Below are 56,309 nucleotides of genomic sequence, written 5' to 3'. Positions count from 1 at the left end.
TTCGGTCCGAAATCGAAGTGATGGTTACGACTTCGCCGGGTCGAACATGCACTGCAAGGTCGGTTTGGCGATCTTGGTGAAGGTCGAGCCGATCTCGCCCTGCTTGGACGCTGGCACCCAATCAGTCTCGATCGTTGGCACGCCGGTCTCGCTGATGCCGCGCAACAGCGCCTCGCGCAGATCGCGGTCCTCGACGGCAGCAACGGCGTGATCATGCAGGCAGCCGCAGACCTCCTCGGGATGCTCCCAGCGCCCGAGCATCCGCGGCGCACACTGACGCATGAACTCGCTGCGGGGATCCGGTAGCCTCGAAGGAGCGCGAACCTGCGCGTGGGCAGCGCTGATCGTCAGAAGCGAAACGAACGCTGCGGCGCAGAATCGGACAATCATGATGGCCTTTATCGGCTGGTTTTTCTTTTGATTTTCTTGGCTGTCGATCAGAAACGCGCAGCGACCACGATCGGCTGCGGCGCCGTGGTGGTGACCGGCGAGCCGCTGTACTGGAAGGTGCCGACACCCGGGAGATTGCCGTCCGGCGCCCCCGCGAACGAAGAGCCGGCGAGCACGAAAGCGAAGGCAAGGATGAAGCTGAGCGTGCGCATGATCTCGTGTCCCAATTCCTTGGCCGGCGGTGCGTCGTCGTTGTGAAGCTGATAACCATGCGTCGTTTCGCGCGTGATGCGCCAAAAGCGGAAAATGGTTTCGTCTTTGTGAGAATTGTTTCGTCACACGCCAGGCGACGAAACATCCAGCGGAAAATCCCAGTCTTTTCAGAGGGGTCGCGCGGCGCCTGAAAGTGGTCTTGCAGGCTCTGTTCGCGCTTGGAAGCAGGCCCACACTGCGCGCCGTCACACGCGCGCCTTCCGCACTTCACATGCATTTTACGTTTTTCTGCTGAAGAGAAGCCCGAACGAGGGCTTGGGTTCCGTCGAACCGGCGGCGATTCGACTGCGACCCAAGCCATCGAAACCGAGAAATCCGGAACCACCGGGCGCGTTCAGTTGAGGGATGCCATCATGACGGCGCAAGATCGCGCAACGCCGCGCGACGCGGACCTACGGACGGACCGCGCCGACCAGCAACCCAGCCGCGTCGCTGCAATCGGGGCAATGTCGCTGCAGTCGGGCCGCGGCCACGAGGCCGCGCCACAAGCATTCGTGCGGCTGACCGGCTCGCATCTCGCAAAGCCGCGCGCCAGCCGCACTCTCGTTACTGAGTGAACGCAAGAGAACGCACGCGCGTCACTGAGTGAAGAACTCGCCGCACTTCTGGACGTTGGCGTCAGCCGGCCCCCACGGCATGACCGGTACCGTCGAGGTCGAGTTCTTCGGCGAACCCTCGATCAGCCGGTCCGAATAGACCATGTAGACCAGCACATTGCGTTTGGCGTCACAGCCGCGCACGATCTGCATCTTCTTGAAGAACAGTGAGCGGCGCTGGCGGAACATGTCGTCGCCCTGCTCCATCTTGTTCTTGAACTTGATTGGGCCGATCTGGCGGCAGGCCAGCGAGATATCCGAGACCTCCTCGGCAAGGCCGAGCCAGCCCTTGAAGCCGCCCTTCTCCGGCACGGTGAAATGACACGCCACGCCCTCGACCTCGGGGTCGTCGAGGCCGTAGGTCGCGAGCTTGTCATTCGGGCTCATCCATTTGAACACCGTCGAGCGGCGGAAGATCAGATCCGGCTCGTCGGCGGCGATTGCAGAGCTCGCTGGGACAGCCAGCAACAGGAGGAATAAAGCAAGGTCTTTCAAGCGGATGCCGGAAAGACCGGGGAAACGAGATGACATGAAGTTCTCCGGTAACAAGTCCCGGCAATGTAGGCATACGACAGCCCGTCAGGAAGACGACCGGCAGCCGTCGCGGCCGCCGTTTACCGCTCCGTGAGGCTTTTTTGCTACGTCATGGACAAAATTCGCTGACGGCAGAACTGCCGTGCTAGTGAACGCGTATCCCCTCTGCGAGACTAATTTCTGAGTTGGATTGTGGATTCGAGGAATGAATAGCGTGAACGGGGCCAGTTTTTCTGCCAGGCCGGCCCGGCTGTGGCAGGTCGCCATTTTGACGGCGGCGGGTGCGATTGGCTTGACCAGCCAGGCGGACGCGGCGTTCTACTACTGGAGCGACTACTCCGACGGGTCCTACGCCGCCCGGCAGGAGCGCTATCCCGACATTCCCCGGCAGAAGCCCCAGAAGCGCAGTACGGCTAGCAAGAAGGCGGTCGTCGCCGAGAAGGAAGCGGGCACCAAGCCGCAAGGTCCGCTCGTGATCGTCGTGTCGATCGATCGGCAGAAGGTGACGGTCTTCGACACCAACGGCGTGTTCGCGGAATCCCCGGTGTCGACAGGCATGAAGGGCCACTCGACGCCGATGGGCGTGTTCAGCGTGATCCAGAAGCACAAATTCCATCAGTCCAACATCTATAGCGGCGCGCCGATGCCGTACATGCAGCGGATCACCTGGTCCGGCATCGCCATGCATGCCGGCGTGCTGCCGGGCTATCCGGCCTCGCACGGTTGCATCCGCATGCCGATGGCGTTCGCGGTGAAGATGTGGAACTGGACCAGGATGGGCGCGCGCGTGATCGTCTCGCCCGGCCAGATGTCGCCGCAAAATTTCTCGCATCCCCTGCTCGCCTCGGTGCGCGTGCCGCCGCAGCCCGCCGCCAGCCTGGAGCCGCAGACCAATGTCGGCGACAAGGCCGACAAGGGCGCCGCACCAACCAAAGTCAGCGAAGCAAAACCCGTCGAGACGAAGACCGCCAGCGCGGAGAGCGCGCTCGAGCTGCGTTCGTCGCTCGGCCATACCGTGATGTCGGATGCGACCACCGGCAATGCACCGGCGCGCGCGGAAGCAGCCGCACCAGCCGACAAGGTTGAGGCCAAGTCTGAAAAGAGCGCCGAGGCATCTGCCCCGGTCAAGCCGCAGTCGGAAGAAGCAGCCAAGCCCGCAAGCGCCGACGCAAAGCCCGTTGAGGCCGCAGAAGCGCCCAAGACTGCAGAAGCGCCCAAGGCTGAAGCCGCCGAGCCCGCGAAGAAACCCGATGCGCCCGCTGCCGCACCTGCGCTCACCGCCTCGCCCGACGCCAAGAAGGACGAGACCCGCGTCGCTGATCCTGCGCCTGCCGCGAAGCCGGAGACGCCCAAACGCGCCGGCCAGATCGCGGTGTTCATCAGCCGCAAGGATTCCAAGCTCTACGTGCGGCAGAACTTTGCGCCGCTGTTCGAGGTTCCCGTCACGATCGCTGCGAGCGACCGGCCGCTCGGCACCCACGTCTTCACCGCCGAGGTCGACAAGACCGACACCAACGCACTGCATTGGTCGGTGGTATCGCTGCCGGTCTCAGCCCGCGCCGCCGCGCGCGAAGATGACAGCCGCGTGACACTCCGCCAGCGTGGCGCCACCGTGATCCCCGTCGCCGCCAAGCCCGTTACAGCCAAGCCCGTGGTCATGCCGGACAGCCCGGCCGAGGCACTCGACCGTATCTCGATCCCTGCGGACACCATGGCGAAGATCAACGAGATGCTGACATCGGGCGGCTCGATCATCGTCTCCGACCAGGGCATCAACCAGGGCGAGACCGGCGAAGGCACCGACTTCATCGTCCGCCTGTACTAGAGCGCTTTCGAGCGAAGTGGCGCCTTGCCGCGTCCGATAACGCGGTGTTGACCAGGCGCGTCGCGCCGACGCAGTAAGGTGCGTCCCGGATCACGTCGGGGGACGTTGCCATGCTGAACCGCAGGACCATGCTCGCCGCGCTTGTCGCGACGACCGCGTCTGCTGGACGCAGCCGTGCCGATGGCGGCATGAGCCGGATCTCGGCCTATGCCTTCTCCTTCCCTGCATTATCAGGCGACGACATCCGCCTTGCCGCGTTCACGGGCAAGCCGCTGCTGGTGGTCAACACCGCTTCGCTCTGCGGCTACACTCCGCAATACGCGGGCCTCCAAGAGCTCTGGAGCGAGTTTCGCGAGCGCGGGCTCACCGTGATCGGCGTGCCCTCCAACGATTTCGGTGGCCAGGAGCCCGGCGGCACCAGCGAGATCACGGAAACCGCGCACCACCAATACGGCGTTACCTTCCCGATCGCGGCCAAGGCCGTGGTGGTCGGCGCCAAGGCGCATCCGTTCTACAAATGGGCGGCCGAGGCGCGCCCCCGCGACATTCCGCGCTGGAACTTCCACAAATACCTGATCGGGCGCGACGGCTACATTGCCGAGGTGTATCCGTCTGCGGTCGATCCGACGGACACACGGGTCAAGACGGCGATTGCGAAGGCGCTGGCCGACAGCTGACACCCGCAAGCCCGCATCCGGTTGGGCACAATTGTGGCGGGGTGCCAAACAGCCGTTGCAATGACGAGGGCCCACCATCTAGGCTAGGACGATCAAGGGGCAGGATGGTTTTGCCGGAGGCGAAAAGCTGCGGCGGAACAACGGGATCAATCTCGAGGACAACACCATGCGTGTGGCGGCAGGACTGATTTTGGCAAGCGCGATGTCGGTTGCGATGGCAGGCGCAGCGTGGTCGCAGACCCCGGCCGCAAAGCCCGCAGCCGCCACCCAAGCGGCACCGGCTGCAGCCCCCGCCGCGGCACCGGCGCCCGCTCCCGCGGCGGCAGCCGCTGCGCCGACGCAACCGGCCTTCCCGCCCCCGCCCAAACAGGCGCCCCAGCCCGCCCGCGCGGCCTGCAACACGCCCGGCGCGCTCGGCGTCGCCCGCACCGTCGAGATCGACACCACGGGTGGTCCGGGCTTCGGCTTCGAGCATTTCAAGGAGCTCGACTTCCTGCGCGACAAGGAGGTCGTGCTGACCTTCGACGACGGCCCCTGGCCGAAGAACACGCCCGCCGTGTTGAAGGCTCTCGCCGACGAATGCACCACCGGCATCTTCTTCTCGATCGGCAAGCACGCGACCTATGAGCCGGAGATCTTGAAGCAGGTCTATGCGGCCGGCCACACCGTCGGCGCCCACACCTGGTCGCACGCCAACCTCAACAACAAGAAGCTCACGGAAGCGCAGCGCAAGGAAGAGATCGAGAAGGGATTCTCCGCAGTGAAGTGGGCGCTCGGCGGCATCTCGCCCTCGCCGTTCTTCCGCTTCCCGGCGCTCCAGCATCCGCCGGAGATGGTCACCTATCTCGGCAACCGCAACGTCGCGATCTTCTCCTGCGACATCGACTCCTTCGACTTCAAGGCGTCGAAGCCCGAGAAGGTGATCGAGACCGTGATGAAGAAGCTCGACACCAAGGGCAAGGGCATCATCCTGATGCACGATTTCCAGAAGCACACGGCGGAAGCCCTGCCCGAGTTGCTCAAGCGCCTGAAGGCCGGCGGCTACAAGGTCGTGGCGATGCGTGCCAAATTCCCGGCCTCGACGTTGCCGGAATACGACCAGGAGCTGCTCAAGGACGTCAAGCTGCCGACAGTGAGCACGCGCCCGGTCAACAGCGTCGTGACGACGGTCTCGGAATAGACCGCAATTGTCTTTCCGGTTTGAAGGTTACGTCATCATATCGGCGGACGGCATGCTTGCCGATCCGTCGCACATCATGCCCTCAACGCTGGTGTTCGAAGGCGACAAGCGCTTTTTCGAGCAAGCGCTCGATCGAGCCGCGGTCGTCGTGCACGGCGGACACTCGCACGAGCAGCAGCCGAATTCGCCGAAGCGCAAGCGGCTGATCCTCACGCGCAAGATCAAGGCGCTCACCGTCGACCCGGAGATGCCGAACGCGACGTTGTGGAATCCCGAGCATGCGAGCTTCGAGGAGGCCTGCGCTTTCGCCGATGTCGCCTGCGGCACGGTCGCAATCATCGGCGGCCCCGTCGTGTTCGACATGTTCATGGACCGCTACGACACGTTCTGGCTGTCGGAAGCCCCGCATGTGCGGCTGCCTGGCGGCGAAGGCTGTTTCGTCGGCGTGCCGGAGCGGACGCCGCATGAGGTGCTGGCGTCACACGGGATGAAACCGGGGGCACCGTACCTGCTCGACGCGGCGCATCACGTCACGGTGACGCCGTGGCGTCGATTCTAGCGCAGGCGATCTGCGCTACGGCGTCTGAAGGTGATAGGCCAGCACACCACGCAGCGTGTGCACCGTGCCGCCCGCGCTCAGGCTGGTCATGAAATCAGACGCCAGATCGTCTCGCGCCCCGAGATGCGTGACGCGATATTCGGCGCGGGCGGAGATGCTGTCGGTGAAGAAGCGCTCGAAGCCGCCGCCGAAGGTCGCGCCGTGATATTCCCGCGTAGGAGCGCTGCCGGGAAATCCGAGGAAATTGTACGAGATCGACTGCGCCGTCGTTCCGCTGTAGCCGCCGAGCAAGTAGACGAGCGTCTCCGGCGCCACGAGGTAGCCGACGCGTCCGCCGACGGTCCACCCCCACTTCACCGCCGCGAGATCCGACGAGATTGCAACACCTCCGCCCGATGCGTTGACCTTGGCGCCGCCATTGGTCCCGGCATCGATCAACCCGAATGCGCTGACGACCCATCTCGGCGCGACCTGGCGATCATAGCCGATCGTGAAAGTGCCGCCGACGTCGGCGCCGCCCAAACCGGACGCATTGAAATCCAGCACACCGGCGAACGATCCCGCGACATGGGGCGTGATGACGTCGCCCCCGATACCCGCGCCGACGTAAACGCCCGTCCATGTCGGATTCAGCGCGGGCGCCACTGAAGCGGTCGCAGGTCCGCCGAACTGGCCGAAGCGATAGGCCGCGCCGATCCTGACCACATGCTCGGACAGGTCCGTGGTCCAGACCGCGCCGAGCGGATCGACCGTCGTGTTGCGGCCGAGCGCGACGTAGCGGTATTCGCCGCGCAGTGACACGTTGCTCGCGAGGCGATATTCCGCGCCGGCGCCGACCGTGTAACCGTGCGACGTCAGCCCCGATTCCTGCACCGTGAACGAAGGCCCTCCCCCGAGGATCACGTAGTTCAAGTTCCAATTGTTGATGCGCATCTCGCTGTAGCCGGCGAGGCCGTAGAGCAGGATATCGGGCGTCACCAGAAATCCCGCACGGCCGCCGATCGTCCAGCCCTGATCCAGCGACGGCAGCGCAGCGTTCAGGCTCTGGCCGAAGAACGGGCTCGACGCACTGGCCGTCGTGCGCTGGCGCGACCAGTCGTAATCGACGAAACCGCCGACCACGAAACGCGGCGCAACTTGGACATCAAATCCGGCGAAAACCGACAGTCCGAGATCGGCGCCCTGCAAGCCGTCGAGGCTGAACAAATCCGCGCCGCCGCCGACCGGCGTCAGGTTCGACCGCCCGGTCGCGAAGTCGAAGCCCAGTCCGCCGCCGACATAAAACTGGGTCCAGTTCGCCACGGGCGCCGTCAGCGGCCGCGCCTTCACGGGCAAGTCTGCCGCACAGGCCGCGGTTACAGAAACCGCCGCGACATGCGCCGCCCCCAGAACGACAACAGCGCGTGCCGCCGTCTTGCGCTTCGATTGAACCAAGTCCGCCCCCAATCACCCAGTGCCGATTGCGCCTGTGCAACCGGAACCGTCGGTACTATTGGGCTCGGACGGATTCCGACAAGTGGAGAGACCGGTCGATCCGCAGCGGCCACGATTTTGTGGAACCGCTGTGATCTCAAAACCATAATCTGTGAATGATGGTTCATGCACTCGTCGCAAACGGACGAGCCATCAACTCGCTTTACACGTCCCCGTAGGCCGTCTCAGCCGAGCGCGTAGCGCGGCCATAGCCCATGATCATGAACAGCGCGCCGATGATCGAGAGATTCTTCAGCGCGTCGACCACCATCTTGGCGTTGTCGGGCGCGGCCTGATTCCAGAAATCGGAGAACAGGACGGTCGAGCCCGCGATGTAGATGATCATGAGCAATGCGAAAAAGCGCGCGCCGAAGTTCAGCGCAATCATCAGGCCTGCAATGATCTCAAGCCCGCCGGCCGCGATCGCCAGCAGTTGCGGCGTGGTCATGGCGGTCGCCGTCTCGATCTGCTTGGTGTAGGACTCGATGACCTCAGGCACCACCACCTTGGTGGCGATGAAATCGGCCGTCGCCTGGAGGGGAAAGAACTTGGTCGCGCCCGTGTAGATGAACAGCACGGCGAACAGGATTCGCCCGAAAGTCACGAACGCTGGCATGATCGGCCTCTTGGCTCAGGCTTTTTGAAAAAGGCGTCTTGACGAGAGTACCGGGCGATTATGAAGAGTCGTGCGCCGGTTTACAAACGGGGAAATGGCGAACTGCGAGCAATTCAAAGTTGGCGACGCGGGCGGTGCGCCTTCTCCCCTTGTGGGACAAGGTGGCATAGGCGGCCTGCGGCCGCCGTTCTTAAGAACGCCGAAGCGAAGCTTCGGCTATGGCGCCGGATGAGGGGTATCTCTCCGCGAGCTCAATAGCGGTGGGACTCGTGGATAGAGACCCCTCACCCCGTCTCGCCGTTAACACGGCGATCCACCCTTCCCCACAGGGGGGAGAGGGTAAGACGGCATCTTACGTAAACAGCGTCGGCTGCTGCCGCGCGGCGCGCTCCTGCGCTTCCACGACCGCAACGGCCGTCATGTTGAGGATGCCGCGCGCCGTCACCGATGGCGTGAGGATATGCGCCGGGCGAGCCGGGCCGATCAGGATCGGGCCGACGGGGAGCGCATCCGCCAGCGACTTGATCATCTGATAGGCGACGTTGGCGGTGTCGAGGCTCGGCATGATCATGATGTTGGCCTCGCCCTCGAGCTTGGAGTGCGGCAGCACCATTTTCCGCGCAGCAGCTGAAAGTGCCGTGTCGCCCTGCATCTCGCCGTCGGCCTCGATCTCCGGATGCTTCTCCTTCAACAGCTGGGTCGCCCGGCGCATCTTGCGCGAGGACTCGGTGTCGTAGCTGCCGAAATCCGAGTGCGAGACGAAGGCGATCTTCGGCTTGATGTTGAAGCGCTGGACGTGGACCGCCGCCAGCGAGGCGATCTCGGCGAGCTCTTCGGCGCTCGGATTGGGCCGAACCTGCGTGTCGGCGATGAAGAAGGCGCCCTTGCTGGTGATCAGCAGCGCCAGTGCCGCATAGTCGATGATCCCCGCGGAGAAGCCGATGATCTCGCGGACATGGCGGAGGTGGTGCATGTAGCGGCCTTCGACGCCGCAAAGCATGGCATCCGCCTCGCCGCGCATGACCGCGAGCGCGGCGATCACCGTGTTGTTGGTGCGCACCACCGTGCGCGCAGCATCCGGCGTCACGCCGCGGCGGCCGGCGACCTCGACATAGGACTGGACATAGGAGCGGTAGCGCGGATCGTCCTCGGGATTGACGAGGTCGAAATCCTTGCCTGCCTTGATCGACAGGCCGAAGCGCTTGATGCGCGCCTCGACGACCGACGGACGCCCGACCAGGATCGGCGTGGCCAGCTTCTCCTCCAGCACCACTTGCGTGGCGCGCAGCACGCGCTCGTCCTCGCCTTCGGCGTAGATCACGCGCACCGGCTGGGTCTTGGCCTTGGCGAACATCGGCTTCATGACGAGGCCGGAGCGGAAGGCGAAGCGCTCGAGCAGCGCGGTGTATTCGTCAAAGTTGGTGATGGGGCGCGTCGCGACGCCCGACTCCATCGCCGCCTTGGCGACGGCGGGCGCGATGCGCAGAATCAACCTGGGATCAAAGGGGCTCGGGATCAGCGAGCCGGGGCCGAAGCCCTGCGTTTCGCCGGTGTCAAAGCCCTGCGCGACCGCATCCGACGGCGCCTCGCGCGCGAGCTGCGCAATGGCCTCGACGGCGGCGTGCTTCATCTCCTCGTTGATGGCGCTGGCGCCGACGTCGAGCGCGCCGCGGAAGATGAAGGGGAAGCAGAGGACGTTGTTGACCTGGTTCGGATAGTCGGAGCGGCCGGTGCAGATCATGGCGTCGGGGCGCACCTTCCGCGCCTCCTCCGGCATGATCTCCGGGGTCGGATTGGCGAGCGCCATGATCAGGGGCTTGTCGCCCATCGCCTTGGCCATCTCCGGCTTGAGCACCCCTGGTGCCGACAGCCCGATGAAGATGTCGGCGCCGCCGATGACGTCGCCCAGCGTGCGCTTGTCGGTCTTCTGCGCGTAGACCGCCTTCCAGCGGTCCATCGTGGTGTTGCGGCCTTCATGCACGAGACCGTCGATGTCGCAGACCCAGATGTTCTTGCGCTGCGCGCCCATCGACACCAGAAGGTTGAGCGTCGCGATCGCGGCGGCCCCTGCCCCCGACGCGACGATCTTGACGTCGGACAGCTTCTTGCCGTTCAGCCTGAGACCATTGGTGATGGCGGCGGCGACGATGATGGCGGTGCCGTGCTGGTCGTCATGAAAGACCGGGATCTTCATGCGCTCCTTCAACTGCGCCTCGATCTCAAAACATTCCGGTCCGCGGATGTCCTCGAGATTGATGCCGCCGAAGGTCGGCTCGAGCGCCGCCACGGTCTCGACCACGCGCTCGATGGTGTCGGCGGCGATCTCGATGTCGAACACGTCGATGCCGGCGAATTTCTTGAACAGGACGGCCTTGCCCTCCATCACCGGCTTGGAGGCCAGCGGGCCGATATTGCCGAGGCCGAGCACCGCGGTGCCGTTCGAGACCACCGCGACCAGATTGGCGCGGGTGGTGAGCGTGGCGGCCTCCGCCGGGTTCTTGGCGATCTCGGTACAGGCGGCGGCAACGCCCGGAGAATAGGCAAGCGCGAGGTCGCGCTGGTTGGCGAGCGGCTTGCTCGCCTGGATCTCGAGCTTTCCGGGGCGCGGCAGACGGTGATAGGCCAGCGCCGCCTGGTGGAGATCATCAGAATAAGACGACATGCGGTGTCTCGCCTCGCGTTACCGGCCTCAAAATGCCTCATCCGGAGCCGCCGCCCAAGCGGACGGTATTTCCGGGTCATGGAAACGGGATGAAGCACGGCGGGCGCCCCGGTGGCAACATCCGATTACGGCCCCATCAACAGTGCGCATGGTCAAATACCTGATAGCGCTAGCTTTCCCTAGACCGCGCGGCATTTCCCGAATATGGCAGGTTGCGCAGTGCAAAACGGGCAACTGGAGCTGGGAATGAAGCGGATCCTGATCGGCCTGATCGTGGCAGCCGTGCTTGCCGCGGGCGGATGGTTCGGCTTCAACCTCTACGTCCAGCATCGGGCCACCGCCGAGGTCGAGGCGGCGTTCGAGCAGATGCGCCAACAGGGCGGCAAGGCGAGCCACGGCAAGATCACGTTCGAGCTCGCGACCCGGACGCTGACGATCGAGGATATCGCGGTCACTCCCGGCACCCTGCCGCAGGCGCAGATCAAGATCGCCGGCATCAAAGGGACGGGTGTTCGCCTGGTCGACGATATCAGGTTTTCGGCCGACAGCATCGACATCACCGGTGTTGAGGTCGCACTGGACCAGGCTCCCCCTGCAAAACTGAAAGTCTCCTACAAGATCCCGCAATTGACGATGCGCGACTACGCCGGTCCCGTTCACGCCGCAGCTGCGCCAGCGGACAACTCCCTGATCGAGATGTACCGCTATGCGCTCAGCCTGTACACGGGCGTCACGGCCTCGTCGCTTACGGCCCCGACACTGACGATGAGCTTCGATTCCGGCAACGCTGCCGCCGGCAGCGGCGAGTTCACCTATACCGGGCTGGCGATCCAGAACCTCAAGCAGGGCAAGATCGATGCGATGAAGGCCGACCGCGCCGTCATCTCGGTCGAGGTGAAGCAGCCAGGCAAGCCGGACAAGCTGACAGGCGAGCTGTCGAACATCATCGTCAACGATTTCGATGCCACCGCGATCCTCGCGGCGCTCGATCCGCAGACGAGCGGCGACGACAACTATCGCCGGGTCTACCGGCAAGTCTCGGCAGGCCCGTACACGCTCAAATCGGCACAGGCGATTCGCGTCGATATCGACGGCTTCGCCATCGAGGACATTGCCGTGCAGCCGTCGAAATTCCGGCTGGCCGACGTGCTCGCCGCGCTGCCGCAGGATCAATCGGCGCCCCAGACGCCGGCGCAGGCGCGCGAGCTGCTGGAGAAGCTCGCCGGGGTCTACGAGGGTGTTCGCATCGGCAAGGCCGAGATGGGCAAGACGTCGATCGGGACGCCGCAGGGAACAGCCAAGATCAATGCGGTCAGGTACCGCGAGGGCGAGTTCGCCGTCGAGGGCGTCGATACGCCGTCGCCGCAAGGGCAGTTCAAGATGGAGCGCTTCGCGCTCAAATCGTTCAGCATTACGAACCTGATGCGCTGGGCCGCGGGCCTTAGCAATCCCGGGCAGGCGCCCTCGCCCGACCAGATGCTGGGCCTGTTCCGGGTGCTCGAAGGCGCCGAGATCAAGGGCGTGGTCTCGCCCTACAAGAACACGCGGCAGCTCATCACCATCGACACGATCAGCCTGAATTGGGGCCAGCTGGTCGGATCGATCCCGAGCAAGGCCAATCTGGTCGTGAAGATGGTCACGCCGACCGATCCCTCCAATCCGGCGCAGCGGCCGCTGATCATGGCGGGCGTGGACAAGCTGGCGATCGACCTCGATCTCGGCGCCGCCTGGACGGAGTCCTCGGGCGCGTTTGCGCTTGCGCCCGCCCCCATTGATCTCGGCAACCTCGCCAAGGCGCAGGCCCGCTTCGCGCTCACCAACGTGCCGCGCGGTCTGTTCACGACCGACCCGGCGCAGGCCATGGGCCAGGCGGCGCAGGTCGAGACCGGTACGATCGAGCTCTCCCTGCGCGACAGCGGCGTCGTCGATCTCGTCGTGGCGCAGTTCTCGCGCATGCAGAATGTCAGCCGCGACGCTGCCCGCAGTACCATCGCCGAGATGATCCGCGCGCAGGGCGAGAAGGTCACGGCCGCCAATCTCGATGCCAAAGCGGCGGTCGATGCACTCGCCGGCTTCGTCGAGACCTCAGGTCAGACGCTGACGATCAAGCTGACCCCGCTCGGCAAGGTGCCGGTGCTTCAGCTCATGGACGCACTGAACAGCGAGCCGATCGTCGCGCTGGCGCAGTTCAGGATCGAGGCGTCGACGGGGCTGTAGGGGCGAGCGGTGGACTTCTGTCCCGGACGCGCTGCAGCGTTCTTACGCTGCCGCGCAGAGCCGGGACCCAGAAGTGCCGCGGCTCGCCGAGACATGGGCCCGGCTCTGCAGCGCACCGCTGAAGTCGCGCTGCGCTGCGTCCGGCACGAGCCCGAAAACCGGCTCAGATCACTTCTGCGGCAGGTTCACCCGCACATGCAGCTCGCGGAGCTGCTTGGTGCTGGGTTCCGACGGTGCCCCCATCAGCAGATCCATGGCCTGCTGGTTCATCGGGAACAGCGATATCTCGCGCAGATTGTTGGTGCCGCACAGAAGCATCACGATGCGGTCGACGCCCGCGGCCATGCCGCCATGCGGCGGCGCGCCGTACTGGAAGGCGCGGTACATGCCGCCGAAGCGGTCGACCACTTCCTGCTCGCCGTAACCCGCGATCTCGAACGCCTTCACCATCGCTTCCGGCACGTGGTTGCGGATGCCGCCCGAGGCGATCTCGTAGCCGTTGCAGGTGATGTCGTACTGGAACGCCTTGATGGTCAGCGGGTCCTGGCCCTTCAGCGCGTCGAGACCGCCCTGCGGCATCGAGAACGGGTTGTGCGAGAAGTCGACCTTCTTGTCGTCCTCGTTGTACTCGTACATTGGGAAATCGACGATCCAGGCGAGCTCGAACCGCTCCTTGTCGGTGAGGTTCAATTCCTCGCCGACCTTGTTGCGGGCAAGGCCGGAGAATTTCCAGAACTTGTCGGGGTCGCCCGCGACGAAGAAGGCGGCATCGCCTTCCTTGACACCGATCTGCGCGCGGATCGCCGCGGTGCGCTCAGGCCCGATGTTGTTGGCAAGCGGGCCAGCGCCCTCGCCGCCCTCGCGCCACATGATGTAGCCGAGACCGGGTTGGCCTTCACCCTGCGCCCACGAGTTCATGCGGTCGCAGAAAGCGCGTGAGCCGCCGCCTGGCGCCGGGATCGCCCAAACCTGGTTCTTGGGGTCTTCGAGCATGCGCGCAAAGACCTTGAAGCCGGAGCCGCGGAAATGCTCGGAGACGTCCTGCATCTCGATCGGGTTGCGCAGGTCCGGCTTGTCGCTGCCGTATTTGCGCAGCGCCTCGGCGAACGGGATGCGGCGCCAGTTCTTGCTCACCGGCTTGCCCTTGGCGAACTCCTCGAACACGCCGGTGATCACGGGCTCCATCGCCGCGAAGACGTCTTCCTGCGTGACAAAGCTCATCTCGACGTCGAGCTGGTAGAACTCGCCCGGAAGACGGTCGGCACGCGGGTCCTCGTCGCGGAAGCAGGGCGCGATCTGGAAGTAGCGGTCGAAGCCCGACATCATCAGCAGCTGCTTGTACTGCTGCGGCGCTTGCGGCAGCGCATAGAACTTGCCGGGATGGATGCGCGACGGCACCAGGAAGTCGCGCGCGCCTTCCGGCGAGGACGCAGTCAGGATCGGGGTGTTGAACTCGAAGAACCCCTGCCCCTCCATGCGCCGACGCATCGACTTGATAATGTCGACGCGCGTCATGATGTTCTGGTGCAGCTTCTCGCGGCGCAAATCGAGGAAGCGATACTTCAGGCGGATGTCTTCGGGATATTCCTGATCGCCGAACACCGGCAGCGGCAGGTCGCCGGCCGGACCGAGCACCTCGATCTCGCTGACATAGATCTCGATCTTGCCGGTCGGCAGATCGTCATTGTCGGTCCCCTCGGGGCGGCGGCGGACCTTGCCGTCCATCTTGACCACGAATTCCGAGCGGAGCTTTTCGGCCAGCGCGAACGCCGGCGAGTCCGGATCGACCACGCACTGGGTCAGGCCGTAATGGTCGCGCAGGTCGATGAACAGCACGCCGCCATGGTCGCGAACGCGATGGACCCAGCCCGAGAGGCGAACTGTTTCGCCGATGTTGCTCTCGCGGAGCGCGCCGCATGTATGTGACCGGTAGCGATGCATGGTCGTCCCAAAATTAATGTCGGAGGGGTCGAATCGGACGGCCTGAAACGACCGGTCCGAAGTTGCGGCAGGGTTTACCCGACGAGGCCGGAGGCGGCAACCAAGGGGACGGGCTGTTTTGGGGCCAGAAGCGCCCATTTTTGGCCGATTGGGCCTCAAGCCTTTGCCATCAGGCGTTCCCCGCCTATCTTTACATCCATGACCGTCCATTTCCCCTTCCAGAACTCGTATTCGGCACTGCCGGACAGCTTCTTTGCCCGGGTCGCGCCGACCCCTGTGGCCGCCCCCCGGCTGATCAAGCTGAACCGCCCGCTGGCGGTCCAGCTCGGGCTCGACCCGGATCTGCTGGAGACCCCTGAGGGTGCCGAAATCCTGGCCGGGAAAACGGTTCCCGCTGGCGCCGATCCAATCGCCATGGCCTATGCCGGCCACCAGTTCGGGCAATTCGTGCCCCAGCTCGGCGATGGCCGGGCGATCCTGCTCGGCGAGGTCATCGACAAAGACGGCGTCCGCCGCGACATCCAGCTCAAGGGCTCGGGTCCAACCCCATTCTCCCGCCGCGGCGACGGCCGCGCCGCGTTGGGGCCTGTGCTGCGCGAATACATCGTCAGCGAAGCCATGTTCGCGCTCGGCATCCCGACCACGCGCTCGCTCGCCGCGGTCGTCACCGGCGAGCACGTCATCCGCGAGACCGCGCTGCCCGGCGCGGTGCTGACGCGTGTTGCCGCGAGCCACATCCGCGTCGGCACCTTCCAGTTCTTTGCCGTCCGCCGCGACACCGGCGCGATCCGCCGGCTCGCCGACCACGTCATCGCCCGCCACTATCCGGATCTGCTCCAGGCAGAGCGCCCCTATCACGCCCTGCTCGCCGGCGTCGTCGCGCGTCAGGCCGATCTCATCGCGCGCTGGCTGCTGGTCGGCTTCATCCACGGCGTGATGAACACCGACAACAGCTCCATCTCCGGCGAGACCATCGATTACGGCCCCTGCGCCTTCATGGATGCCTACAACCCCGCGCAGGTGTTTTCGTCGATCGACGAGATGGGCCGCTATGCCTATGCCAACCAGCCGCGCATCGCGCTATGGAATCTGACCCGGCTCGCCGAATGCCTGCTGCCGCTGTTCTCCGACGAGCAGGAGAAGGCGGTCGCGGACGCCCAGGACATTCTCGGCGCCTTCTCCGAGACGTTCAGCACCGCCTATCAGGCGGGCCTGCGCAAGAAGGTCGGCCTGTTCACGGAACGCGACGGCGACGAGGCGCTGATCCAGGACCTGCTGGACGCCATGGCCAAGAACCAGGCCGACTTCACCCTCACCTTCCGCAAGCTCGGTGACGCCGCAGGCAACGAGGCGGGAATCGCCGACGTCCGCGCGCAGTTCATGGACCCCTCAGCCTTCGACGACTGGGCCAAACGCTGGCGCGAGCGCACCGCGCTGGAGCCGCAGGCCGCAGCCGAGCGGCAAGCCGCCATGCACGCCGCCAATCCGATCTTCATCCCCCGCAACCACCGCGTCGAGGCCGTGATTCAGGCCGCGGTGAACAACGACGACTACGCGCCGTTCGAGGAGCTGGTGAAGGTGCTGGCGAAGCCGTTCGAGGAGCAGCCGGACTATGCCGCCTACGCCGATCCGCCGCTGCCGGACCAGCGAGTGCTGCAGACGTTCTGCGGGACGTGAACCTGATCGGGAGTGCAAAATTACCCAGCTCCCTACTCTGACCGAAGAAGGGATGGAAGCGATCAAGTCGCGGTACGACCAACAACGGCGTCCCTCTGACCGGCGGTTCGGGGCAGAGCAGCTCAGGTAAGGCGAGGGTTTCTGACGGCGCCGTGACGCAAGCCAGCATAGCGATGCCGTGTCCTGGCTATGCTGTTGATGACGTCCTCACCACCCCGAACACCAACATTGGAAACACCAGCTCCGGATTTCACGTAGACCGTTGCAACGATCAATCCTCGGGCGGATCGAACGTCAGCAGCAACCTTTTTCTTCAAAGGAACTTCAATCCCTGATCGCAAACACGTTGTGACCGAAGATCGATAGGCCAAGCGTTTCGGAAAATGCGCGCGGGAAGAAGCGATAATCCTTTAGGCTGAGTGGGAAGAACCGGAAGCGTTGCGGCCGCGGCAGGTTGGCTGCTGTGAAAATGAAATCGATATCCCGCGCCGAGAAGTAATTGATGTGATCTGGCGGGATCCACAGATGCCGTTTTCGAAACTGCGGGAAGATCGCCCGCACGTCATGCACATTTGGGGTGATGACGATCACGAGGCCGCCGGGCCGCAATGACCTCGCCGCCACTTCAACCATCTGTCGCGGCTCGGCGACGTGCTCGATGACGTTGTCAATCACGATCGCATCGGCCGTATCGCCGCCGCGGTAAATTTCTTGAATTATCGGTACGCCGGCACGGATACCAAAGTCGGAAAGCCCGCGTGCCGGCTCGTAGCCCTGATAGACTACGGGATCGTCCCGCAACAGGTAACCGACCTCGCCACGCCCGCAGCCGATCTCGAGTACCCGTTGACCGGACTTGAGGTGCGCGAGGATTAGCCGCCTAATCTGGTGATGTCGTGGCCGGAACGCCCAGTCGATCTTCTCGATCTCGACGTGGTTGGCTGTGTCCGCCGGCGGATCAGCAACGAAGACATGCTCGCAGCCGCCGCACTGTACGATAGAGAAGTCATCACCCCTGCGGCTGATCGTCAGTTTTGGATGAAATTCAGTGTTGCCGCAAAGGGCACAGCAATCTCTAGGCGAGCGTTCCATTTTCCTGGCTCCAACGGCAGCTCTATACCTCCTGCAACCCATCGGTGTAAAGACATGGCGGCGCACTGTTAGCGGGCCACCCTGACAGCCAGGATGGCCTCATGGCCGATCCTTTCGTATCATTCCCGTGGAATACGGGGTTGAGCCGCTCGTCAACGAGGTGCTGTACGCTCTCGAATTGTCGCGCGAAGCGACCGACTGGATTGCACCCGTTGAAAGTCAGGCAGGCGTCGCTGAGGTGCTCAGGAGCTGGGCAAGATATCTGGCATCGAAACAATCGAATTGAGCGTTTGCGGCCTATGGCCGACTGATCGTCTTCTCTACGCTCGGCAGGAAAACCAGCTCGATCAATAGCCATAGCGGCCCCACGATGGGAATGAGCAGGATCAGCTGAAACCAGCCCGAGCGCCCGCGATCGTGACACCGTTTGGCACCGACGGCCCAACTGGGCCAGAGCGAGAGCAGCACGAGGACCCCGAATGCCACGTTAAACTGAAGCGGAGGGACAAGAACAATCACCACGGCATGAACCACGGCCAGCGGGATCAGGAAGCGAAACACATAGTCGAACCGGCTAACGCGTCCGCTGAATGAGAACAAGAAACGCAGGATTTCCACGCGCCGTCCTTACTTCGTCGCCTTCCTGATCCCGCCGAACGACGCCGCGTCGAACTTCTGCGGATCGACGGGATCGTAGCGGGACCACTCCATGTCGGGCACATTGGCGTACCGCTCGGCCCAGGCCTTGTTCGTCGTCGTCGTTCCGGGCGCGACGGGGCGGATCTCGAAATGCAGCACCTTGTTCGGGCCGATCTCGCCGATCGTGTCCTTGGCCTTGACGCTCGCGCCGACCGCAAGCGGCTCGCCCTTCGGACCGACGATGCGGCCGAGCTGGACGTAGCGCGTGTAGACGACGCCGCCGTTGGGATAGGTGTGCTTGAGCACGACGTAGCGGCCGCAACCGCCGATCACGGGCAGGTCAGCCGGCGCCTGCTCGCTGGTCTCGATCTTGACGACGACGCCGTCCGCCATCGCCGCCACCGGGCCGCCTGCCTTGTCGGAGGTGAAATCGACGCCGGGATGCTCGTCCTGGGTCCAGCATCCACAGGAGGTCATCGTCTTGTCTGCCGGCTTCTCGGCGCGCGGAAAGCTGCGCGGGGTGAGGAATTCATTGACCAGCAGTCCCGGCCCTTCGGGGGACGTGAAGGCATGGATCGCATAGAGCGAGAGCTTGTCCCCAACCGGCACCTCCGCCGGCAAGAAGCCGTAGACCACATCCTGGATGAAGACCTTGAGCTCGCGCCCCTTGGCGGAGCGGACCGTGATGCAGTTGGTCGCCTGCAAGGAGTCGGCGTCGGTCTTGGGCATGCCGCTCATGATCAGCGATCGCTTGAGCGCGCCACTTGCGCACGGCTCCCCGTGGGAGGCCAGCGTGACGTCGAGCTTCAGCGGCGACATCGGGTAGACGTCGAGGCCGGTGGCCGGTCGCCGCCGTGCCAGGAACTCGTCGAGATCGGTCTCCTTGTAACGGGCGAAATTGAATTCGGCGCGCGCCGCATCGGGGACGGCGGAGCGGACGACAAGCAGCAGGGAGACGGCAAGCAAAGCCAGCTTGGGGAGGCCACGCGGCGGCAACATTCGGAGGTCTCGTGATGCAAATTCGGTGAGCAGTATGAGCAAACCACGACCGCATCTTCGCGGCAAGGTAGACCGCATCTTGCGCCTCAATCGTGAGAGGTCATTCCACCCCAGAGTACGCTCGCCCGGTCGTCCCAAGCATGTCCACATCTTCCCCGCGCCGCAGGAACCGCTGTCATCAAACTGAAACACTGGCGCTCTAACGGCCTGTCAGGGACGTCCTGCCGGAGGCGCCCATCCTCCAACAGTCCTGACGCGCCATGCCCTTCAAATTCATCCACATCACCGACACGCATCTCGCGAACCCCGGACTGAAGCTCTATGGCCTCGATCCGCGCGCCCGGCTGGACGCGGCGGTTGCCGACATCAACAAGCACCAGTCCGACGCTGCCTTCGCAGTCGTGACCGGCGACCTCACCCATTGGGGCGAGCCTGAATCCTACGTCAATTTCGCCGAGGCGATGGGCGCGCTGAAAATCCCTTATATCGCCATGGTCGGCAATCACGACAAGCGCGTGGCCTGCCTCGACGGCCTGAAGGCCGCGCCGCGCGACCCGAACGGCTTCGTCCAGGGCACCCGCACCACCGAGCACGGCCTGTTCGTCTTCCTCGACACGCTGGACGAAACCAGCCACGCCGGCGAGATGTGCGCCAAGCGCCTCGGCTGGCTCGCGAGCACGCTGGCGGCCGCGCCCGCCGACATGCCGTTCGTCGTCTTCATGCATCATCCGCCCTTCCCGGTCGGCGTCCACGCGATGGACGAGATCGCACTGGCGCAGAGCGCCGAATTCGCCGAGGTGATCGCGCCCTATCGCGCACGCATCCGCCATCTCTTCTTCGGCCACGTGCACCGGCCGATCTTCGGCAGCTACGGCAAGATCCCGTTCTCGACGCTCCGCGGCACCAACCACCAGGTCTGGTTCGAGCTTGACGCTGCCGCGACCGACCATCTCGCCAGCCATGAGCCGCCGGCCTATGGCGTGGTGCTCATCGACAGCGAGAACCTGGTCGTGCACAGCCACGACTTCCTCGACACCAGTCTGCGCTTTCCATTCGCCGCACCGACGGGAATGAACGACCGCGACTATGCGCTCAACTTCCCGGCGCGATGAGATGAGCCTCGCTGAACCCGCGGCTCTCCCGGTCGCGACTTCGGCGGCACCGCGTCTGCACGTCCTGAAGCGGTTTCTTGGCCGATTCAAAGCCTCGCTGCCCGCCTACCTTTTGCTTCTGCCATCGCTGGTCTTCCTCGCACTATTCACCTATGGCGCGATGGGCCGCGTGCTGATCGACGCGCTCTACCAGCGCGCCACGCCGAAGGCGCCGGTCCGCTTCGTCGGCCTCGACAATGTCAGTGCGGTGCTAGCCGACCCCGCCTTCACCGGCGCGGTCGTCAACAATCTCGTCTACGCCATCGGCACGGCGATCCCGAGCATTGGACTTGCACTCCTGTTCGCGCTGGCGCTGTCGCGCACCAATGCGGTGAGCAGCGCGCTGCGCGCCGCGCTGTTCCTGCCGGTGCTGATCCCGATGGTCGCGGCCTCCGCGCTCTTCCTGTTCATCTTCCTGCCCAATGTCGGCCTGCTCGACTACTACATCGGCCGCCTGCTTCCGGTGGTGCCGAACTGGCTCGGCGACCCCGACATCGCACTCTATGCGATCATGGTGATCACCATCTGGAAGAACGCCGGCTACTACATGTTGTTCTTCCTCGCCGGCCTGCAGGCCGTGCCCGAGGATGTCATGGAAGCCGCGCATCTCGACGGCGCCGGCCCGTTCATGCGGCTGCGCTACATCATCCTCCCCGAGCTCAAGCCCACCTTCCTGTTCGTCATCGTCATCGCCACGCTCAACGCGGTCACGCAGGTCGACCACGTCTTCGTCATGACCAAGGGCGGACCGTCGAACTCGACCAATCTCGTGTTGTTCTACATCTACCAGCAGGCGGTCGAGCATTACGACATCGGCAAGGCCTCGGCGGCAACGCTGCTGACGCTTGCGGCGCTGATGGGCCTCACCGCGCTCTCCTTCCGGACGATGGCCAATCGTGAGGGCGGAGCATGACGCTGATCGACTGGCTGCTTAGGGACGCCCCGCTCGCCACACGCCGCGAGATCACGCCAAAGCTCGGCTTTCTGCTGACCGTGCTGCTCGCGATCGTTTGGCTGATCCCGTTCCTGTGGATGGGCGTGGCGACGCTGCGCCCGGCGTCCGACGGCATCAACGTGATGGCCGAGCTGATGCCGAGCCTGAAGCCCACGCTCGACAATGTCAGGGATGCCTGGGAGATCGGGGATTTCCCGCGCTACACCCTCAACACCACGATCATCTGCACCGGCATCCTGCTGGTGCAGTTCGTCACGATCACGCTGGCCGGCTTTGCCTTTGCGCGGCTCGAATTCGCCGGCAAGACGCTGATCTTCTATTTGTTCCTGATGCAGCTGATGCTGGTGCCGGTGCTGCTGATCGTGCCGAATTTGAGCCTGGTGGCGCAACTCGGGCTCTACGACACGCTCGCCGGCGTGATGATGCCGTTCTTCGCCTCGGCCTTCGGCACCTTCCTGATGCGACAGGCTTTTGAAGCCATTCCGACCGAGCTGGAAGACGCCGCCCTGATCGACGGCGCCAGCCTTCTCCAGCGCATCCGCCACATCTACGTGCCGCTGTCGATGCCGAGCTTTTCCGCCTTCGCCATCATCTCCGTTACCAGCCACTGGAACGACTTCCTGTGGCCGCTGATGGTGATCAACTCGCCGGACAAGCGGCCGCTCACGGTCGGTCTGTCCGTCTTCACCGCGACCGCCGAAGGCACGCAGGCCTGGGGCACGATTGCCGCCGGCACGCTGATGGTGATCGCGCCGCTGCTCATCACCTTCCTGATCTTCCAGAAGCGCTTCATCAGTTCTTTCGTCACCTCAGGCATCAAATAGGAGATTTTTCGATGCTGTTTTCCCGCAGGCTCATGCTCGGCCTTGCTATGGCAGGCGCCCTCGCCTTCCCGGCAATGGCCGAAGGTCCGACCGAGATCGACCTGTTCTTCCCCGTTCCCGTCGACGGCAAGCTCGCCCGCGACATGGGCACCTTGATCAAGGAGTTCAACGAGACCCATCCGGCGATCAAGGCGACCGCGGTCTACACCGGCTCCTATGACGACACGCTGATCAAGACGCGCGCCGCCATCAAGGCCGGCAAGCCGCCGTCAGCCGTGATCATGTCCGCGAACTTCCTGCTCGACATGCAGATCGAAAACGAGCTCACCAATCTCGACAGCCTGATCGCCGCCGACGGCACCACCAAGGACCAGTTCCTCGGCCAGTTCTTTCCCGCGCTGCAAGGCAACGCGGTGATCAACCGCTCGGTCTACGGCGTGCCCTTCCACAATTCGACGCCGCTGCTCTACATCAACGCCGACAAGGCCAAGGAAGCCGGCCTCGATCCGAGCAAGCCGCCGCAGACCTGGGCCGAGCTCACCGACTGGGCCAAGAAGCTCACCAAGCGCGAAGGCGACAAGGTGACCCAATGGGGCATCGCGATCCCCTGCGCCTATGACTATTGCGGCTGGATGATGGAAACGCTCACCATGACCAATGGCGGGCGCTACTACAACGAGGAATTCGGCGGCGAAGTCTATTACGACACGCCCTCGATGCTGGGCGCGCTGACCTGGTGGAACGACCTCGTCTACAAGCACAAGGTTCATGCGCCCGGCGCGACGCCCGGCCCGGCCGTCAGCACCTCCTTCATCTCCGGCAATGCCGCGATGATGATGCTGTCCACGGGCTCGCTGACCTATGTGCGCGACAACGCCAAGTTCAACTACAAGGTCGCGTTCATCCCGCGCAACGTCCGCAACGCTGTGCCGATCGGCGGCGCCTCGCTGATCGTTCCGGCCGGCCTCGAAGCCGACAAGCAGAAGGCCGCCTGGACCCTGATCAAGTGGATGACCTCGCCCGAGAAGAGCGCCTGGTGGAGCCGCGCCACCGGCTATTTCGCGCCCAACATGGCCGCCTACAAGACGCCTGACATGGTCGACTTCCTCAACAAGAACCCGGACGCCAAGACCGCCGTCGAGCAGCTCGACGTCGCAAAACCCTGGTTCGCGACCTACAAGACCGTGCCGGTCCGCAAGACGCTGGAGGACGAGGTCATGCTGGTCCTCAACGGCAAGAAGCAGCCGAAGGAAGCGCTGGTCGCCGCCCAGAAGGCCGCCGACGAGACGCTGAAGCCGTACAACGCGGAGACCTCGCTGAAGCTGCCGTAAGGCCGACGATCAGCCAAACAACCTCGGCGCTCCACGGTGTGGGGCGCCGAAATCATTTCAGGGGCCGTGATTACGTCAGTTGCGCCTGCCGTCGAGCCTGAACACCATCTGCGTCGGACGCACGAACCGCAATGCGACCAGCAGCACCGCCATGACGGTGCACATGTAGATCACAGCCATCGCATCGATCGAATAGACCGGCCGCACACCGCCAGCAAAGACGTTGTAATAGAGCGCCACGACCAGGGTCTGCGATCCCCCGCCCGCAAGCAGAAACGCCAGCTCGAAGTTCGAGATCGTATTCACGAGAACCAGCAGGCCCGCTGTCAAAATGCCGGGCAGCATCAGCGGCAACAGGATGCGGCGGAATATCTGCAGCCGGCTCGCGCCGAGCATCTGGGCCGACCATTCAAGGTTCAAGCTGATCTGCTCGAAGAACGGCAACAGGATGAAGACGGCAAGAGGAACCATGGGGACGAGCACGGCGAGAATGACGCCGATGACCGTCCCTCCGACACCGAACCCATAAAGCGTCGTGGCAAGCGGGATGCCGTAGGTCATCTGAGGGATCAGCAGCGGCAGGAAGTAGAGCAGCAGAAGGACCGGCTTGGCGTTGAAATTCCGCCGCGCCAGCACGTAGGCGGCCGGAAATCCGATCGCGAGCGCGATGAAGACCACGGCCAGCGCGATGAACAGCGTGATGAAGAGAACATGGGAGAGCTCGAACTCCCGCCAGGCGTAGGTAAACCAATCCGTCGTGAACGCCGGCGGCAACGGCTTGCCGAACCAGCGTTTTGCGAACGAGCTGACCACGACATGCGTCACGATGCCGAGCAGGTTCAGGATGAACCCCAGCAGGAACAGGTAGATCGCCAATTTCCACATCCGTCCGCGCATCTGCTTCCCCTCAGCGTTTGCCGACGCCCATGGTTGTTGCAATCGTCATCCGGCGGCGCACCAGCACGATGACCACCAGCGCCGCGAGCTGGCAGAGCCCCATGATGACCGCGATCGCGGATGCGTAGGACATGTCATATTGCTCGAAGGCCTGCTGGTAGGCCGCGATCGAGATCGTCCGCGTCGAACCGGCCGGCTGGCCAACCATCACCGCGGATGGAAACACGGCAAAGCTCATCACGAAGACGAGGGCAAACGCGATGATCAGGCCCGGTGCGATCAACGGGAACATGACACGCCGGAAGATGGTCCAGGGCCCGGCGCCCAGCATGCGGGCGGAGCTTTCCAGGCTCGGGTCGATGCCGGAGATGTAACCGAGCAACATCAGGAAACAGAACGGAAAGTTCTGCATGAACAGCGAGAAGGTGACGCCGATCGAATTATGCGTCAGCTCGAGCGGGTTCTGGATCAATCCGACCGCAAGCAGCAACTGGTTGAGCCAGCCATTGTGGCCGTAGAAGCCGAGGATCCCTTCCGACAGGAAGACGACACCGAGCGAGATCGGAAGCACGAGAATGGTCGTGATGGTGCGCTCGAACCAGATGCCACGCCGCATGCCGTATGCGAGGAACAGCGCAACCGACACGACCGCGACCGTCGTCGGCAACGCCAACATGAAGGTCGTCTTGATCGTATTGTACTGGTAGGCGTCGTTGAAGAACGCGACATAGTTCGAGAATATCCCGGCGTCGCGCTTCTTCGGCTGCAAGCTGATGTAGATCCCGTAGAGGAACGGGTAGACGAACATCGCGAGCACGTAGAGCAGCGACGGCGCAAGGCAGAGGATCGCGACGAGGTCCAGTTCGCTGCGAGAATCAGAGCGGATGCGAGCCACGATCTGTCCCCTCACTCGCGACGCAGCAGGACGAATTTGTCCGCCGGCAAGGTCAGATCCAGCATCTCGCCCAATACGAGCTTCTCGTGCGAGCGGACCCAGAGCCTTGCGTCGCCATTGAGCGCGATCTCGGCCTCCTGCTCGCGTCCGAGATACTCGACCAGCTCGACCTTGCCGCGCAGCACATTGACGCCATCACCCGACTTGCCGAGACGCACATCTTCCGGCCGGATAGCCAGAACGGCGTGGTCGCCCGGGCGGAAGCTATCCCTGGCCCTGGCCTGCAAGATTTGCCCTTTGAAACCGGCTTCGATCATACCGCCCGCTTCCTTGCCGAGCGTCACATCGAGAAAATTTCGAAAGCCCATGAAATCCGCCACGAAGACGTTCTTGGGGCGGTCGTGGATTTCCTGCGGCGTCCCGACCTGCATGAGCACACCTTCCCGCAGCACGACGATGCGGTCGGAGAGCGAGAGAGCTTCGGCCTGGTCGTGGGTGACGTAGATGGAGGTCAGGCCGAGCTGTGCGTGCAGCTGCTTGATCTCGGCGCGCATCTCGACGCGGAGCTTTGCATCGAGGTTGGACAACGGCTCGTCGAACAGCATCAACCGAGGGTGCAGCACAAGAGCCCGCGCAATGGCGACACGCTGCTGCTGTCCGCCCGAGAGCTGACCGGGATAGCGGTCTTCATAACCGGCAAGACGCACCAGACCGAGCATGTCCCGCACGCGCTGCTCGATTTCCGCAGACGGCCGCTTCTGGAGAGAGAGGCCGAAGGCGACGTTGCCGAACACAGTCAGATGCGGAAACAGCGCGTAGTTCTGGAACACCATGCCGAACCCCCGCTTTTCGGGCGAGACATCGTCAATCCGTCGTCCGTTGAGGTGGATCTCGCCGTCGCTCGGCGGCACCAGGCCTGCGATGATGCCGAGTGCCGTGGACTTTCCGCACCCGCTCGGCCCCAGGAAGGTGACGAACTCGCGGCCGCCGACCTCCAGCGGAAAGCGGTCGAGCACCACCTTGCCGCCATAACGCTTGGTGATCGACATCTGCAGCTTATCGATAGAGTCGGCCATTCCCCGCCCCGCATACGCGCGCGAGGGCCGCGCCTGCGCGCCCTCGCGTCTTGGTCCCGGTTATTGTTATTTCTTGACCTGATCGGCACCGACCTCACGGTCCCACCGTTCCATCGCGTAGCTCAGCTCGGTCACGCCCAGTGGAGGCGATACCTTCCATTTGGTCCCGATCTGATCGTATTCAGGACGCCAGAACTCCTTGACCTCGTCCTGAATTTCCTTGGGCGCCGATGCGAGGGCTGCGGCCTTCACGACCGGACCGATGAAGGCCTTCCAGGTGAGCGCCTGCTGCTCCGGCTTCCACATGAACTTCATGAGGTCGACGATGACATCGACCTGTTCCTGCGGCACACCCTTCGGGATGCACCAATAGTGACCGTCCACCACGAACGTGGTGTTCTCCAAAATTGCGATCTTCGAGTCGCGGCGGGATCACGCTCTGCGCGCGCGGCTTCATGTCCCATTCCATGATCCCGGCGATCATCCAGCGCTGCCCCTGCGCGAATTCCTTCAACGTGATCGCGGTACCGGTCGGATAATATTCGACGGACTTGCCGAGCTCCTTCAGGAAATCCCAGCTCTTGTCCCAGCCCTTTTCGGGGTCGAGCGGCTTGGAGTCCCCGAGAATGAAGGCAAAGCCCTGGAGGATCGCGCGGCCCGGCCCGCTGTTCGCCGGACGCGCATACATGAATTTGCCCGGGTTCGCCTTCACCCAAGTCAGCAATTCCTGCGCGGTCTTCGGCGGGCTCGGCACCTTCGCGGGATTGTAGATCAGCACCGGTCCACCGGCATTGCCGACTGACGGAATGAGGACGCCCTTGCCCTCGTCGTAAAGCGCCTTGCCCGCATCGGTAAGGCCGTCGCGCGGAAAGTTCTTCTGATAATCGGGGATGGCGATGAGCTGGCCGTTCTGGGCCAGCAGTGCGCCGCCATCCTGCCCGGTCAGCACCAGATTGATATCGAGGCGTCCGGCATCCTGCTGTGCCTTGATCTTGGCCGGAAGCTCCGGCGCGGGCGCGCGCTGGATCCTGATCTCGCTGACCTTGTCCGGATTCGCCTTCTTGTAGTTCTCGATGATGGTCTGCACCGAGGCCAGGTCACCGCCGGTATCGATGATCGAAAGACTGATCGGAGCGGCCAGGGCTCCGCTGCAAAGACACGCCCCCAACAGGGCGGCGACCATTGGGGTTGCTGACCTCGGTTTCATTCTCGCCTCCCACGCGCTTTATTTTTTGCGCAACTTGTTATTTATTTGTAAGGCAAGCATCGACGAAATCTTCGCTGGTTGTCAAGCGGTCTGTTCTGTAGCTGTTTTGAACTGGCGGCCGAGCGCCTTGTGCACGGACTGAAATGTCAAAAACTTATTTGGAAGCCGAACGCAAAACCGGGCGGAGCCGGACTTGAAGAAGCCTGCGATGAAATGCGTGGAGTTGCCGCTGTCGTCCTCGACTGGACGATTGAGCGACCGGATCTACGACCACGTGCTGGGTCAGATCGCGATCGGCATCCTTCCCGTGAACTGCCGGTTACCGCCCGAGAATGGCCTTGCCGAACTCCTCGGCGTTTCACGGCCCGTCGTTCGCGAGGCGCTGACGCGATTGCGCGATGACGGCCTGATCGCATCACGCCAGGGTGCGGGCTGGTTCGTGACGCGGCGCCCGGCCGCCAATGCCTTCGACTTCGCGCCTGTCAGCAGCATCCCCGACATCCAGCGCTGCTTCGTGTTCCGGATGGCCGTCGAGGGCGATGCCGCGGCCCTCGCCGCACGCAACCGGGACCGGCAAAGCCTGCGCCGCATTCAGCAAGTGCTGACCAGACTGGATACGATGGTCGCCCAAGGGCGCGAGGGCGGCCTTGGCGTCGAGGAAGATCTCCTTTTCCACCGCACGATTGCGGAGGCGAGCGGCAACCGGTTCTTTGTCGAGACACTGACCTCGTTGAGGGAACAGATCGCCATTGGCGTCAATCTCAACCGCAACCTGTCGCTCATTCAGCCGCGCGGTCGCATTCTCAGGGGACAGCAGGAGCATCGCCGCGTGTTCGAGGCCATCGAGGCACAAGACGAGGACGGCGCCCGCCACGCCATGCGCACGCATGTCGAAAATGCCCGCAAGAGAATATTCGAGGGAGGCTGATCGCCGCGACGTGAGCCACGCGCCGCGCGCGGTTAGATCGTCACAACGATCTTGCCGAACTGATTGTTCGACTCCAGGAAGCGATGCGCCTCGACGATCTCCTCGAACCGGAACGTCCTGGCGATCACCGGCTTCAAGCTGCCGTCTGTTAGGCCGTCGAGGATGAACGCCTTTGCCCGCGCGAGGCGCGCGGGATCGCGGATGATCTCGTGCACGAGGTAGCCGCGCAGGACCAGGCTCTTGGTCAACACGTTGAAGAGCGGGAACGGCGTCGGCGCGGGGCTCAGCCCGCCATACTCGATTAGGATACCGCCCGGTGACATCGCCGCAGTCAGCGGCTCGAATGCCGGACCGCCGACGGCGTCAAACACCACGCGGACGCCGCTCGCACCGGCAATCTCCGCTAGCCTCGCTCCGATGTCCTCCTCGTCCGAGGCGATCACGTGGGCGGCCCCGGCCTCGCGCAAGGCGCGCCGCTTGGCCGAGGTCCGCGTCAGTGCGACCGGAACAGCGCCGATCCGGTTCGCGATCTGGATGGCCGCAAGCCCGACACTGCTCGATGCCGCCGTGATGGCGACGACGTCCCCTCGCCCAACTCCGGCGATATCGACCAGTGCGCCGTAGGCCGTCAGATACTGCATCCACACCGCGGCCGCGACCTCGAAGCCAAGCTCGGGCGGATGCTTCACGACGAGCGCGGCCGGAAAGGTGGCAAGCTCGGCATAGGCCGGCCATCGCACCATCGACAGCGGCGGCACGATGCTGACCGCATCGCCCGGCGCAAAGTCGGCCACGCCTTCGCCGACGGCCTCGATGATGCCCGCCGCCTCCAGGCCAAGGCCGGACGGAAATGTCGCGGTCTCGATATAGCTGCCCGTCCGCAACAGCGCCTCCGCACGGTTGAGACCGAGCGCCCTGACCCGGATCTGCACCTCGCCCTTCGCCGGCGGTGGGACGTCAATGGTCTCGCTGCACAGCACTTCCGGACCGCCATGCCGGTGAAAGCGAACGACGCGGGTCATGGATACACTCCAAAACAATTGAACTGAATGGAGCTATGCCGATCCCACCGTAGCGGATAAATGGCCCGAATACGCGAACAGTCGAAACCAGGAGTTTTCAATCATGGACCGCCTGACCAGCATGGCCGTATTCGTCCGGGCCGTCGATCTCGGCTCGTTCGCGGCCGCGGCCGACGCCCTCGAGATGTCAGGGCCGATGGTCGGCAAGCATGTGCGCTTCCTCGAAGAACGCCTCGGCGTTCGCCTCCTCAACCGCACCACGCGGCGCCAGAGCCTGACCGAGGCTGGCCAGGCCTACTACGAGCGCTGCCGCGCGGTGCTCAGCGAGGCCGAAGCCGCCGACGCCGTCGTGGCCGATGAACTCTCCGCGCCGCGCGGCAGGCTGCGCGTGACCATGCCTGCCCTGCTCGGACGGCACTGCATCGCCCCTCTGTTGATGAAGCTCGCGCGAAAATATCCGCATCTCGAGCTCGACCTCTCCTTCGGCGATCCCATCGCTGACATCATCGAGGCCGGTTACGATCTTGCGATCCGGACCGGCGATCTCGACAACCAGTCCGGTCTGATCACGCGGCGCATCGCAAGCCAGAGCATGGTGGTGTGTGGCGCGCGGTCCTATTTGCGCGCCAACGGCAAACCGAAATCGCTCGACGATCTCGCCCTGCATCAGGCGATCATCTATCGCCGCTCTGGACGCGTCCGGCCATGGCTGTTTCCACAAGCCGGCCAGCCGCCACGCGAGATCATGCCTTCAGGCCGGCTGAGGCTCGACGATATGGAGGCGATCGCGGACGCCGCCGCGCAAGGCATGGGTCTCGCCTGGCTGCCTTATTGGCTGGTCCGCGAGCGTCTCAATACCGGCGCACTGGTCGGCCTCTTCGAAGGCCAGCCCGAATTCCTCTACGGATGCCACGCGCTGTGGCCCCGTTCGCCCCGGATTCCGCCAAAAGTCCGGGCCGCCGTGGACGCGCTCGCCGCCGCCTTGCCGAAGCTCATGGGGTGATGGTCGAGCCCGCCCCCGTTAACTCCCCGTCCACCATCCGGCCTGCCGGGCGGCCGGTAACCACGAGCATTAACAGACCCTCAACGTACCCCCGACAAATCTATCAATGTTTCTGGAGATTTCGCCGTGGATCTGTTGGTTTTCGAGTTCCTGGGGCTGGCGCTGGTCGCCATGTGCGTGGTCGTGGTGGCGCTGCCCTGCGCGCGCAAATCCTCGCACCGGATCCGTTACGAATAGGAATTTCGTCGGAAAGAGGCGATTCCGGCCCGATGCAAGGCTCGAATTCGCTTAGAGCCCCTTGACATCACAGCGCTTTCGGCAGAACGGCTGATACCAAGTGTCATGGGCCGTTCATGGATTTGATTACCACCACCGCTGACCTCGCGGCTGCCTGCAGCCGGCTGGCCAAGCACCCCGTTATTACAGTCGATACCGAGTTCCTGCGCGAAACCACCTACTACCCGCTGCTGTGCGTGGTGCAGATGGCCAGCCCCGAGGAAGCGATCGTCATCGACACCCTGGCCGAGGGGATCGACCTCAAGCCGTTCTTCGACCTGATGGGCAACGAGGGCGTGCTGAAGGTATTCCATGCCGCCCGCCAGGACATCGAGATCATCTGGCACCAGGCCAACATCATCCCGCACCCGGTGTTCGACACCCAGGTCGCGGCCATGGTGCTCGGCTACGGCGACAGCATCGCCTATGACGCGCTGGTCGAGAAGGTCACGGGCCACCGCCCGGACAAGACCCACCGCTTCACCGACTGGTCGCGCCGGCCGCTGACGAAAGAGCAGATGCACTACGCGGTGTCCGACGTCACGCACCTGCGCGACGTGTTCGCCGCGCTCGATGCCGACCTCAAGAAGCGGCGCCGCAGCGAGTGGGTCTCCATCGAGATGGAGGTCTTGACCTCGCCCCGCACTTACGACTTCCACCCCGAGCGCGCCTGGGAACGGCTGAAGACGCGGGTCCGCAAGCCCAAGGACCTCGCGGTCCTGATGGAGGTCGCGGCCTGGCGCGAGCAGGAAGCGCAGAGCCGCGACGTGCCACGCGGCCGCGTGCTGCGCGATGAAGCCATCAGCGACATCGCGACCCACGCGCCGAACACGCTGGAGAAGCTCGCCCATCTGCGCTCGGTGCCGAAGGGGTTCGAGAAATCCAAATGGGGCGCGGACATCGTCGCCGCGGTCGAGCGCGGGCTGGCGCGGGATTTTGCGACGCTGCCGAAGCTGGAGAAGCCGCGCAACAACAACAACGGCGCCGCCATCGTCGAGCTGTTGAAGGTCCTGCTGCGCATGACCGCGGAGCGCCACGCGGTCGCCAGCAAGGTGATCGCCACCGTCGACGATCTCGAAGAGATCGCAGCTGACGACGAGGCCGACGTCCCCGCCTTGCGCGGCTGGCGCCGCGAGTTGTTCGGCGACGCCGCCTTGAAGCTCAAGCGCGGCGAGCTGGCGCTCGCGATCGAGAAAGGCCGCGTGATCGGGGTCCAACGGGTGGAGCCGGTTAAACCGTCATCCTGAGGCGCGAGGCGTGAGCCTCGAAGGATGAGCGGCCCCCGCTGCGGCCAGTCGGCCGTCGCCCTTCGAGGCTCGCCGAAGAGGCGAGCACCTCAGGGTGACGGTGATAAATCGAGGCTCACTGCATCAACGCCGTCATTGCGAGCGAAGCGAAGCAATCCAGAATCTTTCCGCGGAGACGGTCTGGATTGCTTCGTCGCCAGCGCAAAATTGCTTCGCAATTTTGTTGCGGGCTCCTCGCAATGACGAGGAGAGAGCCTACGCCGGCGTCAGCTTCGCCACTTCCGGCTTCATGTCGTTCAGCACGCCCGTAATGGCCGCGATCAGCTCGTCGATCTGGGCCTTGGTGACGATCAGCGGCGGGCAGATGGCGATGGCATCCAGCATGTTGCGCGAGATCACGCCGCGCTCCTGGAGCATGCGGCTGGCGATGCCGCCGACGGCGCCGGGCGTGCTGGCGGCCGTCTTGCGTCCCTTGTCGAGCACGAGCTCGATCGCCGCGATCATGCCGACGCCGCGAACCTCGCCGACCAGCGGATCGCTGGTGAGCTCGCGCAGCTTGCCCTGCATGTAGCCGCCGAGCTCGGCGGCGTGCGCGACCAGGCCGCGCTCCTCGATGATCTTGAGATTCTCCAGCGCAATGGCCGAGCCGACGGGATGGCCGCCCGCGGTGAAACCATGGCCGAGCACGCCGATCTTGTTGCTCTCGTCCGCGATCGGCTCGAACATGCGGTCGTTCAGGATGATCGCCGACAGCGGGAAATAGCTCGAGGTGATCTGCTTGGAGACCACCATCACGTCCGGCTTGATGCCGTAGGTCTCGCAGCCGAACATCTTACCGGTACGGCCGAAGCCGCAGATGACCTCATCTGCGACCAGCAGGATGTCGTACTTCTTCAGGACGGCCTGGATCTTGTCCCAATAGGTCGCCGGCGGCACGACGACGCCGCCCGCGCCCATCACCGGCTCGCCGAAGAAGGCCGCGATCGTATCCGGGCCCTCCTTCTGGATCAGCGCGTCGAGCTCCTCGGCCCGGCGCGTCGCGAACGCCTCCTCGCTCTCACCGGGCGCGCCGTCCTTGTAGAAATGCGGCGAGCCCGTGTGCAGGATGTTGGGCAGCGGCAGGTCGAACGAGCGGTGGTTGTTCGGCAGGCCGGTGAGGCTTGCCGAGGCAATGGTGACGCCGTGATAGGCGCGCATCCGGCTGATGATCTTCTTGCGCTGCGGCTGGCCAAGCGAATTGGAGCGATAAGCGATCAGCTTGAGGACGGTGTCGTTCGCCTCCGAGCCGGAATTGGTGAAGAACACCTTGCTCATCGGCACCGGCGCGAGCGCCACCAGCTTCTCGGCGAGGTCGATCGAGGGTCCGTGCGATTTGGCGGAGAACGTATGGTAGAACGGCAGCGCCAGCATCTGCTTGTGCGCCGCCTCGACCAGCCGCTTCTCGTTGAAGCCGAGCCCGACGCTCCACAAGCCGGCCATGGCCTCGAAATAGCGCTTGCCCGACGCGTCGAACACGTAAGGACCCTCGCCGCGCTCGATCACCAGCGGACCGGCCTGCTGATGCGCGCGCGCGTTGGTATAGGAATGGAGCTGGTAGGCCACATCCCGGGCCTCTTGCGAATTGGGCAGCATGGACATTGCGGGATTCCTCAACGGTGCGTCATTGGAGGTCACGACGCAGACCTGTCCAAACGACGAGCTTGTCCAAAGAAAACGTCGACCTCTTGGCTATTGCGGCAGGCCGCAACTTGCAACGTCATTTCGTTGGTAACAAGCGCACACGAGCGTTGCAGGAAAGCAGCGCTGGCACTTCGGCACAGGATATATCGCCTCGGCTAGCCTCGCCGTGCCAGCACGAAGGCCGCCGCCGCGGCGATCAATGCCGGGACGGCCGCAGCGCCAAACAGCGGCTGCGGTCCCATGTCGCGGGCCAGCATCACGCCGCCGATCAGAGGCCCCACGATCGAGCCGATGCGGCCGATGCCCAGCGCCCAGCCCACGCCGGTCGACCTGATCGCCGTCGGATAGAAGGTCGCCGTCAGCGCGTTCGAGGCGATCTGTCCCCCGACGATGCAAAATCCCGACGCGAAGATCGCGATCGTGACCAGGACGATCGAATGGCTGGCCATGCCAACGGCGGCCACCGCGACCGCCGCCGCGAGATAGGTCAGCGACAACGCGCGAAACGAGAAGCGGTCGATGAACTGGCCGAGCGTGAACGTGCCGACCACGCCGCCGACCTGGAGCATCGCACCAATCGCGGCCGCCCCCGAAACCGACACGCCGAGATCGTTCAGCACGGTGGGCAGCCAGTTCGACAGCAAATACAGGTCGAGCAGGCTCATGAAGAACACGACCCAGAGCAGAACCGTCACCGATGCGCGGCCCTCTGCAAACAAATGCGCGACGCGCAATCCCGACAATTTGGGCTCCTGGACCACGAATTTGGCATTGCCGGCGAAGGATACCCCCGGGGCTATCTTTTGCAGGAGGTTCGCCACCTCGCGGTCGCGGCCGCCCATCATCGCCAGGAACCGGATCGACTCCGGCAACGCCTTGAAGAGGAAAGGCAGAAGCAGCAGCGGCACGAGGCCGCCGACGAGGAACACCGAGCGCCAGCCGAAAGCCGGGATCATGGCGGCCGCCAGCAGCCCGCCCAGGGCCGCACCGATCGAAAAGCCTGCGAACATGATCATGACCATGGTGGCGCGGCGGCGATGCGGGCTGAACTCGGAGATCAGCGCAATCGCATTGGGCATTGCACCGCCGAGACCGAGACCGGTCAGAACGCGCAACGCGATCAGCCAGGTCGTATCCACCGCGAACACGGTGAGCAGCGTCCCGATGCCGAACACCAGCGTGCTTGCGAGGATGATGCGGCGGCGACCGATCCTGTCGGCCATCGGACCGAAGATCAGGGCGCCGATCATGAGGCCCAGAAGCCCCGCGCTGAACACCGGACCGAGGCTGCCGCGTGCCAGCTTCCATTCCTGCGCGACTGCAGGCGCGACATAACCGATGGCCTGGGTGTCGAAGCCGTCGATGAACAGCACCGCGGCGCAGACGAGCAGGACCCGGATCTGGAAGGCGCCGACCGGCTGACGATCGACATAGGCGGGAACATCGACCGTGCCTGACACGATCTCATCCGTAGCTGTGACGGCCATGCCCAACCCCTCCCCGGCAGCTCATGCACTATTATTCTTCTTAAAATCTCTTATAGTGAGATTATATCGAAGGCAAGCCACTGCCGTGCCACCGTTTTGCGGCCGGCGCGAATGCGGGTATCACGGCGAATACGCGAAGCTGGATCGAATCTCACTTGGTCAAAGCAAACAGTCAGGATCGGGTTCTTGCCGTGCTCGATCTCTTCACCGAGGCACGGCCGCAATGGTCGCCCGAAGAGCTCATGAAGGAGCTCGGCTACACAAGGCCGACGCTGTATCGCTATCTGAAGAGCTTGAAGGACAGCGGCTTCGTGATGCCGACGCGCGGCGGCCGGTTCGCGCTTGGCCCGCGCGTGGTGGAGATGGACTATCTCAGCCGCCGTTCCGATCCGCTGATCGCAGCAGCCACCCCGCATCTGGAGCGGCTGTCGGCCGCGCACCCCTGTACGGCCCTGGTCGTGCGCTGGTATGGCGAAAAGATGCTGTGCGTGGCTTCAATCGCCTCCGTCGTGAATCCCGTAAGCAGCTATCCGCGCGGCCGACCGATGGCGATGGGACGTGGGGCAATCGCGCGCTCGATCATGGCCTTTCTGCCCAAGCAACGCGTAATGCCACTGGTGACGCGCTATGCCGCCGATCTGCGCAGCGTCGGCGTCGGCGACACCTCCGACGAAATCCTGGCAGCGCTGAAACGCGTGCGGCGCGCCGGCGTCGCCGTTGCCTTTGGCGAAGTGACACCGGGCGCGGTCGGGATCGCCGCGCCGATCCTCGATGCGGGCTACCCGATCGCAAGCCTCTGCATCACGATCGCCGGACCACATGCCAAGGGCGAGTTGATCGATCGCATCAGCGCGGAGGTCAGCGAAGCGGCCCGGCAAATCTCCGAGGCAATGACATTCTAATCTCATTATTTGAGATTTTACTTGACCAAATCCGTGCGACATCTCATGAGGACGAGCGATCGCGCCTCGCGCGATGACAATCGTGGGGAAGCGATGTGAGGCAGGCTTCAGCGGATAGCGACGCGCCCGTCGTGATCGTCGGCGGCGGACCGGTCGGGATGGGTCTGGCGATCGGCCTTGGCCAGCGCGGCATCAAGACCATCGTCGTGGAACGCCACGAACAGCCGCAGCCGATCCCCAAGGGACAGAACCTCACGCAGCGGACGATGGAGCATTTCCATTTCTGGGGCGCGGAGGCAGCGCTGCGCGCGGCCCGCACCATTCCTCCCGACTACGGCATTGGCGGAATGACCAGCTACGGGACGCTGCTCAGCGGCTACAATTACAACTGGCTGCAGCGCGAGCTCGTCCGCCCTTTCTATTTCACCGACAACGAACGCCTGCCGCAATACGCGACCGAAGCCGTGCTGCGGCAACGGGCGGCACAGCTTCCCTCCATAGACCTGCAATACGGCTGGACCTGCCGGGATGTCCGGCCTGACGCCGAGGGCGTGGGCCTCGACATCGAAAATCGCGACGGGATGATACAGAGCCTTCGCGCCGACTACGTGATCGGCTGCGATGGCAGCCGATCGATCGTGCGCGAACGCGCCGGCATCACCCAGACCCGCTCCGACCACGACCGGCTGATGGTGCTGCTGGTGTTTCGCTCCGTCGAATTGCATCGACTGCTCGAGGCCTTTCCAGGCAAGTCGTTCTACAGCGTGTTGCATCCGGACCTCGAGGGCTATTGGAAGTTCTTCGGCCGGGTCGATCTCGGCAGCACCTGGTTCTTCCATGCCCCCGTTCCCGCGGACACCACCGCCGACAATTTCGATTTCCGACGCTTGCTGCACGATGCCGCCGGCGCACAATTCGACATCGAGTTCGAGCACATCGGATTCTGGGATCTTCGCTTCACGGTCGCGGACAGCTACCGCGCCGGCCGCGTCTTCGTCGCCGGAGATGCCGCGCACAGCCATCCGCCCTACGGCGGCTATGGCATCAACACCGGCTTCGAGGACGCCGCAAATCTGGCGTGGAAGCTCGCCGCGACGCTGCAAGGCTGGGCGCCAGCTGGTCTGCTCGACAGCTACGATGCCGAGCGGCGTCCGGTGTTTGCGTCCACTGCGCGCGATTTCATCGAGACGCCGATCTTCCGCGACCGCGATTTTCTTCGCCGGCACGATCCGGCGCGCGATCGGGCGGATTTCGAGGCCGCCTGGCACGAGCGGCACTCCGGCGCGCGCGCCGAGGTCAACGCCTTCGAGCCGAATTACGAGGGGTCACCAATCGTCTTTGGTCCGGCCGGCGCTGTCTGCAGCGCGATCGGCTCGCACGCCTATCCGGCGCGCGCAGGTCATCATCTCACCCCGCAACCTCTGTCGTCAGGCAACAACGTGTTCGAGGAATTGGGCGACGGCTTCACCTTGATCGATCTGACGGACGGCGCCGCGGCAACAGCTCTTGAGCAAGCCGCCGCGCGGCTTGGCATCCCGCTGACGGTGATCAGGGACACCGCATCAGGCGGACGCGAGAAATACGAGGCGCAGCTGATCCTGGTGCGGCCCGATCAATTCATTGCCTACGCGGGCGACAGCGCTGATGACGCATCCGATATCCTGATGCGCGCCATCGGCCGATCCTGAGAGAAACGCCTTCGCCGCAGGCCAAAACCCTACGCCGCGCCGTCGTCATCCTCTTCGGCGGCAGCGCGAGCGGCTTCCCTCACCTCCACCAGCGCCATCGAGAGCAGATAGACGGTCGTGGGCAAGCCGACGCGGCGCGCCATCTCCACGGCACGCGACAAATCGCTCGCCAGCTCCTTGAGCTCGTCCCCCCGTGACAATGTCCCACCCCATCCATCCGCCGACCACGGTCGCCTAGACCGCGATGGCGCCGCTGGTTCTGATCAGTTCGGCGCTGGCATGGACTGTAGCAAAATTCCCGATCACATTCACCACCGACTGTTTGTAGACGGCGGCATCGCCCGTGCCCGGCTGCCGGCAGGCGACGGCGTCAGTGACGATCTGGTAGCGATGGCTGCGGTGAAACCCGTCGACGGCGGTAGCCAGGATGGTTTCGTCCAGGGAAAAGCCGACCAGAATGCAGCGTACATTGCGGATATTGGACATGTAGTCCACGAACCGCGCGGAGCTGTAGGCCGACGGCAGCGGGTGCTCGAACGTCATTTCGCCGGGTCGCGGCTTCGCCTCCGCGATCCAATCGGTCAGCCTGGATGCCGGATTGAACCACGCCGCCTGGGCGATGCGCTTCAGATGCATCACCGGCCAGAGATTGGTGCGCCACAGCGTCAGGAGCTCCAGGCAGCGCACGGTGGCGGCTTCGCCGTCGAGGATGACATGGCGACGCCCGGGGGTCAGATATTCGACCTGGAGATCCGCACAGACCAGGATAGGCGGATCATCGGTAATGGAAGCCAGCATTGTCTTGCGCAGAGCTGCACCAATTTCAGTGATCGGCGAGTGCGAGGTCCCGTAGCGGCGAGGTCACCGCCCGCCCCGCGGATGCGTCGAGCACGCCGGGCCGGTCCCAATCGCCCTCGGGGCGAATGATCACATAGGGATCGCTGTCCAGCGTGATGGCGTCCGGCCCCGGCTCGATCTCCAGCAGCATCTCCGTGTAGGAGAAATCCGAGAAGGTGATCTTGCGGTTGTGACCGAGCGGCTTGGCGCCGAAATGAGCCCAGAAATCGACCAGCCGGTCCTGCGCCTGGCCGTAGATCTTGCGAAAGCCCTTGCGCTTCACATAGTCGACGCTCGCCTGGACCAGCTTGAACGAGACGCGCGAGCGCCGATATTGATGACGCACCGCGAGCCGCTCCACCTTGGCGAAATCCCCGAAGAAGCGTACCCGCAGGCAACCCGCAGGCTCGTTGCCGACGTAACCGATGAAGTGCGCTGCGACCATGTCGTTGCCGTCGAACTCCTCGTCGAACGGACAATCCTGCTCGGCGAGATAGACCGCCGCGCGAATGGCGGTGACCAGCATGAGGTCGTTGGGATCGCGCGCGAGGCGAATGGTGATGGCGCGGGAGTCGGGCTTGGCGAGGGGAATCCTAGTGCCGTGCATCTGCAAAACTCCTTGTTTGGATGATCGCGCCCGGCATCCGCATCGGCTGCCGATGCCAGGGCCGCTCGTAACACCAGAGATCGGGCTGGAAGCTCGGGACGGGGTCGAATCCCGTCGCCTTCATGATGTCGCGTCCGGCCACGGTTGACGGCTGCGCATAGCAATCCGCGCCGCGAAACCTTACCTGACGTAGATGAGCCGCGGCCTTGCCGAGACCGGCGATACCGCGGCCCGTCGCCGCGATCGCCCAGATGTAGATCGCTGCAACGTCTTCCTTCGCGGAAGCGAGATAGCGTGTCTCGGGTGCGGTCAGGCAGATCTCGTCGAGCAGCAGCGCATCATGTCCGCGGTCGTTGAGGAACAAGAAGGCCATGCCGCCGACCAGATTGCCCTTGCGACTGAACGTCAGGATGCTCTGAGGATCGAACGTGAAATATCGTGCAAGCTCTGCCGTTCCGATCTGCACACCCGGCACCAGCCGGTGCGCCATGTCGGAAAGCGCAGCAATTTCGGAAGATTGCGCACATCGGACATCGACGTCCGGACTGAGCGGCAATGCATCGAAATCATGCCTTGCGGCAAAGGAGCCCCTTTCCATACTCATGTCACCCCTCTATCGTCCGAGGATTTAGTGCCCCGCTATGACGATGACCTTAGCGGTTGGGGATCTGGCGTATGCAGCAGTTATTGCACCGGGGTGCTGCTTTGATGCAGCACCGTGAAGAAGCCCTGGACGCGTCCTGGGACGATTTGAAACTCTTTTTAGCGTGCGCAAAATATAAAAGTTTCCGCAACGCGGCCGAAGAACTCGGCCTCACCTCCACCACGCTGATGCGCAGGATCGACCGGCTCGAAGAGAGCATCGACTGCAAGCTGTTCCTGCGCGACCAGAGCGGACTGACGCTCAGCGATGAAGGCGCCGCGATGATCGCCGACGTCGCGCATATGGAGCGTCATGCCTTCAACGTCTTCCGGCGTGCCTCGCGATCGTCGAACGACACGTCAGGCACCGTGCGCGTCGCGGTGACGGAAGGCCCCGGCAATTTCTGGATCCTGCCGCGGCTGATCGATTTCCAGAAGACCTATCGCAAGATCACCGTCGATCTGCGCTGCGCGATGGAGCAGGCCGACGTCGCCCGGCTTGAATCCGACATCGCGATCCAGCTCGAGCCGCCGACCAATCCCGACCTGATCGTCGCCAAGCTCGGCCGCCTGCACATCTATCCCTTCGTCTCCAGGGAATACGAGAACCTCTACGGCGTGCCGGCGTCCCTCGCCGAGTTGAAGAACCATCGCATCATCAAGCAGAGCGCGCCGCAGGTCGACGACGGCGCCTACGCCCGCGTGCTTGGACTGAAGTCGCTCGAAGGCATCGTCGGGATCAAGACCAACTCCTCGGTCGGCGTGCTCTATGCGGTGGAGCGCGGCGCCGGCATCGGCTTCCTGCCGACCGTGTCGATCGCGCTCGGCGCACCGCTCGTTGCCGTCGATCTCGGTGTCAGCCACCACGCCGATCTCTGGCTCACCTATCACAAGGAATTCCGCAACTCCGAGCGCCACAAGATCGTGGTCGACTGGCTGAAGAAGATCTTCGATGCCAAGACCTATCCCTGCTTCCGCGACGAGTTCATCCATCCGAATGCGCTGGTGCCAATGATGACGGCCGCGCGCGAGGGCTTTGGGCTAACGGGTTATGTCGCGGCAACGCCGACTTAGACGCAGGGCGCGCTTCGCCCTCACCATCTGTATTCGAAGCCGACCGTGCCTTGGTGTGACGTCAATTCGTTGCGGAACTTGCCGTCATAGTTGATGTAGAGGCGCGCGACGCTGGTGAGGCTGAGCGAGGCCGAAGCGCCGGCATCCATGCCGTAACGGCTCTCCCCGATGCCGGGAACGACGATGCTCTGGGTTCCCAGGCTGACCTGCACCGCTCCCAGGTTCTGGTAGAAATTGTCGACGAACTTGCCGTAGGCCGACAGGTCCAGGATTTTCTGGTCGTAGATGAAGTACCGCCCGATCTCCGCGCCGATCATCACGCGCGCGCGTGAGAGTGCCGTGGAGCCGACGTTCATTGGATCGAGCCCTCCGGCCTCCTGGAACGCAGCGCTGGTGGCGCGCACATATTCGAGCGCGCCCTTGGGCACGATGCGCATCTGGTCCTTGGTCCAGTAGTAGCTGATCTCGGTCAGGCCACCGTCGATCGCGGCACGATAACCCGCGGTCGCAAGACCAACGCCGGTGTCCCTGCTGGAACGGACCTTGCCGAAACCGTGCACCACCGCGAACGCCCAGGTCCACGGTCCCTTGTCGACCGAGCCGTTGAAACCGATTTGCGTCAGGTCGAGCGTCGCCGATTGCAGTGCCAGCGGTACGTCGATGTCGGTATGGCTCTGGTCGACGGAGAAGCCGAGATTGACGCCCGGCGCGACCCGCGCGCCGAAACCGGCGACGCCGCCAAAGGTCTTGCGCTTGTCTCCGACGAAGTCGCCCTGCGCGTCGGTCCGGACCGAGATGCCATAGCCTTCGAACCAGGTGCGGTAGAGCGGATCCTCCGTGCTCGCCGAGGCGCCGCCCCCACCGGGATTGGTGCGCGATGCACGGTTGACGCCGCTAGAGGCCTGGTTGCCGAGCCGCTCCAGGAAATTGGAGCCAAGATTGAGCGCACTGTTGCCGGCCGACTGGTCGTAATTGGTCGCGGTCGGCATGGGGGTCGGTGACGCCGTGGGTGTCGGGGTCGGGGTCGGCGTGGGCGTCGGACTCTGCGCGAAGGCTGATGTCGCAGACATCATCACGACGAGTCCAAGCGCCATGACGAGCGCAGCCGCGATCCGGCGGACACGGCCCAGCCCAACCGTCTGCCGTGTCCCGGAGAGCTGCAAGGCGCAGCGCATGACGACTAATCCCGAAGCAAAGTGGCGGAGCGCAAAAATGCAACACGAACGGCGCGCGCTTGCGGCGATTTGTGCCGAACTGCCACGCAGGGTCAACCGGTTGGCGCGCTGGAGCGGGGCTATTGCCTCGATTGTGGTTCCCTTGCCACAGGTCGCAAATTGCAGAGGGCGACAGCCGCCGCGATCTTGAAAGCCGTGCGCCGCTTGCTAACGCGCGAATTTCATGTTGCAATATTGGACACAATCGGAATTGGCCGCTCGGCTGTGCGTTTCGCGACATTGAGACTCGAACAGACTTCCGGAAGCCCGTTTGTGGCGTGGCACGCGAAACTGCGGCCGCGTCTTTTTTGTATCTAGTGGAGGAGATGAGCGATGCCGCAAAAGGGCACCGTCAAATGGTTCAACCCGACCAAGGGCTATGGGTTCATCAAGCCGAACGGCAGCGATAAGGACGTGTTCGTCCATATCTCGGCCGTCGAGCGTGCCGGACTCTCGACCCTTAATGAGAACCAGGTGGTTGAATACGACCTCGTGGAGAACCGCGGCAAAGCATCCGCGGAGAACCTCAAGGTCTCCTGATTTCTCTCAAAGCTCTCGCGCGAGAGATCATGACGATGCCCCCGGCTCTGCCGGGGGATTTTGTTTGCGAAGACGAAACACGGTGCGACGGCGCTTCAGCGCACCACTGGCGACACCAGGAAGTTCTCCGACGGCCCGCTACCCGCCGTCTTGCACACATCGCCCTCGATCCGGACCTTGCCGGTCGCGAGCAGTCGCAGCGCTTCGGGATAGATGCGGTGCTCCACCTCGAGAATGCGCTCCGACAGCGTAGCGCCCGTGTCGTGGTCGCTGACGGGGACTGCACCCTGCATCACGATCGGGCCGGCATCGGTCTCAGGGATGACGAAGTGCACTGTCGCGCCAGACAGTTTGACGCCGGCGCGCAAAGCCTGACCATGCGGGTCCAAACCAGGGAATGACGGCAGCAGCGACGGATGGATGTTGAGCATCCGCCCGTTCCAGGCCTTGGTGAACTCGGCCGTGAACAGGCGCATGAAGCCGCCGAGACAGATCAGCTCGATGCCGTGCTCATCGAGCGCGGCCTGCAGCAGCCTTTCGAAGCCGGCGCGGTCCTTGCCGAACGGCTTGCTCTCGATCACCAGCGTGTTCACGCCGCTCGCCTTGGCGCGTTCGAGCCCCAGAGCGTCGGCCTTGTTCGAGATGACGAGCGAGATTTCCGCCGGAAAATCCGGTGCAGCAGCGGCCCTGATCAGCGCGGACATGTTGGAGCCGCGGCCGGAGATCAGGATGGCGACGCGCCGCTTCATCACAGCGCCAGTCATCACGGTGCCAGGTCGAGGTGGCCGTTATAGACGACGCGGTGCTCGCCCTCGGCCGGAATCACGGTACCGAGCTGCGCCACCGTCTCACCGGCATCGCTGAAGACCTGGACGACCTGATCGACCTTGTCGGGCTCGACGATCGCGATCATGCCGATGCCGCAGTTGAAGGTGCGCAGCATTTCGAGCTCGGCGATACCGGCTTGGGCGGCCAGCCATTTGAACACCGGCAGCACCGGCAGGCGCGCCAGATCGATGCCGACGCCAAGATGGCTCGGCAGCACGCGCGGAATGTTGTCGGTGAAACCGCCGCCGGTGATGTGGGCAAGCCCCTTCACCGCGCCGGTCTCGCGGATCGCGCGCAGGCAGGATTTGACGTAGAGCCGCGTCGGCGTCAGCAGCGCGCCGCCGAGCGTCATGACCGGCGCGAACGGGGCCGGCGCCTCGAAGCTGAGGCCGGACTGCTCGACGATCTTGCGCACCAGCGAGAAGCCGTTGGAGTGCACGCCGGACGAGGCAAGGCCAATCACGGCATCCCCCGCGGCGATGTCCTTGCGCGGCAACAAGGTACCGCGCTCGGCGGCGCCGACGGCAAAGCCGCCGAGGTCGTAGTCGCCGTCCTTGTAGAGGCCGGGCATCTCGGCGGTCTCGCCCCCGATCAGGGCGCAGCCGGATTCGCGGCAGCCTTCGGCAACACCGGCAACGATCGAGGCGGTCGCCTCCGGGTCGAGCTTGCCGCAGGCGAAATAGTCGAGGAAGAACAACGGCTCGGCGCCCTGTACCACGAGGTCGTTGACGCTCATGGCGACGAGGTCGATGCCGATCCCGCCATGCAGGCCGGTCTCGATCGCGATCTTGACCTTGGTGCCGACCCCGTCGGTGGCGGCAACCAGGACGGGGTCCTTGAAACCGGCCGCCTTGAGGTCGAACAGGCCGCCGAATCCGCCGATCTCGGCGTCGGCGCCGGGCCGCGCGGTGGCGCGCACCATCGGCTTGATCAGATCGACCAGGCGGTTGCCCGCGTCGATATCGACGCCTGAATCGGCGTAAGTGAGGCCGTTTTTGCGGTCGGTCATGCCCGATTTCCAGTGGGTTTGCGGCTGGTTACGTCGAATTCCGGGGACGCGCAATGGCAAGCGTGGCGCCCCGCCCTATACTATGTAGATATCAACCGGTTCAGCCTTCAAACGGGCCGGATTCGAGATCAGGCCGGGTGCCAGGAAGCGCCGCGTGAGTATTCCGAATATCATTACCCTGGGCCGCATCATGCTGGTCCCAATCATCGTCTGGGCCATCGTGTCGAGCCAAATGGAGGTTGCGTTCGCCGTCTTCCTCATTGCCGGCGTGAGCGACGCGGTCGACGGCTTCCTCGCCAAGCGCTTCAACATGACGAGCGAGCTCGGCGCCCTGCTCGATCCGCTCGCGGACAAGGCGCTGCTGGTCTCGATCTATCTGGCACTGGGGATCTGGGGCGACATCCCGCGCTGGATCGTGATCCTGGTGGTGTCGCGCGACATCATGATCGTCGCCGCCGTGATCGTGTCCTGGCTGTTCGACAAGCCGGTCGAGATGAAGCCGTCGAAGGTGTCGAAGCTCAACACCGCCGCCCAGGTGGCCTACGCGGCGCTGGTGCTGGCCTCCCTCGCCTTCGGCTTCAAACCGGCGCCCTATGATATGATCCTGATGGGCCTCGTCACGGTCTTCACGCTCTCTTCCGTGTCGCTCTATCTCGTCGAGTGGCTGCGGCACATGAGCACGATCGAGGCCAAATGAGCCGGGATGCGGCCCCGCAAAAGGCCAACTCCCGCTCGATGACGTCGAATCTCTTCAAACGAAGCCGGCGCGCCGGCACGGAGCATAGCAAGCGTGGCAGGCCGCGTTCATCCCCGACAATTGGCATTCTCGCTTCCGCACGCGGAAAGCCTCAGCCGGGACAATTTTCTCGAAGGCCCCGCCAACGAAGCCGGTCTTGCCCTCATCGATACCTGGCCGGAATGGCCGAACCGGATCATGTGGCTGGCCGGCCCGGAAGGAAGCGGCAAGAGCCATCTCGCGGCGATCTGGGCCGAGGCTTCCGGCGCCCGCTCGACCACAGCCAATGGGCTGACCGCCGAAAACGTCCCGGGCGCGCTCGCCACCGGCGCGCTGGTGGTCGAGGATCTCAAGGCAAAACAGTTCGACGAGCGGGCCCTGTTTCATCTGGTGAACCTCGCCCGCGAGGATGGGGCCTACCTGCTCTTCACCGGCCGCGAGGTACCGGCGTCGATCGAGATCGAGCTGCGCGACCTGCGCTCGCGGCTGCGCGCGGTGCCTGTCATCTCGCTGCTGCCGCCCGACGACCAGCTTTTCCGCGGCCTGATCGTCAAGTTCTGCGCCGACCGCCAGCTCACCGTGGATGAGAGCGTGGTCAGCTACCTCGCCACCCGCCTGGAGCGGTCCTCGGCGGCCGCACGGGAGGCCGTTGAGCTGCTCGACAGCGAGGCCCTGCGCCTCGGTCGCCCCGTCACGCGGGCCCTGGCGGCCGAGCTGCTTCGGGACGCCTGACCCCTCCACCCTGGCTCCAAGGCCGCTTGACGCGGCGCAGCGGCGGAACATCAATGTCATCGAAACGTCATCGGACTAACACATGCTCCCGCCGGTTTTGCGCATAAGTCGCAAATTGAGGCGAACTGGATGGATCGACTTCTGATGGACTCTGCGCAAGCTGTTGAAATTAAAGAAAAAGCCCCGGAGACCGAGGGCCTGCCGGCGATTGCCTCAAGTCCCGAGCGCTTCATCAATCGCGAGCTCTCCTGGCTGCATTTCAACCGCCGCGTCCTCGAGGAAGCGGTCAATCCCAGCCACCCCATGCTGGAGCGGGTGCGATTCCTGTCGATTTCAGCGAATAACCTCGACGAATTCTTCATGGTCCGCGTCGCCGGCATCAAGGCCCAGATCCGCGAGGGCATCGCCGAGCGCAGCCCCGACGGCCTGACGCCGTCCGAGCAGCTCGCGCTGATCAACCGCACCGTCTCGCAGCTTGCCTCTGACCAGCAGGCGATCTGGCGCGACCTGCGCGGCACGCTGGCCGACGTCGGCATCGTGCTGGTCGACGGCAAGGACGTCACCAAGGCGGAACGGACCTGGATCGAGGACTACTTCCTCAACAACGTGTTTCCGCTGTTGACCCCGCTCGCGATCGACCCGGCTCACCCCTTCCCGTTCATTCCGAGCCTCGGCTTCACCATCGCGCTCCAGCTGACGCGCGCCGCCGACGGCAAGCAGATGAACGCGCTGATTCGTATGCCCGGCAAGATCGACCGCTTCATCCGGTTGCCGGCCGAGGGCAAGGTCGTGCGGCTGATCTCGCTCGAGCAGGCGACCGGGCTGTTCATCAACCGCCTGTTCCCCGGCTACAATCTCCACGGCCAGGGCGCCTTCCGCATCATCCGCGACTCCGAGCTCGAAATCGAGGAAGAGGCCGAAGACCTCGTCCGCCTGTTCGAGACCGCTCTGAAGCGCCGCCGCCGCGGGTCGGTGATCCGGCTCGAGATCGACGGCAAGATGCCGGAGGAGCTGCGCAGCTTCGTGCAGCATGCGCTGTCGGCCGCCGACGACGAGGTGTTCCTGGTCGACGGTGTGCTCGCCATGAACGAGCTCTCGCAGCTCACCCGCCTCGACCGGCCCGATCTCGAATTCACCCCTTACGTGCCGCGCCATCCCGAGCGCGTGCGCGAGCATGGCGGCGACATCTTTGCCGCGATCCGGCAGAAGGACCTCGTCGTCCATCATCCCTACGAATCCTTCGACGTGGTCGTGCAGTTCCTGCAGCAGGCCGCCCGCGATCCCGATGTCGTCGCGATCAAGCAGACGCTCTACCGCACCTCCAACAACTCGCCGATCGTGCGCACGCTGGCGGAAGCCGCCGAAGCCGGCAAGTCCGTCACCGCGCTGATCGAATTAAAGGCGCGCTTCGACGAGGAAGCCAACATCCGCTGGGCGCGCGACCTAGAACGTGCCGGCGTGCAGGTCGTCTACGGCTTCCTCGAACTGAAGACGCACGCGAAGCTCTCGATGGTGGTGCGCCGCGAGGGCGGCGGCCTCACCACTTACGTCCACACCGGCACCGGCAATTATCACCCCGTCACCGCACGTATCTACACCGACCTCTCCTACTTCACCTCCGATCCGACCATCGGCCGCGACGCGGCGCGCGTGTTCAACTTCATCACCGGTTATGCCGCGCCGAGCGATCTGGAAAAGATGGCGGTGTCGCCGCTGACGTTGCGCAAGCGCATCATCGAGCACATCCAGGGCGAGACCGCGCATGCGCGGCATGGCCGCCCCGGCGCGGTCTGGATGAAGATGAATGCGCTGGTCGACCCCGACATCATCGACGCGCTCTACGAGGCCTCGCAAGCCGGCGTCCAGGTCGAGCTCGTCGTGCGCGGAATCTGCTGCCTCAGGCCCGGCATTCCAGGCCTGTCGGAGAACATCCGCGTCAAGTCGATCATCGGGCGCTTCCTGGAACACGGACGAATCTACTGCTTCGGCATGGGCCAGGGCCTGCCGAGCGCGAAAGCGGCTGTGTATATCTCCTCGGCCGACATGATGCCACGCAACCTCGACCGCCGCGTCGAGGTGCTGTGTCCGCTGCAAAATCCCACGGTTCATCAGCAGGTTCTCGAACAGATCATGGTCGCGAATCTGAAGGACAATGAGCAGAGCTGGCAATTGTTGCCGGACGGGTCCTCGACGCGTATGAAGACCGCGAAGGGCGAGGAGCCTTTCAACGTCCACAACTACTTCATGACAAATCCGAGTCTATCTGGCCGTGGAAAGTCGCTCAAGGAATCCTCGCCGCGCCGTCTCACGCGCCGTAATGAACGTCATCAATCTTGATCCGGGATCGAGGACGTGAAGCGGCCGCGTAAGCGCGGCTCGAGCGTCGCGGTCATCGATATCGGGTCCAACTCGGTCCGTCTCGTCGTCTACGAGGGACTGACGCGGAGCCTCATTCCGATCTTCAACGAGAAGACGCTGTGCGGCCTCGGGCGCGAGGTGCAGAGCACGGGCCTGCTTGCTCCCGATGCCGTCGACAAGGCGCTGACCTCGCTGAAGCGGTTCCGGGCCCTGTGCCGCGTCATGCAGGTCGGTCGCGTGTTTGCGATTGCGACTGCAGCCTGCCGCGATGCCTCCAACGGCCCCGACTTCATCGCGAAAGCCGAGCGCATCTGCGCCGTAAAGATCGAGATTCTGTCGGGCCCGCGCGAGGCACGGTTGTCGGCGCTCGGCGTGATCTCCGGCATCCATCATCCCGACGGCATCGTCGGCGATCTCGGCGGCGGCTCGCTCGAGCTGATCGATGTGCGCAAGAACAGCGTGCGCAGCGGCGTGACGCTGCCGCTCGGCGGCCTCGCGCTCCAGGACCTCGCGCACAAATCGCTCAAGCGCGCCGACCGCATCGTGCGCGAGGAGCTCGACGAGGTGCCGCAGCTCACCGCCGGCCGCGGCCGCACCTTCTACGCCGTCGGCGGCACCTGGCGCGCGCTCGCGCGCATCCACATCATCCAGAGCGGCTATCCGCTCCAGGTGATGCACGGCTACTCCATTTCCGCAGCTGAAGCGCTCGACTTTTCGCGTCGTCTCCGCCGGCTTGCGGCCGCCGACATGCTGGCCGACATCGAGATCGTCGCGGATGCCAGGCGCCCGCTCCTCACCTATGCGGCGCTGGTGCTCGAGCACATCATCCGCGTGGCGAAACCCAAGTCCATCGTGTTCTCGACCTTCGGCGTGCGCGAGGGCCTCTTGCACGAGAAGCTGTCGGAATCCGAGCGCAACAAGGACGGGCTGTTCTGCGCCGCGGAAGAGCTCAATCAGCTGCTGTCGCGTTCCGCAAAGCACGCCCGCGAGCTGATCGCCTGGACCGACCGCCTCGCGCGCGTGGTGAAGCTGCGCGAGACCGAGGAGGACCGCCGCTTGCGCCACACCGCGTGCCTGCTCTCCGACATCGGCTGGCGCGTGCATCCCGACCATCGCGGCGAGCAGACGCTGAGCCTCGTCGTCAACGGCAATTTCGGCGCAATCACCCACACTGAGCGCGCCTTCGTCGGCCTGTCCGTGTTCTACCGCTATGCGGGCCTGAGCGAGGAGAACCAGCCGCCGGTGACCATGCAGGAGCTGCTGACACCGGCCCAGCTCGAACGCGCCCGTCTGCTGGGCGCGGCGTTCCGCGTCGCCCATCTGATCTCGGCAGCACGCCCGGGTGTGCTGCCGGCCACGCATTTCCGCAGCCAGGGCCGCAATCTGATGCTGGTGTTCGAGCACCGGCTCGTCGACCTCGTCGCCGACCGCGTCGGCAGCCGCTTCCGTGCCCTCGCCCGCCTGATCGGCCGCTCCGGCTCGATCGTGCGGCGCTAGACTCGCCAGCCGGTCCTGATCCTCCCTGGACGCTTCTTGAGCCACATGATCGCGCCGCTGATGAACAGGGCGAGAGGTGCGAAGCCGGCTGTGAACACCAACAGGCGCCCGATCAGCCCGAACGTCGCGCCGTTATGGATCCAGAGCTGTTCGGCCAGATAGCGATCCCCCATCGACATCGCGGCCGAGGTGCGATCGTGTACCACTGCGCCACTCCATGGATCGAGCCAGATCGCCCCCCGAGCACGTACCGCGGGATCAGCACCCGCGGCCCGGAACTGCACCCGCCACGTGTTGCGCGTTTCGGTGGGCGGGCTCAGCATGGCAACCGCCATGCCCGGCTTGGCCGCTTGCGCGCTCCGCATGATCGCATCGGGTGATAGCGGCGGTGTCCCCGTGGGGGGCGGCGCTTCGATCCGCGGCGACGGATCGGCTGTCGGTTGCGACATAAGGCCAACGATGGGGCGCACCACGTCGGGAAAGATGATCCCGACGCCGGTCATCGAGATCACCGTGAGCGCGAGCAGCGCCCAAAAGCCGGCCGTGCCATGGACGTCGAAAACAAATCGAAGCAGCGAAACGTCCTTCCGGACCGACACCGATCGCCAGAATCGACCCGGCCTCGGCCACCACAAAATGAGGCCTGACATGGCCAGGCCGAGCAGCATGAACCCGGCAACGCCGACCAGCTCTCTGCCCCACCACTCATAGAGCAGCAGCGTGTAGTGCAGACGATAAACCTTGAGGGAGAACGCGTTGACGTAGTCACGCCGCCCGAGCACCTTCCCGTTCGAAGGATCGACCATGGTCGTCCAGCGATTCGGGTAGCGGCCTTTCGCAGTTTCATGCGCATGTATCACGACCCAGACCGGCCAGGTCCGATCCGGCGCGAGGATCGTGGCAATCGGCGCGGGATCCGCTGCCGCGGCCGCGCGCATCACCTCGCTCAACGTAGCCTCTCGTTCCCGACCGGCGGGAGTGTAAAGCGCCGGGTTCAGGGCGGCGTCGATTTCCCGATAGAAGACGATGAAGCTACCCGTGAGGCCGATCAGCACCACGACGATGCCGCCGAGCAATCCGAGCCATCGATGAGCCCACAGCAGCCCGCGCCGTGCGCGTCCGGTGAGGTTCGGGGCCGGCAACATCGCCGTTGCACGCGTCAAAGCCGACCCGCCTCAGAAATCCGTCGACATCGACAATAGCAGGGTTCGCGGTACACCTTGCGACAATGCGGAGAAGCTCGCCACGCCAGCCCAGTAATTGGTATCGAACACGTTCTGAACCAGGGCCCGAAGCGTCACCGGCCGGTTGTTGATCCGCGTGTTGTAGCGGGCACCCAGGTCGAGCCTCGTCCAGGCCGGAACGACCTGCGTGTTCGCCGCATCCAGATATTGGTGTCCCGTATAGATGGTGTTGGCGACCAGCGTCAGTCCGGGGGCAAACGGGGTGTCCCATTCGGCGGACAGGTTTGCCTGCACCTGAGGCACACCGATCGGGGTCTTGCCCAGATTGGTTGGCGTGCTTGTCTTTGTCAGCTCCGCATCGATCAACGTCACGCCGCCAAGGACTCGTATGCCCGGCTGCACCTCTCCGAATACGGTGAACTCCAGGCCGCGATTGCGCTGTTCGGCGTCGGCCCGGAAGATCTTGTCGACACCCAATTGTCCCGACGGCTTGGTGATCTGGAACACGCTGATCGTGGTGGCCAGCATTCCGAAGTCGACCTTGACGCCTGCCTCGTGCTGCTTGCTGAAGTAAGGCGCAAGAACTTCCCCCTGATTGCTCGCGGTCGTCGGTGCGACGTCGCCCTTGCTGAGCCCTTCGATGTAGTTGGTGTAGAGCGAAACGTTGCTCCAGGGCTTGACGACGAGGCCGACCATCGGCGTGAGCGCCGTCTGGTCATAGGAGGACGTGACCGCTCCCGTGGTGGTATTGAAGTTGTTGGACTTCACCCCCTGCTGGCGCACGCCGACGGTCAGCTGAAGGCGCTCCTGAAAAACCGACAAAGTGTCAGCCAGCGCCAAGCCGGTCAATTCGGTATCCGAAAGCTTCGGAACAGTCGCGGGAGCAGCAACGAGCTGCTCAGGACGGGCAATCGGCGCATAGATGTTGGACAGAACCGGCGTCCCGGACACAGAGCCCCGTGAGATCTGATCCGTGTAGTAGCTGCCCTGGAAACTCACGGCGTGACTGATCGCGCCAGTTTCAAACCGGGCGCGCACACCGGCGTCGGCGACATTCCTGTCGATATCGAATTTGAAGCGTCCCGGTGTCGACGTGGTGTTGCCGGCCGCGTTCAGGATCGTCGGCGTACCAAACAGACGATCGACCTGGGTCCTGCCGCCGCCGCCGTCGGCGAACACCGTCACGGAATCCGTCACATCGTATTCGGCGCGCGCCAGCAGCGAGTTGTCATGAACCTTGGCCCATTCCCAGGCCTGCGTGACATTGCGCCTCCCGACCGGCGCGGTCGGGACAGCTACGCCTGTTGCGACCAGAAACGGTCTCGTGGGCGCGTCGAACTTTTCTTCCTGATCGATGAAGTCGAGCGAAGCTCTGAATTTCTCACCGCGATAATCGAACGCCGCGGCGCCGACATGCGCCTCCCGGTTCTGGTTGTCCAGCGGCGTATCACCATTGTGATAGCTGCCATTGACGCGAATTCCGAATTCGCGGTTCTCGCCGAACCGTCGGCTGACGTCGAGATGCGTGCCGAACTGGCTGTTCGTCGCATAGTCGGTGGTAACCCGTGTGAGATCGACATCAGAGGCACGCTTCGGGACGATATTGATGGTGCCCCCGACGCTGCTGTTCGGGGCCATCCCGTAAAGTAGCGCGGTCGGGCCCTTGATGATCTCGATCCGTTCGACGTAGTCGGTGAAGACACGGTAGTTTGGTGCAACACCGTAGACACCGTTGAAGGCAATTTCTCCGACATTCCCCTCGCCGATCGGAAAGCCGCGGATGAAGAAGGAGTCGAGAATGCCGCCGGTCTGGCCGGTGAAACGGACCGAAGGGTCGTTGCTGACGACGTCGGCTATCGTGCTGGCCTGCTGATCTTCGATCTTCTTCGCCGTGTAACTGGTGATGTTGAACGGCGTGTCCATGAAATCCTTGTTGCCCAGCAAGCCGATCTGGCCTCCGCGGGCGACCTGCCCACCTGGGTAGGAGGGCGGGAGTGCGCCGGGCCTTGCGGTAGCGGGCTTCGCTTCCGCCTGCATCCTGGCCCGCTCATTCGCGGGCGCGCTTTGACGGCCCGCCCTTCGACTTGGGTTCAAACGCGGGCGTGCACGCTGCTTCGGCACGTCGGCGGTGACGGTCACCGCCGGCAAGGCCGTCGCCGTCTCCGGCGCAGCGCCTTGCGCGCTGGTGCGGTGAAGGAAGCCGTCGCCGAACAAGGCGATGGAGACCAGAGAAGCCGCGAAGGCCGTCGGTCTGGAGAACTTCGAATGGGATTTGACGGTAGCGGCAAGAATAGCAACAGGGCGGCAGGTGGCTCTCGAAGGCATCTCTCAACAGCTTCCGGTTTGACAGGAATAAATACCGGAGCGACGTGCCGCGGCATGAGCCGCCAAGTCAATAAAAACGCCTTTATTTTCAGTAGTTTATAATAAGTCAAAGTCTAAATCGCGCAGAGGTTGAGAGCGCTGTGGGTCATCCCACGAACTGCCCGGCCGCGCTGTGTGCGTGACCGCCTGACGCGCGAGTCCGCCATGAGGCGGCAAGCTCGCCGGCGTGCGGAGCTATGATGGCCGGTTCAGCGGGACGGCGACTGCCGGAACCCTGTCGGAATGATCGTGCGCAAGACCTCTCCCCGCCGGGAAGAGGCAAGCAAAACCAGATCATGCCGTAGAGATTACTCCGCCGAGGCCTTGGCGTGGCGCTCTGAGGACTCCAGCGCGGCCGCGCTCAGGCTGCGCCGGCGCCAGATGCTGCCGACGACCAGCACGACGACGACGCCGAGAGCGGCGCAGAGATATTCGCCGCCTCCGCCGCCATGGGCGAATTGGGGCGGGATGCGAAGTGCGCCGAGCATGCTGTCCAGCGAGGCACCGAGCGGGCCGTCGAACAGCGTGTGCAGCTTCGGCGCGATGCCGGGATCGGTCGCGATCACCTCGCCCGAGATCCAGCCGAGCAGTGCTGCACCCGCCCAGACCAGGACCGGCAGCTTTGCGAGCAGCGCCATGATCAGGGCCGCACCGGCGACGATCAGCGGCACGCTGATGGCAAGGCCGAGGATCAGCAGCGGCACGCTGCCATTGGCGGCGGCGGCCACCGCAATGACGTTGTCGAGACTCATGACGATGTCGGCGACGACGACGATCTGCACCGCCTGCCACAGATGCGAGGCGGACTCGACGCCCTCCTCGTCCTCGTTCTCCGGCACCAGGAGCTTCGCCGCGATCACGATCAGCGCGAGACCGCCGACGAGCTTGAGATACGGCAGCTCCATCAAGCTCGCGACGATGCCGGTGAAGATGATCCGCAGCAGCACGGCTGCGCCGGCGCCGAAGATCATGCCCCACAGCCGGTGCCGCGGCTTGAGTCCGCGGCAGGCGAGCGCAATCACGAGCGCGTTGTCGCCGGAGAGCAGGATGTTGATCCAGATGATCTTGCCGACCGCAATCCAGAAGGTCGGTTCGGCCATCTCGTTGCGAAACTGGGTGAAGAATGCCCCGATCGTAGCGGGATCGAAGACCTGCCAGAGCCAGTTCACAATACGTCCTTTCGCCCCGTCGATATTAACCTATCGGCTGATCAGCCGACGATCTCGTTGCCCGAGAAAAACTGCGCGATTTCGATCGCGGCGGTCTCCGGCGCATCCGAGCCGTGAGCGGAATTCTCGCCGATCGACTTTGCGTAGAGCTTGCGGATGGTGCCGTCGGCGGCCTTGGACGGATCGGTCGCGCCCATCGCATCGCGGTACTTGGCAATGGCGCCCTCGGCTTCCAGCACCTGGACCACCACGGGGCCCGAGGTCATGAACTCGACGAGCTCGCCGAAGAACGGGCGCGCCTTGTGCACGGCATAGAAGGTCTCGGCCTGTTCCTTGGTCATGCGGATGCGCTTCTGTGCGACGATGCGCAGGCCCGCCTTCTCGATCACGGCGTTGACCGCACCGGTCAGGTTACGCGCGGTCGCATCGGGCTTGATGATCGAGAAAGTGCGTTCGATGGCCATAATCTTGTCCTTGAGAAGAAAGCGGTGGTTCGGAGTTGCCGGGCTTATATCGGCGCCTTTGCCGGACGGCAAGCGACCGCCAAAACCGCCCCCGGACGCTTCGCCGCAGGCTGCCCCGCCGGATCTAGTCATGGATTACCGAGATTTCCCCCAGATGAACCCAATCTGAAGGCTCCGTTCAGGGCTTGGTTCAGCCTCGCTGGCGTAAGGTTGGGCCTATCGAAACCAAAGCCTGATCATCAGGCGGATCGTTTCGGCGGCCTTTCCATCGACGCGATAGCCCCGCGCCGGCAGTCTTTAGGAGATCACCATGTTGAGGAAACTTTCGCTTGCCGCTGTCGCCGCGGTTGCGCTGGGTGCCGCGCTGGCGCCGACCTCCGCCTCCGCTCACTGGCATGGCGGCTGGGGCTGGCACGGCGGCGGCGGTGGCTGGCATCACGGCTGGGGTGGACCGCGCTTCTATGCCGGCGGCCCCGTCTCCTACGGCTATGGCGGCTGCTACGTGCGCCGGCTGGTCCCGACCCCCTGGGGACCCCGCTGGCGGCTGATCAACCGCTGCTACTGAGCCCGACAGCACCTTCCTGAGGTACCTAGGCCCCCCAGGTACCTTCCAAGCGAAGCCCCGGCGTTCCCCTGCGCCGGGGCTTCGTATTTGGGCGGCTATTGCCCCGCTTCATGCAATTTTTACTAGAGAGCCGGGCAATCTCCGCGAGCGGCGAAACCATTTGGGGGCCCAAGGACTTGTTACCGTGTCATCACTTTGAGAACACGGAACCCCACAATGGCTGGCCTTTTTGCCAATGACAGCGAACAGATCGACCGGCGCACCAGCCGCTCGATTTGCGATGCGGTGGGCGAACGGCTTCAGCAGAGCCTGCGCCCCGAACCACGGCTCCCGACGCATCTCGAACAGCTCCTCGACGAGTTGAAGCAGCGCGACCGCGATTCGCACTGACGTGAGGCTCACGCAAAAACGGGTTGCGTTCGACGCGCCTTGCGGTGACAAGGCCGCATGCTTGCTATCACCGACCTCTCCATCCGCCTTGCCGGACGCCTTCTGATTGACCAGAGTTCCGTGCAGATCACGCCCGGCGCGCGCGTCGGCATGGTCGGGCGCAACGGCACCGGCAAGTCG

54 protein-coding genes (2 of these 54 only partly in view) are annotated in these 56,309 nt (G+C 64.1%); 26 read left to right on the top strand and 28 right to left on the bottom strand.

Annotation, left to right across the window (positions count from 1 at the left end):
* On the top strand, positions 1-21 hold the 3' end of the coding sequence (locus ABIA90_RS06770; protein ID WP_071914551.1) for a DUF6719 family protein. 225 nt of this gene lie to the left of the window's left edge; only the last 21 of its 246 coding nucleotides appear in the window; the start codon falls outside the window, past its left edge; the stop codon is at positions 19-21.
* Positions 22-24: 3 nt separating this feature from the next.
* On the opposite strand, the gene ABIA90_RS06765 is transcribed toward ABIA90_RS06770, so the two are convergent.
* The gene (locus ABIA90_RS06765) at positions 25-390 is read right to left on the bottom strand and encodes a hypothetical protein (protein WP_063983641.1); all 366 of its coding nucleotides are present in this window, start codon (positions 388-390) and stop codon (positions 25-27) included.
* A 47-nt stretch (positions 391-437) separates the two neighbouring features.
* Entirely contained in the window at positions 438-602 is a 165-nt protein-coding gene (locus ABIA90_RS06760) for a hypothetical protein (protein WP_166096179.1), read from the bottom strand.
* A gap of 414 nt (positions 603-1,016) precedes the next feature.
* On the opposite strand from ABIA90_RS06760, the gene ABIA90_RS06755 reads away from it, so the two are divergent.
* A complete protein-coding gene (locus tag ABIA90_RS06755; RefSeq protein WP_354122106.1) occupies positions 1,017-1,220 on the top strand; it encodes a hypothetical protein in 204 nt (67 codons plus the stop codon).
* Positions 1,221-1,241: 21 nt separating this feature from the next.
* Here the strand turns inward: ABIA90_RS06755 and ABIA90_RS06750 are convergent, their stop codons facing one another.
* A complete protein-coding gene (locus tag ABIA90_RS06750) occupies positions 1,242-1,790 on the bottom strand; it encodes a CreA family protein (protein WP_354122107.1) in 549 nt (182 codons plus the stop codon).
* Positions 1,791-1,998: 208 nt separating this feature from the next.
* Between ABIA90_RS06750 and ABIA90_RS06745 the strand changes: the two genes are divergently transcribed.
* The 4 genes from ABIA90_RS06745 to ABIA90_RS06730 all read left to right on the top strand — a co-directional run bounded on the left by ABIA90_RS06745 (position 1,999) and on the right by ABIA90_RS06730 (position 6,034).
* Positions 1,999-3,618, top strand: a complete 1,620-nt coding sequence (locus ABIA90_RS06745) for a L,D-transpeptidase (protein ID WP_354122108.1) — start codon at positions 1,999-2,001, stop codon at positions 3,616-3,618.
* 110 nt (positions 3,619-3,728) lie between these two features.
* Complete coding sequence (locus tag ABIA90_RS06740) at positions 3,729-4,295, top strand: glutathione peroxidase (RefSeq protein ID WP_041957860.1); 567 nt, start codon at positions 3,729-3,731, stop codon at positions 4,293-4,295.
* 166 nt (positions 4,296-4,461) lie between these two features.
* On the top strand, positions 4,462-5,475 hold the full coding sequence (locus ABIA90_RS06735) for a polysaccharide deacetylase family protein (protein ID WP_354122109.1): 1,014 nt from the start codon (positions 4,462-4,464) through the stop codon (positions 5,473-5,475).
* A 7-nt stretch (positions 5,476-5,482) separates the two neighbouring features.
* Entirely contained in the window at positions 5,483-6,034 is a 552-nt protein-coding gene (locus ABIA90_RS06730; RefSeq protein ID WP_354122110.1) for a dihydrofolate reductase family protein, read from the top strand.
* Between the two features lie 15 nt (positions 6,035-6,049).
* On the opposite strand, the gene ABIA90_RS06725 is transcribed toward ABIA90_RS06730, so the two are convergent.
* From ABIA90_RS06725 to ABIA90_RS06715, 3 genes are all read right to left on the bottom strand, one after another.
* Positions 6,050-7,468, bottom strand: coding sequence for an outer membrane protein (locus ABIA90_RS06725; protein ID WP_354122111.1), 1,419 nt, complete (start codon positions 7,466-7,468; stop codon positions 6,050-6,052).
* Between the two features lie 202 nt (positions 7,469-7,670).
* Positions 7,671-8,123 (bottom strand): DoxX family protein, encoded by a 453-nt coding sequence (locus ABIA90_RS06720; RefSeq protein ID WP_071914566.1) that lies wholly within the window; start codon positions 8,121-8,123, stop codon positions 7,671-7,673.
* 352 nt (positions 8,124-8,475) lie between these two features.
* A complete protein-coding gene (locus tag ABIA90_RS06715) occupies positions 8,476-10,785 on the bottom strand; it encodes an NADP-dependent malic enzyme (protein WP_063983646.1) in 2,310 nt (769 codons plus the stop codon).
* Positions 10,786-11,031: 246 nt separating this feature from the next.
* Between ABIA90_RS06715 and ABIA90_RS06710 the strand changes: the two genes are divergently transcribed.
* On the top strand, positions 11,032-13,002 hold the full coding sequence (locus ABIA90_RS06710) for an aq_1923 C-terminal domain (RefSeq protein WP_354122112.1): 1,971 nt from the start codon (positions 11,032-11,034) through the stop codon (positions 13,000-13,002).
* Positions 13,003-13,170: 168 nt separating this feature from the next.
* Here the strand turns inward: ABIA90_RS06710 and aspS are convergent, their stop codons facing one another.
* Positions 13,171-14,943, bottom strand: a complete 1,773-nt coding sequence (aspS, locus tag ABIA90_RS06705) for an aspartate--tRNA ligase (protein ID WP_063983647.1) — start codon at positions 14,941-14,943, stop codon at positions 13,171-13,173.
* Positions 14,944-15,141: 198 nt separating this feature from the next.
* On the opposite strand from aspS, the gene ABIA90_RS06700 reads away from it, so the two are divergent.
* A complete protein-coding gene (locus ABIA90_RS06700; protein WP_354122113.1) occupies positions 15,142-16,620 on the top strand; it encodes a protein adenylyltransferase SelO in 1,479 nt (492 codons plus the stop codon).
* 324 nt (positions 16,621-16,944) lie between these two features.
* Here the strand turns inward: ABIA90_RS06700 and ABIA90_RS06695 are convergent, their stop codons facing one another.
* The 3 genes from ABIA90_RS06695 to ABIA90_RS06685 all read right to left on the bottom strand — a co-directional run bounded on the left by ABIA90_RS06695 (position 16,945) and on the right by ABIA90_RS06685 (position 19,350).
* The gene (locus ABIA90_RS06695) at positions 16,945-17,712 is read right to left on the bottom strand and encodes a class I SAM-dependent methyltransferase (RefSeq protein ID WP_063983649.1); all 768 of its coding nucleotides are present in this window, start codon (positions 17,710-17,712) and stop codon (positions 16,945-16,947) included.
* A gap of 297 nt (positions 17,713-18,009) precedes the next feature.
* On the bottom strand, positions 18,010-18,330 hold the full coding sequence (locus ABIA90_RS06690; protein ID WP_354122114.1) for a DUF805 domain-containing protein: 321 nt from the start codon (positions 18,328-18,330) through the stop codon (positions 18,010-18,012).
* 9 nt (positions 18,331-18,339) lie between these two features.
* A complete protein-coding gene (locus ABIA90_RS06685) occupies positions 18,340-19,350 on the bottom strand; it encodes a M23 family metallopeptidase (RefSeq protein WP_354122115.1) in 1,011 nt (336 codons plus the stop codon).
* A 260-nt stretch (positions 19,351-19,610) separates the two neighbouring features.
* Between ABIA90_RS06685 and ABIA90_RS06680 the strand changes: the two genes are divergently transcribed.
* Genes ABIA90_RS06680 through ABIA90_RS06665 form a run of 4 tightly spaced genes read left to right on the top strand, consistent with a single transcriptional unit; the run spans position 19,611 to position 23,611 of the window.
* Positions 19,611-20,462, top strand: coding sequence for a phosphodiesterase (locus tag ABIA90_RS06680; protein ID WP_085402890.1), 852 nt, complete (start codon positions 19,611-19,613; stop codon positions 20,460-20,462).
* Position 20,463: 1 nt separating this feature from the next.
* A complete protein-coding gene (locus ABIA90_RS06675) occupies positions 20,464-21,414 on the top strand; it encodes a carbohydrate ABC transporter permease (RefSeq protein WP_354122116.1) in 951 nt (316 codons plus the stop codon).
* Positions 21,411-22,280, top strand: coding sequence for a carbohydrate ABC transporter permease (locus tag ABIA90_RS06670; RefSeq protein WP_354122117.1), 870 nt, complete (start codon positions 21,411-21,413; stop codon positions 22,278-22,280). Before ABIA90_RS06675 ends, ABIA90_RS06670 begins: the two co-directional genes overlap by 4 nt.
* Before the next feature lie 11 nt (positions 22,281-22,291).
* Entirely contained in the window at positions 22,292-23,611 is a 1,320-nt protein-coding gene (locus ABIA90_RS06665) for an ABC transporter substrate-binding protein (RefSeq protein WP_354122118.1), read from the top strand.
* Between the two features lie 75 nt (positions 23,612-23,686).
* On the opposite strand, the gene ABIA90_RS06660 is transcribed toward ABIA90_RS06665, so the two are convergent.
* The 4 genes from ABIA90_RS06660 to ABIA90_RS06640 form a co-directional block, all read right to left on the bottom strand.
* The gene (locus ABIA90_RS06660) at positions 23,687-24,508 is read right to left on the bottom strand and encodes an ABC transporter permease (protein WP_014495741.1); all 822 of its coding nucleotides are present in this window, start codon (positions 24,506-24,508) and stop codon (positions 23,687-23,689) included.
* 10 nt (positions 24,509-24,518) lie between these two features.
* Entirely contained in the window at positions 24,519-25,403 is an 885-nt protein-coding gene (locus ABIA90_RS06655; protein WP_354122119.1) for an ABC transporter permease, read from the bottom strand.
* An 11-nt stretch (positions 25,404-25,414) separates the two neighbouring features.
* Positions 25,415-26,479, bottom strand: a complete 1,065-nt coding sequence (locus ABIA90_RS06650; RefSeq protein WP_354122120.1) for an ABC transporter ATP-binding protein — start codon at positions 26,477-26,479, stop codon at positions 25,415-25,417.
* Between the two features lie 181 nt (positions 26,480-26,660).
* Entirely contained in the window at positions 26,661-27,686 is a 1,026-nt protein-coding gene (locus ABIA90_RS06640; RefSeq protein ID WP_502916689.1) for an ABC transporter substrate-binding protein, read from the bottom strand.
* Between the two features lie 193 nt (positions 27,687-27,879).
* Between ABIA90_RS06640 and ABIA90_RS06635 the strand changes: the two genes are divergently transcribed.
* Positions 27,880-28,614 carry a FadR/GntR family transcriptional regulator gene (locus tag ABIA90_RS06635; RefSeq protein WP_354122122.1) on the top strand — a complete coding sequence of 245 codons (735 nt, stop codon included), beginning with the start codon at positions 27,880-27,882 and terminating at the stop codon, positions 28,612-28,614.
* 32 nt (positions 28,615-28,646) lie between these two features.
* Here ABIA90_RS06635 and ABIA90_RS06630 read toward each other — a convergent pair whose 3' ends face one another.
* On the bottom strand, positions 28,647-29,636 hold the full coding sequence (locus ABIA90_RS06630; RefSeq protein WP_354122123.1) for a zinc-dependent alcohol dehydrogenase family protein: 990 nt from the start codon (positions 29,634-29,636) through the stop codon (positions 28,647-28,649).
* Positions 29,637-29,739: 103 nt separating this feature from the next.
* Between ABIA90_RS06630 and ABIA90_RS06625 the strand changes: the two genes are divergently transcribed.
* Entirely contained in the window at positions 29,740-30,639 is a 900-nt protein-coding gene (locus ABIA90_RS06625; protein ID WP_354122124.1) for a LysR family transcriptional regulator, read from the top strand.
* 353 nt (positions 30,640-30,992) lie between these two features.
* The gene (rnd, locus tag ABIA90_RS06620; RefSeq protein ID WP_063983660.1) at positions 30,993-32,162 is read left to right on the top strand and encodes a ribonuclease D; all 1,170 of its coding nucleotides are present in this window, start codon (positions 30,993-30,995) and stop codon (positions 32,160-32,162) included.
* Positions 32,163-32,417: 255 nt separating this feature from the next.
* Here rnd and ABIA90_RS06615 read toward each other — a convergent pair whose 3' ends face one another.
* Positions 32,418-33,800, bottom strand: a complete 1,383-nt coding sequence (locus ABIA90_RS06615) for an aspartate aminotransferase family protein (protein ID WP_135215304.1) — start codon at positions 33,798-33,800, stop codon at positions 32,418-32,420.
* A 197-nt stretch (positions 33,801-33,997) separates the two neighbouring features.
* Positions 33,998-35,329, bottom strand: a complete 1,332-nt coding sequence (locus ABIA90_RS06610) for an MFS transporter (protein WP_354122125.1) — start codon at positions 35,327-35,329, stop codon at positions 33,998-34,000.
* A gap of 155 nt (positions 35,330-35,484) precedes the next feature.
* On the opposite strand from ABIA90_RS06610, the gene ABIA90_RS06605 reads away from it, so the two are divergent.
* Together ABIA90_RS06605 and ABIA90_RS06600 are read left to right on the top strand one after the other, a co-directional pair.
* On the top strand, positions 35,485-36,231 hold the full coding sequence (locus tag ABIA90_RS06605) for an IclR family transcriptional regulator (protein ID WP_354122126.1): 747 nt from the start codon (positions 35,485-35,487) through the stop codon (positions 36,229-36,231).
* Between the two features lie 95 nt (positions 36,232-36,326).
* Positions 36,327-37,919: an FAD-dependent monooxygenase gene (locus ABIA90_RS06600; protein ID WP_354122127.1), complete on the top strand. Its 1,593-nt coding sequence runs from the start codon at positions 36,327-36,329 to the stop codon at positions 37,917-37,919.
* A 29-nt stretch (positions 37,920-37,948) separates the two neighbouring features.
* Here ABIA90_RS06600 and ABIA90_RS06595 read toward each other — a convergent pair whose 3' ends face one another.
* Genes ABIA90_RS06595 through ABIA90_RS06580 form a run of 4 tightly spaced genes read right to left on the bottom strand, consistent with a single transcriptional unit; the run spans position 37,949 to position 39,967 of the window.
* A complete protein-coding gene (locus ABIA90_RS06595; protein WP_354122128.1) occupies positions 37,949-38,119 on the bottom strand; it encodes a hypothetical protein in 171 nt (56 codons plus the stop codon).
* A gap of 34 nt (positions 38,120-38,153) precedes the next feature.
* On the bottom strand, positions 38,154-38,717 hold the full coding sequence (locus ABIA90_RS06590) for an isochorismatase family protein (RefSeq protein ID WP_354122129.1): 564 nt from the start codon (positions 38,715-38,717) through the stop codon (positions 38,154-38,156).
* 25 nt (positions 38,718-38,742) lie between these two features.
* Positions 38,743-39,363, bottom strand: coding sequence for a GNAT family N-acetyltransferase (locus ABIA90_RS06585; protein WP_063983664.1), 621 nt, complete (start codon positions 39,361-39,363; stop codon positions 38,743-38,745).
* Positions 39,350-39,967, bottom strand: coding sequence for a hypothetical protein (locus tag ABIA90_RS06580; RefSeq protein ID WP_063983665.1), 618 nt, complete (start codon positions 39,965-39,967; stop codon positions 39,350-39,352). The genes ABIA90_RS06585 and ABIA90_RS06580 overlap by 14 nt, the downstream gene beginning before the upstream one ends.
* Before the next feature lie 71 nt (positions 39,968-40,038).
* On the opposite strand from ABIA90_RS06580, the gene ABIA90_RS06575 reads away from it, so the two are divergent.
* Positions 40,039-41,079, top strand: coding sequence for a LysR family transcriptional regulator (locus ABIA90_RS06575; protein ID WP_071914600.1), 1,041 nt, complete (start codon positions 40,039-40,041; stop codon positions 41,077-41,079).
* A 20-nt stretch (positions 41,080-41,099) separates the two neighbouring features.
* Here ABIA90_RS06575 and ABIA90_RS06570 read toward each other — a convergent pair whose 3' ends face one another.
* The gene (locus tag ABIA90_RS06570; RefSeq protein ID WP_247311332.1) at positions 41,100-42,254 is read right to left on the bottom strand and encodes an autotransporter outer membrane beta-barrel domain-containing protein; all 1,155 of its coding nucleotides are present in this window, start codon (positions 42,252-42,254) and stop codon (positions 41,100-41,102) included.
* A 372-nt stretch (positions 42,255-42,626) separates the two neighbouring features.
* Here ABIA90_RS06570 and ABIA90_RS06565 point away from each other — a divergent pair, with 372 nt between their 5' ends.
* Positions 42,627-42,833, top strand: coding sequence for a cold-shock protein (locus tag ABIA90_RS06565; RefSeq protein WP_007591938.1), 207 nt, complete (start codon positions 42,627-42,629; stop codon positions 42,831-42,833).
* 95 nt (positions 42,834-42,928) lie between these two features.
* Here the strand turns inward: ABIA90_RS06565 and purN are convergent, their stop codons facing one another.
* Both purN and purM read right to left on the bottom strand, forming a co-directional pair.
* The gene (gene purN, locus ABIA90_RS06560; protein ID WP_354122147.1) at positions 42,929-43,582 is read right to left on the bottom strand and encodes a phosphoribosylglycinamide formyltransferase; all 654 of its coding nucleotides are present in this window, start codon (positions 43,580-43,582) and stop codon (positions 42,929-42,931) included.
* A gap of 14 nt (positions 43,583-43,596) precedes the next feature.
* Positions 43,597-44,670 carry a phosphoribosylformylglycinamidine cyclo-ligase gene (gene purM / locus ABIA90_RS06555; protein ID WP_071914604.1) on the bottom strand — a complete coding sequence of 358 codons (1,074 nt, stop codon included), beginning with the start codon at positions 44,668-44,670 and terminating at the stop codon, positions 43,597-43,599.
* Positions 44,671-44,824: 154 nt separating this feature from the next.
* Between purM and ABIA90_RS06550 the strand changes: the two genes are divergently transcribed.
* The 4 genes from ABIA90_RS06550 (at position 44,825) to ppx (ending at position 49,993) form a co-directional block, all read left to right on the top strand.
* Positions 44,825-45,367 carry a CDP-alcohol phosphatidyltransferase family protein gene (locus ABIA90_RS06550; protein ID WP_063983669.1) on the top strand — a complete coding sequence of 181 codons (543 nt, stop codon included), beginning with the start codon at positions 44,825-44,827 and terminating at the stop codon, positions 45,365-45,367.
* 93 nt (positions 45,368-45,460) lie between these two features.
* The gene (locus ABIA90_RS06545; protein WP_354122130.1) at positions 45,461-46,138 is read left to right on the top strand and encodes a P-loop NTPase family protein; all 678 of its coding nucleotides are present in this window, start codon (positions 45,461-45,463) and stop codon (positions 46,136-46,138) included.
* A gap of 144 nt (positions 46,139-46,282) precedes the next feature.
* Positions 46,283-48,475, top strand: coding sequence for an RNA degradosome polyphosphate kinase (locus ABIA90_RS06540; protein WP_063983670.1), 2,193 nt, complete (start codon positions 46,283-46,285; stop codon positions 48,473-48,475).
* 15 nt (positions 48,476-48,490) lie between these two features.
* Positions 48,491-49,993: an exopolyphosphatase gene (gene ppx, locus ABIA90_RS06535; RefSeq protein WP_354122131.1), complete on the top strand. Its 1,503-nt coding sequence runs from the start codon at positions 48,491-48,493 to the stop codon at positions 49,991-49,993.
* Here the strand turns inward: ppx and ABIA90_RS06530 are convergent.
* The 4 genes from ABIA90_RS06530 to ndk form a co-directional block, all read right to left on the bottom strand.
* Entirely contained in the window at positions 49,990-51,156 is a 1,167-nt protein-coding gene (locus ABIA90_RS06530) for a PepSY-associated TM helix domain-containing protein (RefSeq protein WP_354122132.1), read from the bottom strand. The two genes, ppx and ABIA90_RS06530, sit on opposite strands and share 4 nt — an antisense overlap.
* A gap of 12 nt (positions 51,157-51,168) precedes the next feature.
* Complete coding sequence (locus tag ABIA90_RS06525) at positions 51,169-53,214, bottom strand: TonB-dependent receptor (protein WP_502916690.1); 2,046 nt, start codon at positions 53,212-53,214, stop codon at positions 51,169-51,171.
* A gap of 635 nt (positions 53,215-53,849) precedes the next feature.
* Positions 53,850-54,710: a TerC family protein gene (locus tag ABIA90_RS06520; RefSeq protein WP_135215298.1), complete on the bottom strand. Its 861-nt coding sequence runs from the start codon at positions 54,708-54,710 to the stop codon at positions 53,850-53,852.
* Positions 54,711-54,751: 41 nt separating this feature from the next.
* Positions 54,752-55,174: a nucleoside-diphosphate kinase gene (ndk, locus tag ABIA90_RS06515; protein ID WP_027535388.1), complete on the bottom strand. Its 423-nt coding sequence runs from the start codon at positions 55,172-55,174 to the stop codon at positions 54,752-54,754.
* 310 nt (positions 55,175-55,484) lie between these two features.
* On the opposite strand from ndk, the gene ABIA90_RS06510 reads away from it, so the two are divergent.
* The 3 genes from ABIA90_RS06510 to ABIA90_RS06500 form a co-directional block, all read left to right on the top strand.
* The gene (locus ABIA90_RS06510; RefSeq protein WP_014495771.1) at positions 55,485-55,739 is read left to right on the top strand and encodes a hypothetical protein; all 255 of its coding nucleotides are present in this window, start codon (positions 55,485-55,487) and stop codon (positions 55,737-55,739) included.
* A gap of 216 nt (positions 55,740-55,955) precedes the next feature.
* Positions 55,956-56,129 (top strand): hypothetical protein, encoded by a 174-nt coding sequence (locus ABIA90_RS06505; RefSeq protein WP_166096073.1) that lies wholly within the window; start codon positions 55,956-55,958, stop codon positions 56,127-56,129.
* Positions 56,130-56,186: 57 nt separating this feature from the next.
* Positions 56,187-56,309 carry the 5' portion of an ABC-F family ATP-binding cassette domain-containing protein gene (locus tag ABIA90_RS06500; RefSeq protein ID WP_354122134.1) on the top strand. 1,740 nt of this gene lie beyond the right edge of the window, so 123 of the gene's 1,863 nt are visible here — the first part of the coding sequence; the start codon lies at positions 56,187-56,189; its stop codon lies off the right edge, out of view.

The sequence above is a fragment of the Bradyrhizobium sp. LA6.8 genome (genome assembly GCF_040547935.1).
Lineage (GTDB): Bacteria > Pseudomonadota > Alphaproteobacteria > Rhizobiales > Xanthobacteraceae > Bradyrhizobium > Bradyrhizobium barranii.
The sequence above is the reverse complement of the archived record's forward strand: the minus strand, read 5'-3'. Positions and strand labels throughout refer to the sequence as shown.

What these genes read in the sequence shown, in the direction of transcription:
- ABIA90_RS06765 (WP_063983641.1), bottom strand. Translation starts at nt 390, where the DNA reads ATGATTGTCCGATTCTGCGCCGCAGCGTTCGTTTCGCTTCTGACGATC.
- ABIA90_RS06760 (WP_166096179.1), bottom strand. Translation starts at nt 602, where the DNA reads ATGCGCACGCTCAGCTTCATCCTTGCCTTCGCTTTCGTGCTCGCCGGC.
- ABIA90_RS06755 (WP_354122106.1), top strand. Translation starts at nt 1,017, where the DNA reads ATGACGGCGCAAGATCGCGCAACGCCGCGCGACGCGGACCTACGGACG.
- ABIA90_RS06750 (WP_354122107.1), bottom strand. Translation starts at nt 1,790, where the DNA reads ATGTCATCTCGTTTCCCCGGTCTTTCCGGCATCCGCTTGAAAGACCTT.
- ABIA90_RS06745 (WP_354122108.1), top strand. Translation starts at nt 1,999, where the DNA reads ATGAATAGCGTGAACGGGGCCAGTTTTTCTGCCAGGCCGGCCCGGCTG.
- ABIA90_RS06740 (WP_041957860.1), top strand. Translation starts at nt 3,729, where the DNA reads ATGCTGAACCGCAGGACCATGCTCGCCGCGCTTGTCGCGACGACCGCG.
- ABIA90_RS06735 (WP_354122109.1), top strand. Translation starts at nt 4,462, where the DNA reads ATGCGTGTGGCGGCAGGACTGATTTTGGCAAGCGCGATGTCGGTTGCG.
- ABIA90_RS06720 (WP_071914566.1), bottom strand. Translation starts at nt 8,123, where the DNA reads ATGCCAGCGTTCGTGACTTTCGGGCGAATCCTGTTCGCCGTGCTGTTC.
- ABIA90_RS06715 (WP_063983646.1), bottom strand. Translation starts at nt 10,785, where the DNA reads ATGTCGTCTTATTCTGATGATCTCCACCAGGCGGCGCTGGCCTATCAC.
- ABIA90_RS06710 (WP_354122112.1), top strand. Translation starts at nt 11,032, where the DNA reads ATGAAGCGGATCCTGATCGGCCTGATCGTGGCAGCCGTGCTTGCCGCG.
- aspS (WP_063983647.1), bottom strand. Translation starts at nt 14,943, where the DNA reads ATGCATCGCTACCGGTCACATACATGCGGCGCGCTCCGCGAGAGCAAC.
- ABIA90_RS06700 (WP_354122113.1), top strand. Translation starts at nt 15,142, where the DNA reads ATGACCGTCCATTTCCCCTTCCAGAACTCGTATTCGGCACTGCCGGAC.
- ABIA90_RS06695 (WP_063983649.1), bottom strand. Translation starts at nt 17,712, where the DNA reads ATGGAACGCTCGCCTAGAGATTGCTGTGCCCTTTGCGGCAACACTGAA.
- ABIA90_RS06685 (WP_354122115.1), bottom strand. Translation starts at nt 19,350, where the DNA reads ATGTTGCCGCCGCGTGGCCTCCCCAAGCTGGCTTTGCTTGCCGTCTCC.
- ABIA90_RS06680 (WP_085402890.1), top strand. Translation starts at nt 19,611, where the DNA reads ATGCCCTTCAAATTCATCCACATCACCGACACGCATCTCGCGAACCCC.
- ABIA90_RS06675 (WP_354122116.1), top strand. Translation starts at nt 20,464, where the DNA reads ATGAGCCTCGCTGAACCCGCGGCTCTCCCGGTCGCGACTTCGGCGGCA.
- ABIA90_RS06670 (WP_354122117.1), top strand. Translation starts at nt 21,411, where the DNA reads ATGACGCTGATCGACTGGCTGCTTAGGGACGCCCCGCTCGCCACACGC.
- ABIA90_RS06665 (WP_354122118.1), top strand. Translation starts at nt 22,292, where the DNA reads ATGCTGTTTTCCCGCAGGCTCATGCTCGGCCTTGCTATGGCAGGCGCC.
- ABIA90_RS06660 (WP_014495741.1), bottom strand. Translation starts at nt 24,508, where the DNA reads ATGCGCGGACGGATGTGGAAATTGGCGATCTACCTGTTCCTGCTGGGG.
- ABIA90_RS06650 (WP_354122120.1), bottom strand. Translation starts at nt 26,479, where the DNA reads ATGGCCGACTCTATCGATAAGCTGCAGATGTCGATCACCAAGCGTTAT.
- ABIA90_RS06640 (WP_502916689.1), bottom strand. Translation starts at nt 27,686, where the DNA reads ATGAAACCGAGGTCAGCAACCCCAATGGTCGCCGCCCTGTTGGGGGCG.
- ABIA90_RS06630 (WP_354122123.1), bottom strand. Translation starts at nt 29,636, where the DNA reads ATGACCCGCGTCGTTCGCTTTCACCGGCATGGCGGTCCGGAAGTGCTG.
- ABIA90_RS06625 (WP_354122124.1), top strand. Translation starts at nt 29,740, where the DNA reads ATGGACCGCCTGACCAGCATGGCCGTATTCGTCCGGGCCGTCGATCTC.
- rnd (WP_063983660.1), top strand. Translation starts at nt 30,993, where the DNA reads ATGGATTTGATTACCACCACCGCTGACCTCGCGGCTGCCTGCAGCCGG.
- ABIA90_RS06615 (WP_135215304.1), bottom strand. Translation starts at nt 33,800, where the DNA reads ATGTCCATGCTGCCCAATTCGCAAGAGGCCCGGGATGTGGCCTACCAG.
- ABIA90_RS06610 (WP_354122125.1), bottom strand. Translation starts at nt 35,329, where the DNA reads ATGGCCGTCACAGCTACGGATGAGATCGTGTCAGGCACGGTCGATGTT.
- ABIA90_RS06590 (WP_354122129.1), bottom strand. Translation starts at nt 38,717, where the DNA reads ATGCTGGCTTCCATTACCGATGATCCGCCTATCCTGGTCTGTGCGGAT.
- ABIA90_RS06585 (WP_063983664.1), bottom strand. Translation starts at nt 39,363, where the DNA reads ATGCACGGCACTAGGATTCCCCTCGCCAAGCCCGACTCCCGCGCCATC.
- ABIA90_RS06580 (WP_063983665.1), bottom strand. Translation starts at nt 39,967, where the DNA reads ATGAGTATGGAAAGGGGCTCCTTTGCCGCAAGGCATGATTTCGATGCA.
- ABIA90_RS06575 (WP_071914600.1), top strand. Translation starts at nt 40,039, where the DNA reads ATGCAGCAGTTATTGCACCGGGGTGCTGCTTTGATGCAGCACCGTGAA.
- ABIA90_RS06570 (WP_247311332.1), bottom strand. Translation starts at nt 42,254, where the DNA reads ATGCGCTGCGCCTTGCAGCTCTCCGGGACACGGCAGACGGTTGGGCTG.
- ABIA90_RS06565 (WP_007591938.1), top strand. Translation starts at nt 42,627, where the DNA reads ATGCCGCAAAAGGGCACCGTCAAATGGTTCAACCCGACCAAGGGCTAT.
- purN (WP_354122147.1), bottom strand. Translation starts at nt 43,582, where the DNA reads ATGAAGCGGCGCGTCGCCATCCTGATCTCCGGCCGCGGCTCCAACATG.
- purM (WP_071914604.1), bottom strand. Translation starts at nt 44,670, where the DNA reads ATGACCGACCGCAAAAACGGCCTCACTTACGCCGATTCAGGCGTCGAT.
- ABIA90_RS06540 (WP_063983670.1), top strand. Translation starts at nt 46,283, where the DNA reads ATGGACTCTGCGCAAGCTGTTGAAATTAAAGAAAAAGCCCCGGAGACC.
- ABIA90_RS06525 (WP_502916690.1), bottom strand. Translation starts at nt 53,214, where the DNA reads ATGCAGGCGGAAGCGAAGCCCGCTACCGCAAGGCCCGGCGCACTCCCG.
- ndk (WP_027535388.1), bottom strand. Translation starts at nt 55,174, where the DNA reads ATGGCCATCGAACGCACTTTCTCGATCATCAAGCCCGATGCGACCGCG.
- ABIA90_RS06510 (WP_014495771.1), top strand. Translation starts at nt 55,485, where the DNA reads ATGTTGAGGAAACTTTCGCTTGCCGCTGTCGCCGCGGTTGCGCTGGGT.
- ABIA90_RS06505 (WP_166096073.1), top strand. Translation starts at nt 55,956, where the DNA reads ATGGCTGGCCTTTTTGCCAATGACAGCGAACAGATCGACCGGCGCACC.